Annotated in this window: 50 protein-coding genes (2 of these 50 running past the window's edge); 30 read left to right on the top strand and 20 right to left on the bottom strand. The window is 69.8% G+C overall.

Going from position 1 to position 56,482, the window contains the following annotated elements:
• The 4 genes from PZE19_RS21795 to PZE19_RS21780 form a co-directional block, all read right to left on the bottom strand.
• Positions 1-71: the 5' portion of a YybH family protein gene (locus PZE19_RS21795; protein ID WP_277862712.1), read on the bottom strand. The gene continues 325 nt to the left of window position 1, outside the view; the window shows 71 of its 396 coding nt (coding positions 1-71); the start codon lies at positions 69-71; its stop codon lies beyond the left edge, outside the window.
• A 69-nt stretch (positions 72-140) separates the two neighbouring features.
• On the bottom strand, positions 141-983 hold the full coding sequence (locus PZE19_RS21790) for an alpha/beta fold hydrolase (protein WP_277862711.1): 843 nt from the start codon (positions 981-983) through the stop codon (positions 141-143).
• Between the two features lie 79 nt (positions 984-1,062).
• The gene (locus PZE19_RS21785) at positions 1,063-1,707 is read right to left on the bottom strand and encodes a dihydrofolate reductase family protein (RefSeq protein ID WP_277862710.1); all 645 of its coding nucleotides are present in this window, start codon (positions 1,705-1,707) and stop codon (positions 1,063-1,065) included.
• A gap of 389 nt (positions 1,708-2,096) precedes the next feature.
• Positions 2,097-3,320 carry an IS701 family transposase gene (locus tag PZE19_RS21780; RefSeq protein WP_277864382.1) on the bottom strand — a complete coding sequence of 408 codons (1,224 nt, stop codon included), beginning with the start codon at positions 3,318-3,320 and terminating at the stop codon, positions 2,097-2,099.
• A gap of 211 nt (positions 3,321-3,531) precedes the next feature.
• Here PZE19_RS21780 and PZE19_RS21775 point away from each other — a divergent pair, with 211 nt between their 5' ends.
• The 3 genes from PZE19_RS21775 to PZE19_RS21765 all read left to right on the top strand — a co-directional run bounded on the left by PZE19_RS21775 (position 3,532) and on the right by PZE19_RS21765 (position 5,402).
• Positions 3,532-3,825, top strand: coding sequence for a hypothetical protein (locus PZE19_RS21775; RefSeq protein ID WP_277862709.1), 294 nt, complete (start codon positions 3,532-3,534; stop codon positions 3,823-3,825).
• Positions 3,822-4,073 (top strand): transposase, encoded by a 252-nt coding sequence (locus tag PZE19_RS21770; protein ID WP_368411378.1) that lies wholly within the window; start codon positions 3,822-3,824, stop codon positions 4,071-4,073. Before PZE19_RS21775 ends, PZE19_RS21770 begins: the two co-directional genes overlap by 4 nt.
• 351 nt (positions 4,074-4,424) lie before the next feature.
• Positions 4,425-5,402, top strand: coding sequence for an aldo/keto reductase (locus PZE19_RS21765; protein ID WP_277862708.1), 978 nt, complete (start codon positions 4,425-4,427; stop codon positions 5,400-5,402).
• A 37-nt stretch (positions 5,403-5,439) separates the two neighbouring features.
• Here PZE19_RS21765 and PZE19_RS21760 read toward each other — a convergent pair whose 3' ends face one another.
• From PZE19_RS21760 to PZE19_RS21750, 3 genes are all read right to left on the bottom strand, one after another.
• The gene (locus tag PZE19_RS21760; protein ID WP_277862707.1) at positions 5,440-7,647 is read right to left on the bottom strand and encodes a CehA/McbA family metallohydrolase domain-containing protein; all 2,208 of its coding nucleotides are present in this window, start codon (positions 7,645-7,647) and stop codon (positions 5,440-5,442) included.
• Between the two features lie 129 nt (positions 7,648-7,776).
• Positions 7,777-8,271, bottom strand: a complete 495-nt coding sequence (locus PZE19_RS21755) for a hypothetical protein (RefSeq protein ID WP_277862706.1) — start codon at positions 8,269-8,271, stop codon at positions 7,777-7,779.
• Positions 8,272-8,480: 209 nt separating this feature from the next.
• The gene (locus PZE19_RS21750) at positions 8,481-8,846 is read right to left on the bottom strand and encodes a MarR family winged helix-turn-helix transcriptional regulator (protein WP_277862705.1); all 366 of its coding nucleotides are present in this window, start codon (positions 8,844-8,846) and stop codon (positions 8,481-8,483) included.
• Positions 8,847-9,035: 189 nt separating this feature from the next.
• On the opposite strand from PZE19_RS21750, the gene PZE19_RS21745 reads away from it, so the two are divergent.
• The 10 genes from PZE19_RS21745 (at position 9,036) to PZE19_RS21700 (ending at position 23,049) form a co-directional block, all read left to right on the top strand.
• A complete protein-coding gene (locus PZE19_RS21745; protein WP_277862704.1) occupies positions 9,036-9,794 on the top strand; it encodes an SDR family oxidoreductase in 759 nt (252 codons plus the stop codon).
• A gap of 816 nt (positions 9,795-10,610) precedes the next feature.
• Positions 10,611-14,669, top strand: coding sequence for an MBG domain-containing protein (locus tag PZE19_RS21740; protein WP_277862703.1), 4,059 nt, complete (start codon positions 10,611-10,613; stop codon positions 14,667-14,669).
• Positions 14,670-14,920: 251 nt separating this feature from the next.
• On the top strand, positions 14,921-16,303 hold the full coding sequence (locus PZE19_RS21735) for a molybdopterin-binding domain-containing protein (RefSeq protein ID WP_277862702.1): 1,383 nt from the start codon (positions 14,921-14,923) through the stop codon (positions 16,301-16,303).
• Positions 16,300-17,964, top strand: a complete 1,665-nt coding sequence (locus PZE19_RS21730) for a formylmethanofuran dehydrogenase subunit A (RefSeq protein ID WP_277862701.1) — start codon at positions 16,300-16,302, stop codon at positions 17,962-17,964. The genes PZE19_RS21735 and PZE19_RS21730 overlap by 4 nt, the downstream gene beginning before the upstream one ends.
• A 35-nt stretch (positions 17,965-17,999) precedes the next feature.
• Positions 18,000-18,896 (top strand): formylmethanofuran--tetrahydromethanopterin N-formyltransferase, encoded by an 897-nt coding sequence (gene fhcD, locus PZE19_RS21725; protein ID WP_277862700.1) that lies wholly within the window; start codon positions 18,000-18,002, stop codon positions 18,894-18,896.
• A 30-nt stretch (positions 18,897-18,926) separates the two neighbouring features.
• Positions 18,927-19,784, top strand: coding sequence for a formylmethanofuran dehydrogenase subunit C (locus PZE19_RS21720; RefSeq protein ID WP_277862699.1), 858 nt, complete (start codon positions 18,927-18,929; stop codon positions 19,782-19,784).
• An 11-nt stretch (positions 19,785-19,795) separates the two neighbouring features.
• Positions 19,796-20,752, top strand: coding sequence for a methenyltetrahydromethanopterin cyclohydrolase (gene mch, locus PZE19_RS21715; protein WP_277862698.1), 957 nt, complete (start codon positions 19,796-19,798; stop codon positions 20,750-20,752).
• Between the two features lie 10 nt (positions 20,753-20,762).
• Positions 20,763-21,650, top strand: coding sequence for an ATP-grasp domain-containing protein (locus PZE19_RS21710; protein WP_277862697.1), 888 nt, complete (start codon positions 20,763-20,765; stop codon positions 21,648-21,650).
• Positions 21,647-22,531, top strand: a complete 885-nt coding sequence (locus PZE19_RS21705) for a triphosphoribosyl-dephospho-CoA synthase (protein WP_277862696.1) — start codon at positions 21,647-21,649, stop codon at positions 22,529-22,531. The genes PZE19_RS21710 and PZE19_RS21705 overlap by 4 nt, the downstream gene beginning before the upstream one ends.
• 26 nt (positions 22,532-22,557) lie before the next feature.
• Positions 22,558-23,049, top strand: coding sequence for a 6-pyruvoyl trahydropterin synthase family protein (locus PZE19_RS21700; protein WP_277862695.1), 492 nt, complete (start codon positions 22,558-22,560; stop codon positions 23,047-23,049).
• On the opposite strand, the gene PZE19_RS21695 is transcribed toward PZE19_RS21700, so the two are convergent.
• Positions 23,044-23,799, bottom strand: a complete 756-nt coding sequence (locus tag PZE19_RS21695; protein ID WP_277862694.1) for a HisA/HisF-related TIM barrel protein — start codon at positions 23,797-23,799, stop codon at positions 23,044-23,046. The two genes, PZE19_RS21700 and PZE19_RS21695, sit on opposite strands and share 6 nt — an antisense overlap.
• Between PZE19_RS21695 and PZE19_RS21690 the strand changes: the two genes are divergently transcribed.
• The 4 genes from PZE19_RS21690 to PZE19_RS21675 all read left to right on the top strand — a co-directional run bounded on the left by PZE19_RS21690 (position 23,777) and on the right by PZE19_RS21675 (position 26,943).
• Entirely contained in the window at positions 23,777-24,832 is a 1,056-nt protein-coding gene (locus PZE19_RS21690; RefSeq protein WP_277862693.1) for an ATP-grasp domain-containing protein, read from the top strand. The genes PZE19_RS21695 and PZE19_RS21690 overlap by 23 nt on opposite strands.
• Positions 24,829-25,893 (top strand): hydantoinase/oxoprolinase family protein, encoded by a 1,065-nt coding sequence (locus PZE19_RS21685; RefSeq protein ID WP_277862692.1) that lies wholly within the window; start codon positions 24,829-24,831, stop codon positions 25,891-25,893. Before PZE19_RS21690 ends, PZE19_RS21685 begins: the two co-directional genes overlap by 4 nt.
• On the top strand, positions 25,877-26,509 hold the full coding sequence (locus tag PZE19_RS21680) for an amino acid kinase family protein (RefSeq protein ID WP_277862691.1): 633 nt from the start codon (positions 25,877-25,879) through the stop codon (positions 26,507-26,509). Before PZE19_RS21685 ends, PZE19_RS21680 begins: the two co-directional genes overlap by 17 nt.
• A 125-nt stretch (positions 26,510-26,634) precedes the next feature.
• Entirely contained in the window at positions 26,635-26,943 is a 309-nt protein-coding gene (locus tag PZE19_RS21675) for a hypothetical protein (RefSeq protein ID WP_277862690.1), read from the top strand.
• A gap of 12 nt (positions 26,944-26,955) precedes the next feature.
• On the opposite strand, the gene PZE19_RS21670 is transcribed toward PZE19_RS21675, so the two are convergent.
• Positions 26,956-28,374 (bottom strand): DUF1501 domain-containing protein, encoded by a 1,419-nt coding sequence (locus PZE19_RS21670; RefSeq protein WP_277862689.1) that lies wholly within the window; start codon positions 28,372-28,374, stop codon positions 26,956-26,958.
• Between the two features lie 32 nt (positions 28,375-28,406).
• On the bottom strand, positions 28,407-31,376 hold the full coding sequence (locus PZE19_RS21665; protein ID WP_277862688.1) for a PSD1 and planctomycete cytochrome C domain-containing protein: 2,970 nt from the start codon (positions 31,374-31,376) through the stop codon (positions 28,407-28,409).
• A gap of 298 nt (positions 31,377-31,674) precedes the next feature.
• On the opposite strand from PZE19_RS21665, the gene PZE19_RS21660 reads away from it, so the two are divergent.
• Entirely contained in the window at positions 31,675-32,346 is a 672-nt protein-coding gene (locus PZE19_RS21660; RefSeq protein ID WP_368411377.1) for an endonuclease III domain-containing protein, read from the top strand.
• Positions 32,347-32,350: 4 nt separating this feature from the next.
• On the opposite strand, the gene PZE19_RS21655 is transcribed toward PZE19_RS21660, so the two are convergent.
• Genes PZE19_RS21655 through PZE19_RS21645 form a run of 3 tightly spaced genes read right to left on the bottom strand, consistent with a single transcriptional unit; the run spans position 32,351 to position 35,123 of the window.
• Entirely contained in the window at positions 32,351-33,469 is a 1,119-nt protein-coding gene (locus PZE19_RS21655) for a D-TA family PLP-dependent enzyme (protein ID WP_277862686.1), read from the bottom strand.
• On the bottom strand, positions 33,466-34,779 hold the full coding sequence (locus PZE19_RS21650) for an amidohydrolase (protein ID WP_277862685.1): 1,314 nt from the start codon (positions 34,777-34,779) through the stop codon (positions 33,466-33,468). Before PZE19_RS21650 ends, PZE19_RS21655 begins: the two co-directional genes overlap by 4 nt.
• 23 nt (positions 34,780-34,802) lie before the next feature.
• Positions 34,803-35,123 carry a hypothetical protein gene (locus PZE19_RS21645; protein WP_277862684.1) on the bottom strand — a complete coding sequence of 107 codons (321 nt, stop codon included), beginning with the start codon at positions 35,121-35,123 and terminating at the stop codon, positions 34,803-34,805.
• A gap of 209 nt (positions 35,124-35,332) precedes the next feature.
• On the opposite strand from PZE19_RS21645, the gene PZE19_RS21640 reads away from it, so the two are divergent.
• From PZE19_RS21640 to PZE19_RS21620, 5 genes are all read left to right on the top strand, one after another.
• Positions 35,333-36,118 (top strand): alpha/beta fold hydrolase, encoded by a 786-nt coding sequence (locus PZE19_RS21640; protein WP_277862683.1) that lies wholly within the window; start codon positions 35,333-35,335, stop codon positions 36,116-36,118.
• Entirely contained in the window at positions 36,111-37,331 is a 1,221-nt protein-coding gene (locus PZE19_RS21635) for a ribonuclease D (RefSeq protein ID WP_277862682.1), read from the top strand. Before PZE19_RS21640 ends, PZE19_RS21635 begins: the two co-directional genes overlap by 8 nt.
• Positions 37,328-38,164, top strand: coding sequence for a sugar phosphate isomerase/epimerase family protein (locus tag PZE19_RS21630; RefSeq protein ID WP_277862681.1), 837 nt, complete (start codon positions 37,328-37,330; stop codon positions 38,162-38,164). Before PZE19_RS21635 ends, PZE19_RS21630 begins: the two co-directional genes overlap by 4 nt.
• A gap of 178 nt (positions 38,165-38,342) precedes the next feature.
• Positions 38,343-39,119, top strand: coding sequence for a CvpA family protein (locus tag PZE19_RS21625; protein WP_277862680.1), 777 nt, complete (start codon positions 38,343-38,345; stop codon positions 39,117-39,119).
• 80 nt (positions 39,120-39,199) lie between these two features.
• Complete coding sequence (locus PZE19_RS21620; RefSeq protein WP_277862679.1) at positions 39,200-41,191, top strand: DUF6798 domain-containing protein; 1,992 nt, start codon at positions 39,200-39,202, stop codon at positions 41,189-41,191.
• On the opposite strand, the gene PZE19_RS21615 is transcribed toward PZE19_RS21620, so the two are convergent.
• Together PZE19_RS21615 and prfB are read right to left on the bottom strand one after the other, a co-directional pair.
• Positions 41,149-41,778 carry a hypothetical protein gene (locus PZE19_RS21615; protein WP_277862678.1) on the bottom strand — a complete coding sequence of 210 codons (630 nt, stop codon included), beginning with the start codon at positions 41,776-41,778 and terminating at the stop codon, positions 41,149-41,151. The two genes, PZE19_RS21620 and PZE19_RS21615, sit on opposite strands and share 43 nt — an antisense overlap.
• 46 nt (positions 41,779-41,824) lie before the next feature.
• Positions 41,825-42,935 (bottom strand): peptide chain release factor 2 gene (gene prfB / locus PZE19_RS21610; protein WP_277862677.1). Its coding sequence is split into 2 segments (ribosomal slippage): positions 41,825-42,865 and positions 42,867-42,935, totalling 1,110 coding nucleotides; the frame shifts between segments, so codons are not numbered across the junction.
• A 155-nt stretch (positions 42,936-43,090) separates the two neighbouring features.
• Here prfB and gluQRS point away from each other — a divergent pair.
• Complete coding sequence (gluQRS, locus tag PZE19_RS21605; protein ID WP_277862676.1) at positions 43,091-44,062, top strand: tRNA glutamyl-Q(34) synthetase GluQRS; 972 nt, start codon at positions 43,091-43,093, stop codon at positions 44,060-44,062.
• A gap of 80 nt (positions 44,063-44,142) precedes the next feature.
• On the opposite strand, the gene PZE19_RS21600 is transcribed toward gluQRS, so the two are convergent.
• Both PZE19_RS21600 and PZE19_RS21595 read right to left on the bottom strand, forming a co-directional pair.
• Complete coding sequence (locus tag PZE19_RS21600; protein ID WP_277862675.1) at positions 44,143-44,382, bottom strand: hypothetical protein; 240 nt, start codon at positions 44,380-44,382, stop codon at positions 44,143-44,145.
• 393 nt (positions 44,383-44,775) lie between these two features.
• Entirely contained in the window at positions 44,776-46,467 is a 1,692-nt protein-coding gene (locus PZE19_RS21595; protein ID WP_277862674.1) for a hypothetical protein, read from the bottom strand.
• Between the two features lie 252 nt (positions 46,468-46,719).
• Here PZE19_RS21595 and PZE19_RS21590 point away from each other — a divergent pair, with 252 nt between their 5' ends.
• Complete coding sequence (locus PZE19_RS21590) at positions 46,720-49,335, top strand: alpha-mannosidase (protein WP_277862673.1); 2,616 nt, start codon at positions 46,720-46,722, stop codon at positions 49,333-49,335.
• A gap of 54 nt (positions 49,336-49,389) precedes the next feature.
• Here the strand turns inward: PZE19_RS21590 and PZE19_RS21585 are convergent, their stop codons facing one another.
• Positions 49,390-49,998, bottom strand: coding sequence for a vWA domain-containing protein (locus PZE19_RS21585; RefSeq protein ID WP_277862672.1), 609 nt, complete (start codon positions 49,996-49,998; stop codon positions 49,390-49,392).
• A 290-nt stretch (positions 49,999-50,288) separates the two neighbouring features.
• Between PZE19_RS21585 and PZE19_RS21580 the strand changes: the two genes are divergently transcribed.
• Entirely contained in the window at positions 50,289-51,998 is a 1,710-nt protein-coding gene (locus PZE19_RS21580; protein ID WP_277862671.1) for a GH39 family glycosyl hydrolase, read from the top strand.
• Positions 51,999-52,040: 42 nt separating this feature from the next.
• Here the strand turns inward: PZE19_RS21580 and PZE19_RS21575 are convergent, their stop codons facing one another.
• Positions 52,041-52,982, bottom strand: a complete 942-nt coding sequence (locus tag PZE19_RS21575; RefSeq protein WP_277862670.1) for an AraC family transcriptional regulator — start codon at positions 52,980-52,982, stop codon at positions 52,041-52,043.
• Between the two features lie 121 nt (positions 52,983-53,103).
• Between PZE19_RS21575 and PZE19_RS21570 the strand changes: the two genes are divergently transcribed.
• Both PZE19_RS21570 and PZE19_RS21565 read left to right on the top strand, forming a co-directional pair.
• Positions 53,104-54,000 carry an SDR family oxidoreductase gene (locus PZE19_RS21570; protein ID WP_277862669.1) on the top strand — a complete coding sequence of 299 codons (897 nt, stop codon included), beginning with the start codon at positions 53,104-53,106 and terminating at the stop codon, positions 53,998-54,000.
• A 58-nt stretch (positions 54,001-54,058) separates the two neighbouring features.
• Positions 54,059-54,472, top strand: a complete 414-nt coding sequence (locus tag PZE19_RS21565; RefSeq protein ID WP_277862668.1) for a hypothetical protein — start codon at positions 54,059-54,061, stop codon at positions 54,470-54,472.
• A gap of 21 nt (positions 54,473-54,493) precedes the next feature.
• Here PZE19_RS21565 and PZE19_RS21560 read toward each other — a convergent pair whose 3' ends face one another.
• A complete protein-coding gene (locus PZE19_RS21560; protein ID WP_277862667.1) occupies positions 54,494-55,258 on the bottom strand; it encodes a metallophosphoesterase family protein in 765 nt (254 codons plus the stop codon).
• Positions 55,259-55,403: 145 nt separating this feature from the next.
• On the opposite strand from PZE19_RS21560, the gene PZE19_RS21555 reads away from it, so the two are divergent.
• Both PZE19_RS21555 and PZE19_RS21550 read left to right on the top strand, forming a co-directional pair.
• Entirely contained in the window at positions 55,404-56,207 is an 804-nt protein-coding gene (locus PZE19_RS21555) for a nucleotidyltransferase domain-containing protein (RefSeq protein WP_277862666.1), read from the top strand.
• A gap of 134 nt (positions 56,208-56,341) precedes the next feature.
• Positions 56,342-56,482: the 5' portion of a hypothetical protein gene (locus PZE19_RS21550; protein ID WP_277862665.1), read on the top strand. The gene runs 1,428 nt beyond the window's last position; the window shows 141 of its 1,569 coding nt (coding positions 1-141); it begins with the start codon at positions 56,342-56,344; its stop codon lies beyond the right edge, outside the window.

The raw sequence follows: 56,482 nt of genomic DNA, 5'->3' as shown, positions 1-56,482 counted from the left end.
GGGTCGCCCGCGTTGACGGCGTCGATCCAGGTCGAGTGAAACTCGCGGATTGCTCGTTCATCAGATTGCATCGCAACCTCCGTCGCCCGAGGAATGATCGTGCGGCTGGTCCCTCGCTTGGAAAGCGATGTTCAACTTCCTCATTGCTTCAGCGGCTTGGCATCGAGGAAGTCGTTCACCATAGGGACGACAAGAGACCTGCGATCCATCAGGGTGACATGTGTCGTGTCGGGCATGATGGCCAATCTCGATGCGGAGCGCGGCCGCATGTCGCCATGAACGTCGCCGCCCTTGAGCCGGAACATCTCCGCGATATGCTCGAGCCGCACGCCGTCGGCATCGCCATGGATGAAGAACATAGGAGCCTTGGTAGCCTTGAGCTGCTCAGCTCCGATGTCGTCAGTCGCCGACTCGACGACGTGCTTGACGAACTCCGGAAAGGCGTCCGGCGTCGGGCTGAGCCTTTTGAAGTCCGTTTCAATGGGCGTGCCTTTGAACAATTCCGCCGTAATCTGCGGTATCGCCTCAGCGCCTTCTTTGACCCAGCCATCTTGACTCAACGCAGACGACAGGATGACGACCTTGCGTACCTTCCCCGGATGGCGGATCGCACATTCCATCGCGACGCCACCACCCATGCTGTAGCCGATCACGTCGGCTTGTGGGATCTTGAGGTAATCCAGCAGCGCCGCCACGTCGTCGGCGAAGTTCGCCGCGCTCATCGGGCGTGAAATATCGGCCGTGCGCCCGTGCCCCTGCATTTCGACGGCGACCACCTTCCGCGTCTTGGCAAGCTCGGCGATCCACTCAGCCTCGCTGGGAATCGCCATGAACGCGCCGTGGAGCAGAACCACCGGGTCTCCGTCCCCGTGAACTTCGTAGTACATCTTCAGCCCGTTGACCGGCGCGTAGCCCGTAGTCGGCTCGTGCGCGGATGCGATGGCCGGAACGAACGCTGCCAGGAGAAAAGTGGTGGTCTTCATATTCGGCTCCTGAACTGGATGGTGACTATCCCATCGAGTGGTCGAATGGTGTTTCTCGAAATCGACTGCAAAAGAAGACCTAGCGTTTCTTGGCGATTCGGAAATGCACGGCCGCTTCGGAAGCCTCGAAGCCGGCCACTTCGTAGTCCTCCTCGACCCCCAGCCCGCCCAGGAGCCGCTCGCCTTCCCCTACGAAAACCGCCGCCATGACCAGGTGCAGCTCGTCGAGGAGCCGGGCTTTCCAGAAGGCCCGGACCGTGGCGGTGCCGCCGTTGACCTTGACGTCCTTGTCCCCGGCCGCGGCTAGAGCTTGCTCCAGGACCTGCTCCGGCGGGCCTCCCACGAAGTGGAAGGAGGTGCCGTTCCCGAACTCCAGTGTGGGCCGGGGATGGTGCGTCAGCACGAAGACCGGGTGCTTGAAGGGCGGGTTGTCGCCCCACCAGCCCTTCCAGTCCTCATCGGCCCAGGGGCCGCGGAGGGGGCTGAACATGTTGCGGCCCATGATGGAGGCGCCGATGCCCTCGAAGGCCCTGGACGCGTAAGCATCGTCCAGCCCCGTGCTGCCACCGTCCTGGCCGATCATGGCCTTGAAGGTACGGGTGGACTTGAACCAGTTCATGATCTGGAAGGCGTTTTTGCCGAAGGGTTCGGACTGGGTTTGGTGGAGGCCGGCTCCGAAACCATCCATGGAACAGGCGAAGTTGCGAACCACGACTTTCGGCATTTAAAGGACCTCCGAAGTAACGTAGCGAGGGGCCGACCCGGATTCGGGGATTGGAACCAGTTATCGGCAGAATGTCAACGCCTGTACAGGTAAAATCCGGCGATCCCTACCGGGCCGGGCTCTCAGGCTGCGCCCCGAGCCCCTTCGGGCCTCGGCCATCCGGTTTCGATCCCTATCGCGAGCATTCGGACGGCTACGCCGTTTAGGAAGGGGCCTGCATGGGGTGCGTGTGGAGAGTGCCGATCAACAGAAAGGGGTTCGGTGGTAGGTGAGAGTTCTTTGACGACGCATAAGAAACCGCTTGCGTTTCGTTTGCACGGTGCTGATGCACGGCATGGGCGGTGAAGCCCGCTGAAATCGAAGCTGCACTTTCCGGGAGCACGTATATGTCATTCCGCCAGGCTGAGGAGCCTGACGGCGGCGGCCTGAATCCCTTCCTGGTGACCCCAAGGCGTAGAACCGCACGGATCTCCTCGCCCAGCGTTTCGCGACGCCATGCCCGCCGCTTGTCCGCGTGGCTCGGACGGCATGACGAGCTGTCCCACGGCGAGTTCGAGCGGTCCACCAACTCCTCGTCCTCCCGGCCCCAGGCCCACGCCTCGGTCAGCGTGAACGTCCATGGGCAGATGTGAAACGCCCCAATGTTCGCCCAGATGGACCTGACCTGCTGCTGACCGGCACCCACGACCTGCTTGCATTCTCGAAAGGTGATCTCCAGGCTGAAGCGGTCGGCCACCGTCTCCAGGATGTCGGCCACGCTCGCCGAGGTGTCGCTGCAGAAGTACGCCCGCCAGCCGGTCGGCTCGTCCACCAGTACCACCCGGATCGCCCCGCCTGCCGGCCGGCCGCCAGGTCGCCTGGAACGTCTCGTACCGCTTGACCGCCTTCTCCCCGTACAACTCGAAGGTGTCGGAGGACCAGCCACGCCGCTGGCCGCCGCGCTTGGCCAGATCGATCACGTCCGCGCCGTAGGTCGGGGCTGGGCCGCGCCGCCCCTGCGGCCTCGGTCCGGGCAGGCTCCGCAGCGCAGCGTCCTTGCGGAGCCGGCTGACGACGATCATCCCCATCGCCTTGGCCGGCTTGAGGACTTCCTTCTTGGCAGAGGCGCCGTCGGCGACGACCCAGATCGGCAGCTTCAGCAGGTCCAGCCACGGCTTGGCCCATCTGAGCAGCTCGACGGCCAGTTCCAGCTTGGTCCGGGACGTCGGCCGGTGTTTCGGGTCGATGGCCGGCAGGTCCTTCTTGCGGACGAAGAGGCGAGACAGCAGCGGCAGGGCGGTCGTGCCCCAGGCCCTGTGGGTGACGAGCAGCCCGAGGACGACGAAGACGCGGCCGTAGACGTTGGGCGAGCCGGCCGGGCCGGGGGTCGGGTTGTGATGCACGCCGGCCCCCTGGACGTGCGGCCCGTGCCGCTTCGTCGGCGTGTCGTCCAGGGCCAGCGTCAGTCGCGCGGCCCCGGCCAGGAGCGGCCGAACCGCCTCGTTCAGCAGGCGTCGGGCGATCCGGTCGGGCCTCTCGCCGGCGGCGGCGACGGCAATATAGCAGGACTGATACCGGCCGCCGAGCTTGGCCGCCCTGAGCCAGGTCGTGACGGTCCGGCGTCCCCGCGTCAGGACGGCACCGAGGTACAGCAGGGCAAGCCTCGGGGCGGACCGGCGGTCGAGGGGGGGTGGCGAGCCCGGAGGACCACTGGAACGGGGCGGGCGTCGGATGCGAGGATGTCATCGGGGGCCCGCTCCGCTCGGGGTGTCAGGCTGGTGTGGTGACCGCCATCGTCCCGGTCGGGCCGGCCCCCGTCTACTCAGAGCCCACCGGGAGCCTCCCGTGGAGTACCTCATCCGCCGCACCGACGAGGAATGGTTCGACCTCGGTCCCGATCAATACGATGCCAAGCTACGGCCATCTTCGATTCCAAGTCGCCGCGTCGAGGGCTGGGGCGACTATCGCATCGAAGTCGGCGGGGTCGAAGTCAGCTTCTCCTACGAAGACCCGGGCATCCAGGTCACCTTCGAGGGTGAGGTGCCCGCGAATGTCGCCGATGCCGTCGTCGCCGAGGTGCTGGCGAACATCACTGCGGTCACCGGACAGGAAGGTCGCATCGTCGAGATAGACTCATAGGCGACCTGTCCACTTCCTCGCAAGTACACAAAATCGCGGAAAGTGCTGTGAAGGGGAAGACGTCTCGAAAGCTGATGCAGGAGTACAGCCGCCTGAACAGGCAGTGCTGGGGCCGCCACCTTTGGGCGCGGGGTTTCTTCGTGGCCAGCTCGGGGGTCGTTACGGACGAGGCGATCATCGAGGACATCCGGTCGCAGGATCTGGATAAAGGAGACGGCGACTTCCGAGTGGACGGCGAGTCGTCGTGAACCGGAAGTCGGGCTTGCAGCCGACTGTCGAACCCACCGGATTCCAGCCGGTGGTGGTTCAGTCCGAGAAGAAGCTGACAATTGTTGGACTTCCCGGTGCGCCGTCCGGTTCCCCTCCCTCGGCGCGAAGCCTTTCCTCCGCGCATTCGTTGGCAGAGGACCAGGACTGCCGTCGTCCTGTCAGGCAGACGGAAGGCCGCCGTCGCATCGCGGAGTCGGTGCGAGCATGCGGCCCCTTGATGGGCGACCTCCGACCTGGACCGGGCGGGGCGGAGGCGAACGACTGTTCCGCGCCGTCCGGGCGGTTATCATGGATCGAGAACAGCATCATACCCAAAAAGGACGCGCGTCATGGAACGTCGAGACCTTCTCAAAGGTTTCTCCGCCGCTGGGCTGCTCTCGCTGTTGGATCCCGGCTACTTGAGAGCGAGGGCAGCCGTGCAGGCTGGCGAGGCGCCGACGCGGGCGGTGCCGAAGCGGCCGTACGGGCGGGCGCGAGACCCGATTTCGGTGATCGGCTTCGGCGGGATCGTGGTCAAGGACGTGACGCCCGAGCAGGCTGCGGGCTACGTCTCCGAGGCGGTGGACCGGGGCGTCAATTACTTCGACGTGGCGCCCAGCTACGGCAACGCCCAGGAGCGTCTGGGGCCTGCGCTCAGGCCGCATCGGCAGGGCTGCTTCCTCGCGTGCAAGACGAATCAGCGCGACTCCGTGGGGGCCCAGCGCGAACTGGACGAGTCGTTGAGGCTCTTGCAGACCGACCATCTCGACCTTTATCAGCTTCACGCCATCACGACGCTGGAGGAGGTCGAGCGGGCCTTCGGCCCGGGAGGGGCGATGGAGGTCTTCCTGAAGGCGAGGGAGCAGGGCAAGGTCCGCTATCTCGGATTCTCGGCCCACAGCGAGGAGGCCGCCCACGCGGCGATGGACCGGCACGACTTCGACTCGATCCTCTTTCCCCTGGGCTTCCCGACCTGGATCAAGGAAGGCTTCGGCCACTCGGTCCACAAGCGGGCGCTCGAGGGTGGGAAGGGCATCCTCGCCCTCAAGGCGATGGCCCACCAGAAGTGGACGGTCAAGCCGGAAGGCCGGAGGTGGGGCAAGGCCTGGTATGAGCCATTCGACCAGATCGATCAAGTCTCGCTCGGGCTGAGGTTCACGAGCGCGCTCCCGGCCCACGCCATGATCCCTCCCGGGCACTGGGAACTCTTCAAGATGGCCGTCGAGCTGGCCCAGGCGGGGGCGCTTACCCCGCTCAACGACGCCGAGCGGGAGATCGTCGCGGCCATCGCCAAGGGCAGCGACCCGATCTTCGAGCGCAAGGCCTGACTCCCTCGGGCTCGGCGAGTGGCAAGGCGTCGGTCGATCAGGGGAAGAACGCCTTGAGGAAGCTCGCGAGCGATCCGTCGTGGACCGCTTCGGCGAGGAATTCGGTCCCCTGCTGGTTGCCCCAACTGTAATTGATGATCGTCCGGCCGTGGAACTCGCAGAAGTCCATGTCCGAATTGTTGCGGTCCACGGCCCCGGCGATCTTCGTCCGTTGCTCGTCGTCGAGCCTGGGGTTCGCGATCGCCTTGTCTTGGGGGGACGCGGCGAGGATGGGGTTGAAACGGCTCGGCTGCCAGTGGATCAGGTCCTTCGACCGGACGATGTAAGTCTCGTAGCGGGGCCCCGGGAGCGTCTCCAGGTAGGTCATGTAGAAGTCGCCGTCGAGGTGGCGGATGGACGGGCAGGCGACGTAACGCTCCCTGGTGTAGACCCGGTCCTCGGGGAGCAGCGCCCAGGTCTTCAGATCGGCCGACTCGGCGAAGCGGGTCGTGAACGGGACGCCGACGACCTCGGGGGGCTTGCCGACCTCGATCGCCATGACGTAGCGGTCGCCCGCCTTGCAGACCGACGTGTTGAACAGGCCCCAACCCGGCAAGTCCAGCGCGGGGTGCACTTCCCAGGTCTTGAGGTCGTCCGACTTGAACGCGACGACTTTCGAGCCGTCCCAATCGTTGACGGCGAAGGCCCAGATCGAGCCCCCCTCGGCGTAGGCGCAGCCCAGGTCGTACCCCTGGGCGAAGGCCGGCGACGCCTCGCCCGTCTCGACGTCGACCAGGCGGAAATACGAATCGCCGGTCGTGTTCGGCCTGTAGTCCTTGCGCACGTACTCGAAGCGGTAGAGCCGATCGCGGAAGACGATCGGGGTCGCCTCCACCATGTTGACGTCGATCGTGCCGAGCTTGCGGATCTCCGGGCGCCTGCCGACTTCGGCGTCGACATGCGGCGGGTTCGCGGGTCTCTCCCAGCCCACCGGCTGCGTCCAGGCCTGCGCCTTCTGGCCCGGGAAGGAGGGGTTCTCGGGCGGATGATCGGATGTGACGACCGCACGGACGTAGAGCTCGTCGCCGGTCAGCCGGTAAGAGGCCGTGGCCCCCTCGACGGTCGCCAGGACCTTGCCCACATCGTCGGAATAGCGCTGGGTGACCGCCAGCGGCTTGCCGTCCTGGCCCATGACGGGCTTCCGCGTGCGGTCGTAGTTTCTGGGCGTGCCGACGAACTGCGTCGTGTAGCGCGCCTCGCCCCGGGGTTCGATCTCCAGGCTCAGCGTCCGGTTCTCGGCGGCGTAGGCGATCGACTTCAAGGCGACGCCGCTGGAAGCGTAGAAGTCGCCCGCCTGGATCCCCTTGACGATCGACTCGGGCGTCAAGAATCGGCTCCGGACCATGACCCAGCCCCGGCCCGGCGAGGCGCCGCCCTTGTCGAAATAATGGTGCGAGTCGTCGGTCGCCAGGCCGTAGACCGGCGCGGCCCCCATCTCGCCGATCCGCAGGGTGTTGATCACGTCCCACATCCGCTCGACGCCCACGTGGTGCTCGTCGCCTTGGTGGTGGACGTCGTTGTGGCCGTTGTAGACCTCGAAGAACCGCTCCCGGGTGACCATCGCCAGCTCTTCGGCCGTGATGGCGTAGCCGAAGTTGGGGTGATTCAGATGGCCCAGGATCGGGCGTCCCAGTCGCTTCGACTGCTCCTCCACCGCGGCGAGGTCGTTGGTCATGACGTCGACGACGCTCTTGCCCCCCTGCGGCTTGATCAGTTCGAGCAGGTTGGTCGCGTTCATGTGGATCGGCTTGGACTCGAACCGGTCGGTGAGTTCCTCGCCCTGGATGAGCAGGAACCGCCCAGGCTGTTCGAAGAGCGTCCGATACTCGCTCAGGGGCTTCAGCCGGACTTGTCGGTCGTCCTTCTCGGTGCGGGTCTCGACCCAGGCTTCGCCGAACCGCTTGAGGTACAGATCGAACGCGTCATGCCTGGCCCGGCCGTTCGCGGCGGCCACGCTCATCCACTTCTCGCCCTGGCCCAGGACGTTGTGGTCCGAGAGCGCGAGGAACTGGTAGCCCCGGTGGGCGTACCAGTCGACGATCATCTCCGGGTAGTCGTCGCCGTCGCTCCAGAGCGAGTGGGTATGGAGGTTGCCCTTGAACCAACCTGGTTCGGCCCGGGCCGGATCTCCGGGAGGTGGGGCCGCCTGCGGCCGGGCGATCGAAGGAGCGAGGACGAGGATGAACAAGAAGATCGAGCTGCGCATGGTGCGGCCTCGGGCGGTGTGGGGAGCGGTCGGGCCGCGATTATACACCGCGCCGACTCGCCGCACCGGGGGCTGTGCAGGAGTCGTCGAAGGAAAATCCCCTGGTCGCGACGAGCTTATACGGACGACTTACGAAATGACTTCGACGGCGCGGTCGCGGAACCTCACGGCGGCCATGTAACCGAGGGTCAGGAACGCCACCAGCGTCAGCAGCTGCGCCACGGCGAAGGGCCGTTCGGACTGGGTCGGGGCCAGGGCTTTGAGGGCCGGCACCTTCTGGAACGACTGGACGATCAGCACGAAGACGTTGAAATAGAGGGCCGCCACGGCGGTGACGACGTAGGCGGGTCGCCAGGGGCCCGCGAGGCGTCGGGCGTACCGGGCGTAGATCGCGCCCGCCAGCAGGACCAGCGAGAGGATCCCGAGGGCGATACCCGGCGTGAAGCCGTGGTAGGGGAAGCCGAAACCGGTCACGCTCGTGGCGACCGTCGTCGCCAGGAAGAACGCGGTCCAGCCGTCGAGACGCTTGCCCGCCAGCAGCCCGCACAGCACCACGAAGCCCGAGGCGATCCCGGCCAGGCTGATCGCCACGTGGATCAGCGTGAAAATCTGGAGGCCCGTCATGTCTCACCTCTTTTCGCTTGGGTTCTGTGTGCCGGTGGCCCGGTCCGCGTTCCGGCCGCGTCGCGGCTTCGCGACCTGACCGATGTTCCGATAAAGATACACGGTCGCGTCGGCGGGCGGACGCCGGAAAAGGCATCGAACCGCCTTCGATCGGGATCGCGTGGAATCGCGCGCGGCCCCTTCATCTTGCCGAACCTCTGCCGGATCGTTTAGCGAGCGGCCTGCGTGACTTCCGGCAAGGCCGCGAAGAGCGAATCCCAGGTCCCATCCGGCAGCGATTTGTGTAGTCGCTCCTGGACCTTCCGCCAGGCGGGGCGGACCTGGTCGAGCTTGGCCTTCCCAGCCTGGGTGATCGCGACCCGGCGCTGGCGTCGATCGGCGCCGGCCTGGACCGCCACCCAGCCGCTCCGTTCGAGGGGACGCAGGCTGCGCGTCAGGGTCGTCCCGTCGAGCGAGGCCAATTCGCCGAGGTCGCCCTGCCCGATCTCGCCCGACCGTTCGAGCAGGCTCAGCAAGGTGAACTGGGTGACCCGCATGCCGGAGCCGCGGAACTCCGAGTCGTAGAGCCGCGTCACCGCGCGCGATGCCTGGCGGAGGGCCGCACACAGGCACGGGGTGGCGACCGGTCGGCGAGGGCCCTTGACGGCTTTCCGTTTGACGTCTTCCATAATATCTGTATATGCATCGGAAAGCAGGCGGTCAAGCGGGCGTTCCGGCCGGCCCCATGACCCGATCGAGGCCGGTCGGCTCAGCGGAGGATGGAAATGGCGAGTGAAGGGAAAGTCGCGTTCATCACGGGTGCGAACAAGGGGATCGGGCTGGAGACGGCTCGCGGGCTCGGAGAGCTGGGCTTCACCGTCGTCCTGGGCAGCCGCGACGAGGCGAACGGCCGCGCCGCGGCCGAGAAGCTCAGGTCCGAGGGGATCAAGAAGGTGGAACCCGTGCGGTTCGACGTGACCCGGCCGGAGGACCATCGTGAGATCGCCCGCTTCCTGGCGGACCGCTACGTCAAGCTCGACGTCCTCGTCAACAACGCCGGCATCATGCTCGACGACGCCGATTTCGGGGCCCCGGGCGGAGTCAACACGACGACCACCGTCAAGCCGGAGATCCTCCGCAAGGTCTTCGAGACGAACTTCTTCTCCGTGGTCGCCCTGACGCAGGAGCTGCTGCCGCTGATCCGCAAGTCGCCGGCCGGGCGGATCGTCAACCTTTCGAGCGTGCTGGCCTCGCTGACGCTGCACGCCGACCCGAAGTCGCCCATCTACAACATGAAGGGCTTCGCCTACGACGCGTCGAAGACGGCGCTCAACGCCTTCACCGTCCACCTCGCCCAGGCGCTCATCGAGACGCCGATCAAGGTGAACTCGGCCCATCCCGGCTGGGTGAAGACGGACATGGGCGGCGAGGCGGCCCCCATGGAACTGTCGGAAGGGGGCAAGACGAGCGTGCAACTGGCGACGCTGCCGGACGACGGCCCGACCGGCGGCTTCTTCCACCTCGGCGAGACCCTCCCCTGGTGATTCGTGTCGTGCGCGGGAGCCGGCGAGTGCCGGAGCGAATCGCCGGCCCGGGCCCTTTCGGGAGGATCGAGAGGAGGACTCGGCGAAGCTGAATGCCGAGAACCGCTGCGATCGACTCACGCGCGACCTCCAGGCGATCCCGGGTGGTCCCGCCGCGAGCCTCCGCGACGACGTCTCGAAGCATTTTTAGGCGCACGACTCACGTCGTCCGTACACGCTTGCGCCATCGCTTGTCTTCCCACGACCCGGATCGGTCGTGATCCGTCGGATCGAGAATTGACGCGATCCTGATACGATCTATGATTGATGTGGCTGGGCCTGCTCGCGACGGGTAGGCCTCATCCGACGGCTATGGACGCCCCGACTCGCGAACGATCGCGAGCCGGGGCTCATTTTTTCTCGTCCGACCGAGCCCGGCTCGGTTCGAGGAGAGTCGAGGGTCGGAAAGCGGTTCGAATCCTGGATGGGCGAGCGGGAGGATGTCAGGGGCGATCCCCGAGGCTTCGCTCCCGCCGCGGGGCGCCCTCGCGCGCACGGGGTCTCGTCGCATCGTTGAATCCTGATGAGTCGACCTCCCCCCACGCGGCTCCCGGGCGCAGGCGGGCACGCTCCCTGAGCGGGCCGAGCGGCCCGGAATCGGACGCGTGCTCGTCGGAGGGCTCGGCGCCTCGTCGAGCCCGATCGATCGGGTCGAAACAGGAGTCAATGTGATGGCATGCACCCTCTCCCGCGGGCGTTCGAGTCGGTCGGCCTCCGGTGATTCGCGCAGGCGTTCGAGGGCCGGGCCCCGGCAGCCGGAACTCCTCGAGTCGGTGGTTGCTCTCGACGCTCTTCGTCGACTCGGCCTTCCAGGGAATTCCCGTCGGCAGCCAGAGCCAGCCCTACAACACCATCCAGGCCGCGATCAACGCCGCCTCCGCGGGCGACGTCGTCGACGTGGCCGCCGGGATCTATCGCGAAGACGTCACCGTGAACAAGCGTCTGAGCCTGATCGGCGCGGACGCCGCCACCACGATCATCGAGGGGCCCATCGGCGGCGTCTCCGCCAACACCCTCACCGTGGCGGCCAACCAGGTCCTCGTCCGGAACTTCACGATCACCCGCGCCGGCAACAACGCGACCGACTGGAACGACCCTTCGCTGAACTCTCAGGGGCTGTACTTCAACCAGGCCCTGACGAGCGGCACGGTCGAATACTGCCGGATCACCGGCAACCGGAACGGCGTCTACCTGAACTCCGTCCAGAACATCCAGCTCCTCCACGACGTGATCGACAACAACCGGACCGGCGTCCAGATGGTCCGAAACGTCGACGGGACCGTGATCGAGGACAGCGACATTTCGTACAACTGGACCGTGGGCGTCCTGTTCAACTTCGACGGCGTGGGGACCGTCACCAGCAACGTCACCATCTCTCACGACGCGATCCACGACAACTGGTACGGCGGCGTCGTCCGCCGGTGGACGACCAGCACCGCGATCCTCAACGTCGGCGGCAACTGGCTCGGGACGACGGCCCCCGTGACCTCGAACGTGAACACCAGCGAGCCGGCGTACAACGTCCAGATCCCGGTCGAGTACGGCGGTACGGCGGTGAATCCCGGGGGCGCCCCCGACATCGTCAACGTCGACGCGAACAACCGGATCGATTACGGACCGTGGCTGGAGTCCGGCGCGAGCACGCCGGGCGTGATGGGGTTCGAGGGAGACTTCAGCTCCTTGATCGTCGGACCGGCCGTGCCGCAGTGGTCGGGATCCCCGGGGACCATCCAGGAAGGCGTCGAGGAGCTGGATCACGGGGGGGCGCTGCATCTTTCGGCTGGGACGTACACGCTCGAGGCCGACGTCGTCCTCGGCAAGTCGATCACCCTGCTGGGGCCGAACGTCGGGATTTCGCCGCGAGCCGGCGGCGCAGGCCGGGGGGCCGAAGCGATCGTCGACGGCGGGGCCACGACGTTCACCGGGTCCTCGGGCTACGGCTTCGCCCTGCAAGCCGATTTCACCTCGCTGGACGTGGAGGGGCTCACCTTCACCCACTTCGACGGGGCGCTCTTCGACGCCCCGCTCACGTCGGTCGTTTCCGTCGAGCTGAGTTCGGACGTCTTCACCGCCAACAACGGCGCCCTCTTCATCAAGTCCGACTCGAGCGTCGCGACGGCGTTCGTCGTCTCGGACGACCTGATCGCGAACCAGAGCATGACGGGCGTCGACACCGCGGTCTTCCGGCTCCACAACGTCGTGAGCGGTCAGTTCGACGATAACGAGGCGACGGCCGTTTCCGGCCGGGAACTCTTCGCCATCTACGACTCGCTGGGCGACGCGACCTTCAACGACAATGCTCTGAATATGACCGGCGGCCTCGTCGGCATCTTCGGCGGCGTCGCTGGAAGCGTCGAGGTCGCGCGGAACGACGTCCGGGCGACGACTTCGTCCACTTCGGGGAGAGGATCGATCACCTTCGACGTCGGCTCCGGCCAGACGATCGGCGGCGTCACGATCGAGGATAACGCGATCGACCGGGTCTTGAACGGGGACGGCCTCGTCCTCGCGACCGACGGTGGGGGCTCGATCCGCGACGTGATCATCCGGGGCAACACCATCGGCCACGTCGCCGGATACGGAATCCGTCTTGCGGCGAGCGCCGGGGACGCCGCCGGGAGCGCCATGACCGGTTCGATCACCGGGATTACGATCGATTCCAACGCCTTCGCCGACGGCGCGGGGAGCCCCATTCTCGCGTCCGCGGAGGTGAACGCGGGATTCGTCAACAGCCTCACCGACCTGGTCGTCCGGGGGAATACCTTCGCCTTCGACGCCGGCCTTCTCGAGTGCGCCGTCCTGATCGACCTGCGCAACCTGGGCGGGGAGAGCGAGTTGTCTGGTAACGAACTGACGCTGCGGGGCGTCTTGCCGGCCGCCGACGAAGCTGTCAGCGCCATCGGCGTGAGGGGCGGTCGGACGGGACGCATCCGGATCGCCGACAACCGCCTGGACGGCGGCGGCGTCGCGCGGAGAAATGGCTCGACCGTGTTCGTCACGGGCATCGAGGTCGACTCCCACGACGTCGCGACCGGCGCGCTCCTCTCGAGTGCGGCCGTCGACATCGCCAACAACACGATCACGGGCTTCGAGGACGGCGTCGCCGCCCGCGACCGGGTGCAGGGACTCTTCGGGAATCTCCCCGCCGGGATCCACGTCACGGTCGTCGAGAACGATCTCTCCGGCAACAGCCTTACAGGAGTGCGGGGAGGAGCGACGGGGAGCCTCCTCGACGCCAGCGACAACTGGTGGGGGAGCTTCCGTGGCCCGACGACGACCGCCAACCCGGGCGGCGACGGAGCGGGCGTCGGCCCCGGCGTGCGCTTCAGCCCCTGGATCGGCCTCTATACGGACGGCGGCGCGGCTGGACAGTTGGGGTTTCATCCCGTGGAAGTCACTCATTACGCCGTGCCGACGCGCCTGGTCTTCACGACCCAGCCGTCCGCGGCGACGTTGTTCGCCCAGCCGTTCGCCCAACAGCCGGTCGTCCGCGCCGAGGACGTCGACGGCAACCTGGGCGTCAATTTCGACGCCGCGACCGTACCGGGCTCGGAGGTCGGCCTCACCCTGGAGTCCCAATCGGGGACGGGCTCGCTCCAGGGCGTGAACCCCGTCGCCGCCGTGAAGGGCGTCGTCGCCTTCCAGGGCCTCAGCATCTCGTCTGCGGGCGTCTATGCTCTCAATGCGTCGTCGAAGCCCGACGTCTGGGCCGAGGTGGACTCGGTTCTCAGCGACCCGTCGTCCATCGGGCGCGCCACTCCCACGGTCCGGGTGGCCGACGCGGGGGGCACCTACAACGGCGCCGCCTTCGAGGCCGTCGCCGAGGTCGCCGGGGTCGACGGCGTCTTCTCGGGGAGCCTGGAGGGGGTCGAGCCGATCGTCACTTATTATGCCGGGCTCGGCGTGGGCGGCGATGCCCTGGGCGTCGTCGCGCCGACCGCCGCGGGGACGTACACGGCCGTGGCGCGGTTCCCCGGCAGCGTCGACTACGGTCCGGCGGGCGACTCGGCCGTCTTCACCATCGCCCGCGCCCCGCTGACGGTCTCGGCCGACGGCAAGGCGAAGGTTTACGGCGGAGCCGACCCGACTCTGACCTACACGGTCTTGGGCCTGGTCCCCGGCGACGCCGCCTCGGTGGTCTCGGGCGTCGCGTTGTCGACCGCGACGGGAGCCGAGGCCACGGCCGGGACGCACGCGATCCGCGCCTCCGGCGGGACCGCGGCGAACTACGTCGTGTCCGACGTCGACGGATCGCTCGACGTCTCGCGTGCAGGCCTGACGATCGCCGCCGACTCCAGGTCGACGAAATTCGGCGCGGCCGTGACCGAATTGACGGCGACGTACACCGGGTTCGTCTATGACGACTCTCCGGCGAGCCTGACCACGCCGGTCCGTCTGTCCACGCCGGTGACCGACGACTGTCCCGCGGGGAGCTACCCCATCGTCGCCTCCGGCGCGGACTCGCCAAACTACTCCGTCCGCTATGTCGACGGCGTCATGACCGTGGAGCCCTACGTTCCGCCGGCGAACCCGGTCGTCCGGGCCGCGGACGCGTACATCGCCACGATCTACGTCGACGTCCTTGGCCGGCAGCCGGAGCCGTCGGGCCTCGACTTCTGGATGAGCCGGACGGTCGCCGACCGCTCGCCCCTGAAGGTCTTCCAGTCCCTGTCGAGGTCGCCCGAACGCATCGCCCTGGTCCGTTCCGGCCAGGCTCCGAAGATTCCTCTGCGTGTGGCCTACGCCAACGCCCTGCGGGCGGCCCGTCAGTCCGTCGTCCGACAGGGTGCTGTTCCGGCCGGCCCGGCCGCTCTCGCCCGCTGGGTAGGGCGGTGAATCCGACTCACGCCAACCTCATGAGGCCGCCATCCCGCCCAGGATGGCGGCCGATGCGGTTGACCTCAGTCAGGGGCGGCCCCGTCGGCCATGCCCCAGCCCCGGCGCGTCGCGGTGGGGGAGGGGACGGGAGTCGGCCCTTGGCCCGCGCCCAGGGCCTTGCTATGTTCGGAGATCGTCCCCATCGCCGCTGCGGGCGATCCCGACTTGCCGCCGGGCCGCACGATGGGTGGTTTTACGTCCGAGGGACCATGCCCACCGGCGACGCCGACCCTACGACTCCCGCCGGTGGCGAACCCCCGACGTATCCCGGCTCGCCGTACACCTGCACGATCTGCGGCTGTCTCTGCGACGACCTCGAGCTGACGGCCGATTCGGGACGGGTCGTCGAGGCCCGGTGGGCGTGCGAGCTGGCCCGACCGTTCCTCGTCGGCATGTCGACGATTGCCGTGGATACGCGATCGCCCCGGATCGCCGGCCGCGACGCGAGCGCCGAGGAGGCTGTCGCGGAGGCGGCCCGGATCCTCGCTGGGTCGCGCGCGCCCTTGATTCTCGGGCTGCGCCGATCGACCAACGAGGCCGTGCGGAAGGCCGTCGCGCTGGCGGATCAACTGGGCGCGGCGATCGAGATCGGCGAGGCGCCGGCGTGGGCCAGGATCGCGGCGATGCAGCGCGGCGGGGCGGTCGGGGCCACTCTGGGCGAGGTCAAGGCACGCGCCGACGTGATCGTCTACTGGGCCTGCGACCCGGTCGCCACGCATCCTCGGCACCTGGAACGCTACTCCGCCGACGCCATGGGCCGGTTCGCGTCCGACGGCCGCGCGGGGCGTCGGGTCGTGGTCGTCGACCGAGAGAAGACGGCGACGGCCGACCGGGCGGACCTGTTTCTTCAAGTCGATCCGGAACGCGAGCTGGACCTGCTGCTCGTGCTGCGGGCGCTGTGGCGCGAGGTCGCGCTCGATCCCAGGCGGGTTCTCGCGGCCACGGGCCATCCGCTGGGGGAGCTTCAGGAGCTTGCCGAGATCCTCCAGGGGGCTCGTTACGGGGCCTGGTTCGTCGGGGCCTTCGCCGGCCGGGGGCCGGTCGGCCAGGCTGAAGCGCGGCATCAGGCGGTCACGGCGCTCGTCCGCGAACTTGGCCGGCGCACTCGGTTCGTCGCCCTGGGGTTGGGCGAAGCGGGGAACGCCCATGGGGCCGAATCGGTGCTCGGCTGGCAGTCGGGGTTCGCGCCCGGGGTCGACTTCGGCGGTGGATTCCCAGAGTCGCTGCCGGGCGAGACCTCCGTCGCCGTCCGGCTGGCCAACGGCGAGTTCGACTGCACGGTCGTGGTCGGCGCCGCCGCACTCGACACGATCCTCGACCATCGGTGGGACGAAATGACGGCCCCCCCCTGGATCTTCGTCGGCAGCCCGGACCACGAGGCGTTCGATCGCGCCACGGTCGCGTTTCCCGCGGGAACGGCCGGGGTCGACGCGGCGGGCACGTTCACGCGGGTCGACGGCGTCTCGCTCCCCGTCCGGGCCGTCCGACCTTCGCGCTCGCCCGACGAGGGCGGCTGGCTCGAGGCCGTCGGGAAGGCCGTCGCCGCACTGCGGACGGGCGCGAACGAGCCGGGAACGGCGGTGGGGCGATGAGTACCCTGCGGATCGCCGGCGGGCGCGTCATCGACCCGGCCAATGGCGTCAACGACGTGGTCGGAGACCTCTGGATCGAGGACGGCCGCGTCACGGCCCCGCCCGCCGACCCCGGGTTCCGCGCCGATCGGACGATCGACGCTCGGGGATACGTCGTCATGCCCGGCGGCGTCGACGTCCATTCGCACATCGCCGGCTCGAAGGTCAACGCCGCGCGGATCATGAGGCCCGAGGAGCGTCGCGGCGAGGACCGGGTCATGCGGCGGTGGCGGTCGTTCCGATCGGGGACGATCGGCAGCGTGCCCAGCTCGTTCACCACCGGCTACCTCTACGCGGGCCTGGGTTACACCACGGCCGTCGACGCGGCGATCCCGCCGATGGGGGCGCGGCACGCCCACGCCGAGTTCGGCGACGTCCCGCTCGTCGACAAGGCGATGCTCGTGCTGATGGGCAACAACCACCTGGTCCTCGACGCCGTCCGCGAGGGCGATCCCGCGCGGGTCGAGCGGACGGTCGCCTGGCTGCTGGATTCGGCGAAGGGCTACGGCGTCAAGGCGGTGAACCCCGGCGGCGTCGAGCAGTGGAAGCTGGGCGGCGACCGGATCGCGAGCTGGGACGACCGCGTGGACCAGTTCGACGTCAGCCCGCGGGAGATCGTGGTCGCGCTGGCACGGGCCGTCGATTCGCTGGGGCTTCCCCACCCCTTGCACTTCCACGGCCTGAACCTGGGCCTGCCCGGCAACTGGGCCCAAACGCTGGAGGGGATGCGGGCCCTGGACGGCCATCGCATCCACATGGCGCACATCCAGTTCCACAGCTACGGCGGCACGCCCGACGCGCCGGCGGATTTCGACTCCCAGGTTGGGCCGCTGGCGGACTACGTGAACGCCCACGCCGGCATCACGGTCGACGTCGGCCAGGTCATGTTCGGCGAGACCACGAGCATGACGGCCGACGGACCGACCGGGCACTACCTGGCGAACCTCCTGAGGCGGAAGTGGTACAACCACGACGTCGAGCAGGAGGACGGCTGCGGCGTCTCGCCGATCGTCTACCAGGACCGCAACTTCGTCCATGCGCTCCAGTGGGCGATCGGCCTGGAATGGTTTCTGCGCGTCGAGGATCCCTGGCGGGTGGCGATGTCCACCGACCACCCCAACGGCGCGTCGTTCCGGTCCTACCCCGAGGTCGTCGCGCTCCTGATGGACAAGAACCTCCGCGATGAGACGCTCGCCCGGCTCCCCGAGCGGGTGCGTACGCGGAGCGGCCTGGGGGACCTGTCGCGGGAATACTCGTTGACGGAAGTCGCGATCGTCACCCGGGCCGGTCCCGCCCGGATCCTCGGCCTGGCCCACAAGGGCCACCTGGGGCCGGGGGCCGACGCCGACGTGACGATCTACGCCCCGGACGTCGACCGCCGGCGGATGTTCGCCCTCCCTCGCTGGGTGGTGAAGGGGGGCGAGGTCGTCGTCGACGACGGCGAACTGAGGTCCGCGCCCGGCGGCCGGACGCTGTACACTTCGCTCGACGTCGACGCCGCCACGCGCGGCGAGCTGAGCCGGAAGCTGGCGGAGGGGGCGTCGTTCCACCCGGCGAACTTCGGCCTGGGGCTCGACGACCTGGCCGGGCCGTTCGCCGTCGGCCGACGTCGGCCCGGCTGATCACGCCTCGATCCGAGACAAGCGGGAACGCGACGATGTTGCTCGACGGGGTCTTGATCGTGGATACCTTCGCGGAAGCCTTCCCCATGACCGCCGCGCGGGCGATCGTGACGGCCGACACGACGCGATGGGCCGAGATCGCCGGGCGGACGGTCTCGGGATACGCGACGAGCGTCATCGGCTGCGACGCCGAGGTCGCCGTCGAGCGCCGGCTGTCCCCCCGCGAGACGCCCGACGGCCGGCCCGGCGTCAGCCTCTTGATCTTCGCGTTCAGCCGCGAGGCGCTCGAGAAGGCCCTGGTGAACCGGGTGGGCCAGTGCGTGATGACCTGCCCGACCACGGCCTGCTACAACGGCCTGCCCGTCGGCGAGAAGTCGATCGTCGTCGGCGGCCGCCTCCGGTACTTCGGCGACGGCTGGCAGATCTCCAAGCGGCTGGCGGGCCGGCGGTACTGGCGGATCCCCGTGATGGACGGCGAGTTCGTCTGCGAGGAGGTCTTCGGCACGACCAAGGGGGTGGCCGGGGGCAACGTCATCTTCCTGGGGACCGACCCGGCGGGCGTGCTCGCCGCCGCCGAGGAGGCCGTCGCCGTGATGCGGAGCGTCGAGGGCGTGATCCTGCCCTTCCCGGGGGGGATCGCCCGCTCGGGCTCGAAGGTGGGGAGCAAGTACAAGGGGCTTCGCGCGAGTTCGAACGAGGCCTACTCGCCGGGCCTCCGCGGCCTGGTCTCGACCGATCTGCCGGCGGACGTCCGCTGCGCGTACGAGATCGTGGTCGACGGCCTGACGCTGGAGGCCGTCGAGCGCGCGACGGCCGCGGGCGTCCGCGCCGGGGCGCAGGCGTCCCGTGGAGTCGTCGCTGTCACGTCGGGCAACTACGGCGGCAAGCTCGGGCCCCATCACATCCGCCTGCACGACGTCCTCAAACAATGAGCGGTGGCCGTTGGTCGGGGAAGGGATGACATGGCGATGACTCTGCGTTGGCGGTCGACGACCGAGCTTCCGGTCGACGGCTCGCCGCTGAAGCCCGAGACCTTTCGCGGGCGGACGTCGACGGACGCCGCCCGCACGCCCCTGCGCGTCGGCAACGCGACGGCCGAGCTGGGCGACTTGTTCGACGTCGAGGGCGAGGCTGATGACGAGAGGCTCGTCCTCGAGGGCGACCTTCGATGCGTCTCGGCGATCGGCAGGGGGATGTCGACCGGGACGTTGCGGGTCCACGGCGACGCGGGGTTCCGTTTCGCCGCCGAGATGTCGGGCGGGACGGCCGAGCTGGACGGCTCGTGCCGCGACTGGGCCGGCGCCGAGATGCGTGGGGGCCTGCTGCGGATCCGGGGCGATGCCGGCGACGGCCTGGGCGCGGCCTATCCTGGCAGCCTCTTCGGGATGCGCGAGGGCCTGATCCTTGTCGAAGGGGCCGCCGGGAACGACGTCGGCCTGCAGATGCGTCGAGGACTCATCGCCGTCCGCGGCTCCGTGGGGGCGTGCCTCGGGCGAGGCATGGTCGCCGGGACGATCTTCGCCTGCGGCCCCGTCGGCGCGACGCCGGGCGTGGGGATGAAGCGGGGGACTCTGATCCTCCTGGGCCTCGCCGTCGACCCCTCCGAGGCCTTCCCGGCCACCTTCGCCCACGCCGGCGGCTTCGCGTTCGCATATTTGACCCTCTACCAGGCGCACCTGGCGGAACGCGGCTTCGACCTCCCCTCGGCGGTGTCCTCGGCGGTCCTCGACCGCTACAATGGCGACCTGGCGAACGGCGGCCGGGGCGAGATCCTGGCCCCGGCGCCGCGGCCTGCCCTGAAAGTCGTCTCGCCCTCCTGAGGCTTCCCGCCATGGCCACGACCCTCGACCTCAACGCCCGTGCCTCCCAGATCGTCGAGGCGATGTCGGCCGCCGCCGCCACGCTGCGGATCGCCTCCCGCGAGATCGACGGCGGCGGCCGATTCCTCGACTGCGGGATCAAGGTCCGGGGCGGCCTCCGGGCGGGCGTCGACCTGGCGCGAATCTGCCTGGGCGGTCTGGCGGACGTCTCGATCCCGCTGGGCGATATCGGCGGTCGCGCCGCGCCGCTGGTCCAGGTCTGGACCGACCATCCCGTCCAGGCCTGCCTCGCCAGCCAGTACGCGGGCTGGGCCCTGTCCGAGGGTAAGTTCTTCGCAATGGGTTCCGGCCCGATGCGCGCGGTGCGCGGCAAGGAGGCCGTCCTGGAGACGATCGGCTTCCACGAGGACTCGGAATCGGTCGTCGGCGTGCTCGAGACTCGCAAGGCCCCGCCGCCCGAGATCGTGGCCAGGGTGGCCGAGGAGTGCGGCGTCGAGCCCTGGGGCGTCACGCTCCTCGCCGCGCCCACGGCGAGCCTGGCCGGCGGCGTGCAGATCACGGCCCGTTCCGTCGAGACGGCGCTTCATAAGTTGACAGAACTGAAATTCGACCTCTGCCGGATCGTCTCCGCCCAGGGGACCGCCCCGCTGCCGCCCGTGGCCCGCGACGACCTCGCCGCCATCGGCCGCACCAACGACGCGATCCTCTACGGAGCCCGCGTCATCCTGCACGTCACGGGCGACGACGAGTCCCTCCAGGAAATCGGCCCCCGCGTCCCGTCCTCAGCTTCGCACGACTTCGGCGAGCCCTTCGCGGCGATCTTCGCCCGCTACAACAACGACTTCTACGCCGTCGACCCCCACCTCTTCAGCCCGGCCGAGGTCGTCTTCCAGAACCTCGACACCGGCAAGACCCACGTCTTCGGCGGCCCCCGGCCCGAGATCGTGGCGAAGTCGTTCTGGGGCTGATCGCCACGCCATGCCCAACTTCGCCGCTTTGGTTTCGGGCACCGGATGGCACGTCGCCGACCTGCTGCGCGCGGCGGCTGCGGTCGACGTTTCGCTCCACGTCCTGGCGTTCGGCGACGTCGAAGCGTCGGTGGGGATCGGGCCGGGGCGGGTGTCGGCGTGCGACGTCGGGCTCGACGGGGTCGACGGGGTCCTCGTGCGGATGATGCCGCCGGGGAGCCTGGAGCAAGTGGTCTTCCGGATGGACGCGCTGCACCGGCTGACGGCCGTCGGCGTGCCCGTTTGGAACCCGCCGCGGTCGGTCGAGGCGGCGGTGGACAAGTACCTGACGCTCAGCCTGCTGGAGCGTCGCGGGTTGCCGGTCCCCGCGACGTGGACCGGTCAGACGGCAACCTCGGCGTTGGAGGCGTTCGACGCCCTCGGGGGCGACGTGGTGGTCAAGCCGCTCTTCGGGTCGGAAGGCCGCGGGCTGATGCGCGTGGGCCATCGCGAGCTCGCCTGGCGATGCTTCCACGCGCTCGAACGCACGGGCTCGGTCATCTATCTTCAGCGTTGGATCCGCCACCCGGGTCACGACCTGCGGCTGTTCGTGCTGGGGGGCCGCGTCCTGGGCGCGATCCGACGGACGGCCCGCGACGGGGAATGGCGGACCAACGTCGCGATCGGCGGCCGGGCGGAGGCCTGGACGCCCGACGCCGAGGCCGCGCGGCTGGCCGTCGCGGCGACCGAGGCCGTCGGGGCCGTGTTCGCCGGCGTCGACCTGATCGAGGACCTGGACGCCGGGACGCGCGTCCTGATCGAGGTCAACGCCGTGCCGGGTTGGCGGGCCCTCTCGGCCGCGACGGGGGTCGACGTGGCCGCGGCGCTCCTCGACGCCCTGCGCGAGGCCGCCCGATGAACGAGCTCTCGGCCGGCAAGCTGGCCCAGGTCGCGTGCCTGCTCGAAGCCTCGGCGCGGAAGCCGGGGAACGTCCACCGCTTCGCCGACTTCCGCGACCTCGACTACCTCGATTTCGTGCTCGCCGCCGCGGCCGTGGCCGACCCTCTCGATCGGGCCGAGGCCGATGGCGTGGGCGTCGCCGTGCTCGGGGCCGTCGAGGCGACCCGACGCCTCGTCGCCACGAACGCCAACCTCGGGATCATCCTGCTGCTGGCCCCGATGGCCGCCGTCCCGCTTTCGGAGAGCCTCCCCGATGGCCTCCCTCGCGTTCTCGCAGCCACGACGATCCACGACGCCCGCCTCGTCTACCGGGCCATCCGGCTGGCGAACCCCGGCGGACTCGGCCAGGCCGACGAGCAGGACGTCGCCGACGAGCCGACCATCATTCTCCGCGACGCCATGCGACTCGCCGCCGATCGCGACCTGATCGGCCGCCAGTATGCAAACGGGTTCGAACAGGTTCTCCGCGAAGGTTTGCCCGCCCTCGAGCGTCACCTGGGAGCGGGCCGAAACATGGAGACGGCCATCGTCGGCGCGTTCCTGGAGCTGCTCGGGGCCCATCCCGACTCCTTGATCGCCAGGAAGTTGGGCGATGCGACGTCCCGCGAGGCGTCGCGACGAGCCCGCGAGGTGCTCGACGCCGGTTGGCCCGATGCGGAAGGGGGGACGAAAGCGCTTCGAGACCTTGATGCGTGGCTACGGGGCGACGGCCACCGCCGCAACCCCGGCACGACGGCGGACCTCACGGCGGCGGTCTTGTTCGCCGCCTTGCGTGCGGGGACAATCACCTTGCCTCGCGCAGCCGGCCCGGCGTCGTGGTCCGGCGAGTCCTGGTTCTGACCTCCGCCCATCGAGGGATCACGCCCGTGCCCGCCACGCGCTTCAAGGTTCGCGTCACCAAGGATTACCTGGTCTTCTCGTCGGGGCATTTCATCACGTTCGACGGCGACCACTGCGAGAGGATCCACGGCCACAACTACCGGGCCGCCGTGGAAGTCGACGGCGATCTGGACGCCAACTCCTACGTGGTCGACTTCATCGCGCTCCGCGACATGACCCGCGCCATCACCGACGAACTCGACCACCGCATGCTGCTCCCCGCCGAGAGCCCGCTCATCCGCGTCGCGGCCGAAGGTCCGAACCTCGTGGCGCGCTACGGCGATCGTTTCTGGAGCTTCCCCAGCGACGAATGCGTCGTCCTGCCGATCGCCAACACGACGTCCGAACTGCTGGCGCGATACATCGCCGAACGCCTGCTCGACGCCATGAAGGAACGCGGCTGGTCCGCCCCCCGGGCCATCCGCGTCGAGGTCGAGGAATGCTTCGGCCAGTCGGCCGAGGTCGAGCTGATCTTATAGGCCGCCGTCCATCGCGATCAGGGCATTCCGATCGATGCGGCCGTCGTGCAGCGCGGAGCCGACCAGGACGGCCGCCGCCCCGCGATCGCGCCAGGCCGCAGCTTCGTCGACGCCCGAGATGCCGCCGCCGACCGTGAACTCGACTCTGGGATGGGCCTGGAGCAGGGGCCCGAGCAGGTGATCCGTCCCTGGCCCCGCCCCCCGGCCGACGTGCGCGAGGTCCAGCAGGATCAGGCGACGGACGCCCATGTCGAGGATCCGGTGGGCCAGGGCGAGGGCGGCGCGTTCGGGCCACGCATCGGGCGCGGCGGTGATCGGTCGGCCGTCGCGGAGGTCGAGGCTCACGATCAAGCGATCGGGCCCGGCCCGATCGAGGACGTCGGCGAGGGCGTCGGGCCCGCGCAGGGATTCCAGGCCCGCGATGACCTGGAGCCGCTCGACGTCGAGCAGGGGGGCGAGGTCGTCGCGATCCTCGATCCCCGCATCGACCCAGATATCGAGGCCGAGGTCGACGAGGTCGCGGTAGAGCGAGGGCTCGCCTCGTCGCTGGGTGATGGCGTCGAGGTCGGCGAGATAGACGGTGGCGAAGCCCAAGACGTCGCGGAAGGCCCGGGCCAGTTCCCGAGGGCCGTGGCCGGCGTGTAAGATGCTTCGCAAAGGTCGGTACCGGGCCCGATCGCCGCCGATCGCATGGACGGCCCTCCCTTCGAGGACGTCGAGCACGGGAATGAGCTGGAACTTCGACCCCATGACGCCGCCCCGTCCCTCGACGATCTTGATCTTTGAGCATGTGACCGGCGGCGGGATGGCCGGCGAGCCCCTGCCCCCGTCGTGGGAGGCCGAGGGGGGCGCGATGCGCCAATCGTTGGCCGCCGAATTCGCGGCGGCCGGACGGCCGACGCGCGTGGTCGTCGCACTCGATCCGCGGCTGCCGCCCGAGGAAGGTCCGTGGGAGACCGTGGTCGTCGACTCGGTCGAACGGCTCGAAGCCCTCGCCCGCCGGGCCGATTCTACGTTGCTCATCGCCCCCGAGTCGAGCGGCGTCCTGGAGGAGCTGACATGGCGGCTCAGCGCTGCAGGCTGCCGCATGTTGGGCTCGTCGCCGTCCGCGGTCGCCCTGACGGCCGACAAGGCGGCTCTTGGTGAACATCTCGCGCAGTACGGCGTCCCGACGCCGCGGTCTCGGGTCCTCGATGCGGGCGAGGCGCACCCGTCCGATTGGCAGTACCCGGCCGTCCTGAAACCCGTCGACGGGGCTGGATCGCTCGACACCTTCCTGATCGAGAGGCCGGACGAGCGAAGATCGCACGAGCGCCGGCTTCTCCAGGAATACGCACCCGGCCAGGCCATGAGCGTCAGCTTCCTCGTCGCCCCCGGCGGAAGGGTCCGATTCATCGCCGTCGGCGAGCAGGAGATGGAGCTTGCGGAGGGGCGTTTCGCCTATCGCGGCGGGGTCTTGCCGGTGGATTGTCCCGAGGCGGCTTCGCTCGCGGCCCGCGCGGTCGAATCGGTCCCGGGCCTGGCGGGGTTCGTGGGCGTCGATCTCATCCGTGACGCCGAACGCGGGCGGATCGTCGTGCTGGAGATCAACCCGAGGCCGACGACGTCTTGCGTGGGCCTGGGACGGATCTCAACCCCGGGCCTCCTGGCCGACGCCTGGCTGGCGGCGTTCGACGACCCGTCGCGTTGGTACCGAGCGATGGATCGGGTCGAGCGGGCCGTCGCCGCCGCCGCGCCGGTGCGCTTCGAGGCCTGCGGGCGGATCGGGAGCCGAGAATCATGAAGGATGATCGGGGGCCGCTCGCATCGGCGACGTCCTGGTTGGCGATCGACGTCGGGGGCGCGAACCTCAAGGCCGCGCATTCGTCGGGCGTCGTCCGTTCGTCCCCCTTCGCGGTCTGGAAGGATCCCGCGGGCCTGGGGCGGGCGATCGCCGAACTGGCCGCAGCCTTCCCGACCTTCGAGCGTGTCGCGGCGACGATGACGGCCGAGCTTTGCGACTGCTTCGAAACCAAGCGCGAGGGGGTCCTGCGCATCGTCGACGCCCTGCGCGAGGGGCTGCCGGATCGACCGCCTCGATTCTGGGGGACCGACGGCCGCTTCCATGACGAGGCGTCGATCCGAAGTCGGCCGCTGCTCGCCGCCGCCTCGAACTGGCTGGCGCTGGGAACGGTCGCCGCGCGGGCCGTGGGCGAGGCCCGGGCGATCCTGATCGACGTCGGCTCGACGACGACCGACCTCATCCCCCTTGTGGGCGGCCGGGTCGCGGCTCGGGGGAGGACGGACGTCGAGCGGCTTCAGAACGGCGAGCTGGTCTACGCCGGAGTGCTGCGGACGCCGGTCTGCGCCCTGGCGGTCGAGCTGCTCTTCCAGGGAAGGCCGACGGGTCTCGCGGCCGAGTTCTTCGCGACCACGCGCGACGTCTACCTGACGATCGGCGACCTCGAGGCCGATCCCGACGACTCGTCCACCGCCGACGGCCGCCCCGCGACCCGGGACCGGTCGATCGAACGCCTGGCGCGGATGGTCTGCACCGATCGGGAGTCGTGCTCAGCCGACGACGTGGCGCAACTGGCGAAGGCCGCGGACGGCGTCCTGCTCGATCGGCTCGTCGATGCCGCGCGTCGGGCCTGCGCGACGACGATCGGCGAGCCCGCGACGGCGATCGTCTCCGGCTCGGGGGAGTTCCTGGCGCGGCGCGTCGCCGAGGCGGTGGTCGGCCCCCGGGGCGTGGTCCAGGCCCTCGGCGACCTCTGGGGCCCGGGCGGCTCCGAGGCCGGCTGCGCCCGCGCCCTGATCGAGCTGCTGCGAGGGGGGGAGCGGGGGGATGTCCTCGAAAGCTGAAGAATCACCCGTCATCGTCGTCAAGGTCGGCGGCAGCCTGCTCGATTGGCCGGGACTCAGGGCGAGCCTGGCAGCGTTCTTGACGTCCGACCTCTTGCTCGAAAGACGGTCGCCCCGGCTCGTCCTGATCGCCGGCGGCGGGGCCGCCGCCGACTCCGTGCGGACGCTCGACGCGGCGCACGGCCTCGGCGAACGGCTGGCGCATCACCTCGCCCTGAGGGCGATGGACCTCACGGCGGAAGTCCTCGGCGGACTGGTGGCGAAATCGCGCGTCGTCGACGATTTCGCCGGACTGGACGCGGCCTGGCGCGAGGGCGTGCGGCCGATCCTGGCACCGAGGCGGCACCTGGAAGAGGTCGACGAGAGGGGCGACGACCCCCTGCCGATCTCGTGGCGGACCACGTCCGACGCGATCGCGGCCCGCGTCGCCGTCCGACTGGGCGCGGCCCGGTTGATCTTGCTGAAGAGCGCCCCGTGCGTATCGACAACCCGTCGCGCGGCGGCCGAGAGCGGCCTCGTCGACCCGGTCTTCCCCTCCGCGGCGGAGGGGCTCGGCAGAGTCGAATTCGTCGCCTTCCGCGAGCCCGTGTGGGAGCTACGCCTCGTCCCTTCGTGAGGCCGCGGCCGACTCCCCGGGTGGCTTGACGTCGCGCGTGCCGTCGCGGACAATCGCCGGCGGCGGGCCGATTTCGCCCCACTTCGGGAGGACGGCCGGCCCCCCACGATGGGACGAATTCGACGATGGCTCATCCCCGACTGATCGCCCTGGACCACCCCGGGCTGGCCCCGTTCCCGCTCTCCGATCGACTCCGCGCGCAGCTCGTCTATTTCCAGGCCGGCCCCGACGCGAAGGAAATGCCCGAGCTGGGCGAGGACGAGTACTGGTTCGACCGCGACGAGGTCGCGCGTTGGGTGATGGACGGCGTCTTCTACCTGGTGTCGCCGCTTGACACCGAGAAGGCGACCGAGGTCGAGCTCAGCGAGGAGCAGGACGCGCTCCTGGCCTGGCTGGAGTTCAACCACGTGCGCCACGCCCGCGTCGAGGACTGAGGCCGACTCGACTCAGGCGATGATCGGCCCGACCAGCTCGCCGTGGACGTCGGTCAGGCGCATGTCGCGGCCGCCGAAGCGGAACGTCAGCCGCTTGTGGTCCAGGCCCAGGAGATGCAGCATCGTGGCGTGGAGGTCGTGCATGGCGACCTTGTCGACGACGGCGTGATAGCCGTAGTCGTCGGTCTCGCCGTGGGTCACGCCCCCCTTGACGCCGCCGCCGGCCAGCCAGACGGTGAACCCGAACGGGTTGTGGTCGCGGCCGTCGCTCCCCTGGGCCATCGGCGTGCGTCCGAACTCGCCGCCCCAGAAGACCAGGGTGGAATCCAGCAGGCCGCGGCCCTTCAGGTCGTCGAGCAGGCCGGCGATCGGCCGATCCACCGCGCGGGCGTTCTTCTCGTGGCCGTCCTTCAGGCTGGAATGCTGGTCCCAGCGGTCGTGGCCGACCGACGGGCAGAGGACCTCGACGAACCGCACCCCGCGCTCGACGAGCCGGCGGGCGATCAGGCACTCGCGCGCGAAGATCCGCGTCGGTTCGTAAGCGTCGTCGAGCCCGTAGAGGCTTCGGGTGGCGGGCGACTCGCCGTGCAGGTCCATCAGGCCGGGGACGGCCGACTGCATTTTGTAGGCCAGCTCGTAGTTGGCGATCGCAGCCTCGAGGGCGTCGGGCTTCCCCATCCGGCCGGCGACGCCGCGGTCGAGGTCGCGGATCAGGTCGAGCTTGCGGAGCTGGCCGCCGGGAGACGACTCGACGGGCCGGATGTTGGCCACGGCCTCGGCCGCCGGCCGGAAGACCGAGCCTTGATAGGCCGCGGGCAGGAAGCCGTTGCTGAAGCAGTCGAGGCCGCCGGGCGGGATCAGGCCGCCGTTGAGGACGACGAAGCCCGGTAAATCCTCGCATTCGGAGCCCAGGCCGTAGGTCGTCCACGCGCCGTGGCTGGGCCGCCCTTGCAGGCCGCTGCCGGTGTGGAGGAAGTAGTTCGCCGCCGTGTGCTCGGAGAATTCCGACGTCATCGACCGGATGATCGCCAGGTCGTCGACGTGGCGGGCGACGTGGGGGAAGAGGTCGCTGACGGGCGCTCCGCACTCGCCGTAGGGGCGGAACTTCCAGGGCGACTTCAGCACGGCGCCGACGTTGTTGAACTGGGTGGGGGCCGTCTTGACCTTGATGGGCTCCCCGTGCTCGCGGTCGAGGCGAGGCTTGGGATCGAAGGTGTCCATCTGCGAGGGCCCGCCGTCCATGTAGAGGAAGATCACGCTCTTCGCCTTGGCGGGATGGTGCAGGCCGTGGGCGAGGCCGGGAGCGGCGGCGTCCGCGCCGAAGGCCCGATCCCGCAGCAGCGCGGCGAGCGCCATCGCGCCGAAGCCGTTGGCGCAACGGGCGAGCATCTGACGACGGCTGATCGGAGCGGCGAATCGGCCGCAGTGCATGGCGAGGGCTCCGCGAGGTCGACGCTCGACGTTCAGTCGATGTAGACGAATTCCTTGACGTTGAACAGGGCGTGGCCGAGATCGGCCCAGACGGCTCGGGCGGGCGAGGGCTCGGTCGATCGTCGCGCCTGGAGGTAGGCCGAGCAGCGGGTGATCTCGTCGTCGGTCGGGGCTCGCCCGAACGCTTCCTGGTAGAGCCGGCCGATCCGCGACGCGTCGGTGGCGTTTGGGCCGTCCTCCGCGAGCAGCCGGCCGGCCCAGGCGTCGGCGAGTTCGATCACCAACGGGTCGTTGAGCAGCGTCAGGGCCTGCGCCGGGACGTTCGAGGCGTGGCGGCGGCCCATCGTCGAGAACGGGACGGGCGCGTCGAACACCATGAACATCGGGTTGAGGAAGTTGCGCCGCACTTGCAGGTACACGCTGCGGCGGCCGTGGCCGTCGAGCGGCCCACTCGCCGCCGGTCGTCCCCGGCCGTCCATGAACGGCGAGAGGTACGGCGGGACGCTCGGCCCGCCCTGCGTGGGGTCGAGCCGGCCCGAGACGGCGAGGAGGGCGTCGCGGACGGCCTCGGCTTCGAGGCGGCGGACGTTCATCCGGTGCAGCAGGGCGTTGGTCGGGTCGAGGCGGTCGGCCTCCGGCGTCGCCCGGCTCGTCATGCGGTATGCGGACGACTCGAGGATGAGCCGGTGCATCGCCTTGACCGACCAGCCGCCGCGGACGAACTCGGCCGCCAGCCAGGCGAGCAGCTCGGGGTGCGACGGTGCCTGGCCCATCACGCCGAAGTCGTCGGGCGACCGGACGAGGCCCTCGCCGAAATGCTGCTTCCAGATCCGGTTGACCATCACCCGAGCCGACAGGGGGTTGGAGCGGACGTCGACCATCGCGCGGGCGAGCCCGAGCCGGCCGCTGCCGGGGGTCGAGGCGTCCGGGCCCGCACCTCCCAGGATCGCGAGCAGGCGTCTCGGGACGACCTCGCCGGGCGTCCTGGGATTGCCTCGGATCATGACGGATTCGTCCTCGCCGTCGCCGTCCACCGCCGCCGGGGCCAGCGTCGGCGCGGGGATCCGCGATTCGACGTCGCGATATTCCGCCAGCGCCGCGGCGAGCCGGGCCGCGAGTGGCGAGTCGACGACTTCAAGCTCGCGGACCAGGGCGTTCGCGTCGATCGCGACCTCCGGACCCGCGGGCGGTGCCGGCGGGGTGGCCTCGTCGGTCGTCCGGACCGCGACCAGGTCGACCCAGCCTCGGCCGTCGACCGGGTGCGTAACCGCGCCGGTGAACTCCTGCGAGGCCCCGTCGCAGGCTTCCAGGTAGGCTCGATGGCCCATCCACGATGCCAGGTCGCGGCTGATCCAGCGCGGGCCGGCGGGGGCGTCGATCGTGGTCGTCAGGCCCCCGTAGATCGGGTCGCGGACCTTCTCGAAGCCGTCGATAACGACGTTGATCCGCACGCCCATTCCGGTCGCCAAAATGTGCAGCCAGCGCTTCTCGATGGTGAACGTCGGCGACCGGACGACGCCGTGGAGCCGGTCCGAGATCAGGCCGCTGCTTCGCGAGCCGGCGGGCGTCGCCAGCAGGCGCGTCGCCGGCCCCCGGAGATCGATCCGGAAGCCGTTGGATCCCGAAGGGCTCTCGAAGGCGTCGCCCGTCGTTTTCCAGGCGGCCAGACGTGACGGTGCGGACCCGGCTTCCTCGGCCGGGGCGACCGCGGCGAGAAGCGCCTCGACCTCCGCCTTGCGCGGGGCGGGCAGTCGCGGGGCGGCTTCCGTCAGCAGGTCGGCGAGGGCCGCTTTGCGAGCCTTCAGGTCGGCGACGACGGGGGCGATGCGGGCGTCGGAGTCCAGGAAAGCCTGCTGGTGGCGGGTGCTCCGCAGGAAGCCGGCCAGGGCGTAGTAGTCGCGGGTGCTGATGGGGTCGAACTTGTGGTCGTGGCAGCGGGCGCAGCTGACCGTGAGGCCGAGGAACGTCTTGGACAGCACGTCGATCTGGTTGTCGACCCGCCGCACGCCCTCGTCGCGGACGTCGAGCGGCGAGTGCACGCCCTCGCCGAGCCAGTAGAAGCCGGTCCCGCGGACCGATTCGTTCGAGCCGTCGGCGGGGTTCCTCCTGGGCGTGGGCAGGAGGTCGCCGGCGACCTGCTCGACGACGAACTGGTCGTACGGAAGGTCGAGGTTGAATGCCCGGACGACGTAGTCGCGGTAGCGCCAGGCGTTGAGCAGCTCATAGTCGAACTCGTGCCCGGCCGTCTCGGCGAACCGGACCAGGTCCAGCCAGTGCCGTCCCCAGCGTTCGCCGTAGCGGGGGTCCGCGAGCAGCTTCTCGACCAGCCGCTCATAGGCGTCGGGGGCGTCGTCGGCGACGAAGCTGGCGATCTCCTCGGGTGTGGGGGGGAGGCCGATCAGGTCGTAGGTCAGGCGGCGGATGAGGGTCCGTCGATCGGCCTCGCCGGCCGGCTCCAGGCCGCGACCGGCCATCGCCGCGATCAGGAAGCGGTCGATCGGGCTGCGCGCCCAGGCGGCGTGCACGCCCTCGACGGTCGGGGGCGCGACCTCCCGGATCGGCTGGAAGCTCCAGAATTTGGCCCGCCGCTCGAACTCGGGCGAGCCGTCGAGGCTCCCCCGCGCGGTCGCCGCGGCCGGTTCTTTCGTCTCCACTCCCCACGGGGCCCCGCGCGCGACCCATTGCGTGAGGACGTCGATCTCCTCCCGGGGCAACTTCGACTTGGGCGGCATCTGGACGTCGCCGCCGTAGCGGATCGCCGCCACGAGCAGGCTGGCCTCGGCGTCGCCGGGCTCGGCGGCCGGCCCGGTCGTCCCGCCGGCGAGGGCCGCCGCGCGCGAGTCGAGGCGAAGCTCGCCCTTCTGCTTCTCGGGTCCGTGGCAGCCGATGCAGCGATCGAACAGGATCGGTCGGACGCGCTTCTCGAAGAACTCGACGGCCGCGGGGTCCGCGACGGCCGGCGCAGCCGCTTCCTGCGCGACGGCCGAGGTCCCGAGCGCCATCAGGGCGGTCGCGAGACGGAGGGCCGCCCTGCGTGATCGTGCATGCGTCATACGTCGGCCCCGAGGAGGTCACGCTCGTCCGCGCACCAAGGTGTTGAACAAGAATCGTACAGGCCCGCCGTCGTTTCCGCCACCTCGAGAAGGCAGGCGGCCTGCGACGCCTCGTCGGCGCCCGGTTTGCAATCCCGCCTATTGGTCGCTCCGCCCTTCATTTCCGAGGAGGAGGGAGTCGACCGGGAGGCACCCGGACTTGATCACCCACACCCCCGCCGTGGCGGACGACCTGCGAACCCTGGCGATGGTCGTCCACGATCGGCTCTGCGCCGCGTATGGATGCCCCATCCCCTACTTTCACGACCTCGACCCGCTCAGCGAACTGATCTCGTCGCTGCTGTCGCACCGGACCCGCAACGCCGACTCGGGTCGAGCCTTAAAGCAGTTGCGGGCGCGGTTCGCGACGTGGGAGGCCGTACGCGACGCGCCGACGGCCGAGGTCGAGGAACTGCTCGCCCCTTGCACCTGGCCCGAGCAAAAGGCTCCGCGGGTCCAGCAGGTGCTCCGAGCGATCACCGAAAGGCGCGGGGGGGACCTGTCACTCGATTTCCTCGTCGACCTCTCGGTCGCCGATGCCCGCGCCTGGCTCGAAGGGCTGCCGGGCGTCGGGCCCAAGACCAGCGCCGCGACCTTGCTGTTCAGCCGCCTCCGCATCGCGGCCCTGCCGGTGGACAGCCATCACCATCGCGTGGCCGTGCGACTCGGCCTGATCCCCGCGTCCGTTGCCGTCGGCCCCTCTCACGCGTTGCTGGAGGCCCAACTCCCTGCCGACTGGTCGGCGCAGCAGGTCTACGACAACCACGAGGCGTTGATGCTCCACGGCCAGCGCTGCTGCTTCGCCCGCAGCCCGGCCTGTCCGCGCTGCCCCGTGCTCGACCTTTGCCCGTTCGGTCAGGCCCGCATCGACGCCGGTTGAATCTTCAAAACCGCAGCCGGCGGTCTCGCGCCGTGACTTCCCATTCATCGACGACGCGGCCGTCCACCACGACGAGGGCGCGGCGGTGCAGGGCGGTCGTGGGGCAGACGTGGGCGGGGATGGCGAGCAGGGGCGTGCCGATCGGGAAGCGGTCGGCGTCGGGGACTTCGAGGACCAGGTGTTCCTCGCTGTGGCCGACCATCTTGGCGTCGGGGATGGAGGGTAGGAACGCGCGTACGCCGGCGGGGTCGGCGGCGACGGCCTTGTGACCCAGGTCAAGGCAGAGCCGGCTGGGCCGAGGGCGGCTCACGACCCGGGTCAACAACAGGGCGGCGGGTGTGAACGGCAGGTCGGGGTATCGCGAGTGGTAGTTGTAGTCGTGATAGGCCACGGTGCCTGGCGAGCACTCGACCCCCGGGGCGACGAATGCGGCGTGGACCGGGAAGGACGGCGTCCCCCCCATCAGCAGCCGGGGGACGGGCAATCCCTTCGCGAGCAGGCGGTCGCGGAAGGCGAGCACGACGTCTTCGACCTCCCGCGCCCCACGCTCCCGGGTCGCCAGGTCGGGCTCGTTGACGTGGCCGTCGTACGCGCTCAGGCCGTCGGGAGCCAGGCCGGGGAGGCGGTCGAGATCCTCGTAGAGCGCGACGGCCTCGTCGTCGGGGGCGATGCCGGTGCGGCCCATGCCGACGTCCAGGTCGACGAGAGTCGGGATCGGCCGGTCCAGGCCCGAGGCGGCCTCGGAGAGGGCCCGGGCGTGCTCGGGCGCGTCGACCATCGCGCGGAACGTAGTCAATGGAAAGGCGGCGACGAGGCCGACGAACCGGGCGACGTTGGGTCCGACCATCGGGTAGGCGACCACCACGTCGCCCGCGCCGGCCACGGCGAGCATCTCGGCCTCGGCGATCGTGGCGCACTTGTGCTTCTGGATGCCGCGCTCCAGGCCCATCCGGACGACGTCGGCCGACTTGTGGGTCTTGGCGTGGGGCCGCAGCCGGTCGACGCCCCCGGCCAGCCGGATCATCGCATCCAGGTTGGCCGCGACGAGGTCGCGGAAGACCAGGAACGCCGGGCTCGGGATCGAGTCGGGGTCGAGCAGCGTGTACGGGGGCGTGTCGATCATGGCTGCGCCTTGGGCGGGAGCAGGCCCGTGACGGCGGCGGTCATGGCGCGGACGCCGACGGCGATGCTGGCCTCGGCCTCCGGGTGATAGCGATTCGAATGCAGGCTGGGGAGCGTCTGACCCTGGGCGGCGGCCGCCTGGATCCGCTCGCGGGGGACCGTGCCGATCCAGAACATCATGATCGGCACGCCGTCCTGGGCGTAGAGGGCGAAGTCCTCGGCCCCCATCACCGGGTCGGCCAGGACGACGTGCTCCTCACCGAGGGCCCGTTTCAGGAGCGGCGAGACGCGCCCGACCAGCCCGGGGTCGTTGGAGGTCTCCGGCGTCGACTCGTGGACGGTCACGGTCGGCTCGGGCGCCTTGTGGGCGAGGGCCAGGGCTTTTACCCGGCGCTCGACGCCCTCGATGAGCTGGAGCCGGACCGACTCCTTGTACGACCGCAGCGTGAGCTGGAGCTTGACCTCGTCGGAGATGATGTTGTGCTTGGTTCCGCCGTGGATCGAGCCGACGGTGACGACGGCCGGGTCGATCGGCTGGACTTCGCGGCTGACGATGGTCTGGAAGTCCAGGACCGCCAGCGCGGCCAGGACGATCGGGTCGACCGCCTTGTGCGGCATCGCGCCGTGGCCCCCCTTGCCGCGGATGACGACGTCCAGCGACGTCGAGTTGGCGAGCATCGGCCCTGGGCGAAAGTAGACGTCGCCGACGGCCCCGTCGGCCTTGCAGTGCAGGGCCAGTGCGAAGTCGGGCTTGGGGAAGCGCGTGTAGAGGCCGTCGTCGAGCATGGCGCGGGCGCCGTTGATCGCCTCCTCGGCGGGCTGGGCGATGAGCAGGGCGGTCCCGCTCCAGCGGTCCTTGTGCTCGGCCAGCCAGGTCGCCGTGGCGATGAAGCTGGTCATGTGGACGTCGTGGCCGCAGGCGTGCATCACGCCGACCTCGCGTCCCTGGGGGTCGGTCGCTTTCGCCGTGCTGGCGTAGGGGAGCCCGGTTTCCTCGGTGACCGGCAGGGCGTCCATGTCGGTCCGCACCAGGACGACCGGGCCGGGGCCGTTCTCGAGGAGGCCCACCACGCCATGCTTGCCGACGCCCGTCGTGACCTTCGCGCCGAGCTTCGTCAACTCCCCGGCCATCCGCGCGGCGGTCCGGGCTTCCTGGTTCGACAGCTCGGGATTCCGGTGGAGGTTCTGGTAGAGGCCGAAGAACGCCTCGCGATGCGATTCGAGCCAGGCGTCCGGAGCGGCCGGGTCGTCGGCCTGGGAGCGGGTGCAGGCCGAGAGGAGGACGAGGCCGACGATCAGGCAGCGACGCATGAGGCGTTCTCCCGGGGAGCTGGTCATTCGAGCCCGTGCTGCTTCTGCCAGGCGACCGCCTTGGCGTGCTCCGCCTCGGGGATCTTGCCGCAGCGCTGGAAGATCACGGACAGGGCGGTGTAGCTGAAGGCGTCTTCGGGCTCCAGGTCGACGACCTTCTGGGCGTGGGCGATGGCCTTGTCGGCCTCGGCGAGGTCGGCGTAGAGCTTGGCGAGCATCCCGTGGCCGATGGCGAAGTCGGGCTCGATCGCCACGGCCTCTTCGAGCTTGGCCACGGCGGCCGGCTTGTCGCCGCCGTCGCGGAGGTCGATGGCTTGGTCGTAAAGTTCGTTCGGCGTCGGCATGGGACGATCCTGCGAGAGGGGTGGGGTCGGCGGGCGAGCTCGGCCGCCTCGGCTCCCATTCTAGGCGGACGGCCCGGCGGTCGCCAGCGCGAGTGCGAAGCCCCGGACGTTCGTCGCGGCGAGGGTCCTCGCCTTCGGGAGCTTCAACGATTAGAATAGGCGACGTGCCTGGGGGGCGGACGACGCGGGGACCATCGCGAGGGGCGGCCATGCTGCTGGCTTTCACCGATCAGGGGACCGGTCCGGTCGTCGTCCTGCTGCACGGATTCCCGCTGAGCCGGGCCATGTGGGCCGGCCAGATCCGGGAGTGGAGCGGCTCGTACCGCGTGATCGCGCCCGACCTGCGGGGCCACGGCGAGTCGCCGGCGCCCGACGCCGTCTACACGATGGACCTGATGGCCGACGACGTCGTCGAGCTGCTCGACGGCCTGGGGCTCGCCGAGCCGGTCGTGGTCGGCGGCCTCTCGATGGGGGGGTACGTCGCGCTCGCCCTGGCGCTCAAGCATCCCAACCGGGTCCGGGGCTTGATGCTGGTTGACACCCGCGCCGCGGCCGACGAGCCCGAGACGGCGCGCCGGCGCGAGGAGAACGCCAAGGCGGTGCTCGCGGCGGGCCATCCCGGCGCGATGGTCGAGACGATGCTCCCCCGCCTCTTCTCACGGTCGACCTTCCGGCGCAGGCCCGGGATCGTGCCGCCCATCCAGGCCGTCATGGCCGAGACGACCGCGGCGGGCGTCGCCGGGGCCCTCCGCGGCATGGCCTGCCGCCCCGACCGTCGCGAGCAGCTCCGCGAGATCGCCTGCCCGACCCTCGTGGCCGTCGGCGAGGAGGACGTGATCTCGCCCCCCGACGAGGCGAAGGCCATCGCCGAGGCCCTCCCCGACGGCCGGCTCGCCGTCATCCCCCTGGCCGGGCACCTCTCGCCGTACGAGAATCCCGAGGCGTTCGACGCCGCCGCCCTCGCTTTCCTGAGAGACCTCCATCCCCATGCCTGATTCGAGACACGAGAGCCTCATCGCCGACGCGGCCGGGCTGAACGACCTGATCGACCACATCCGCGAGGAGCGCCGGTTCGGCTTCGACACCGAATTCGTCTCCGAGGACACGTACGAGCCGGTCCTCTGCCTGATCCAGGTCGCGACCTCGCGACGCCTGGCGGCCGTCGACCCCCTGGCCCTGGCCGCCGGCGACCTGGACGCCTTCTGGGCGGTCGTCCTCGACCCCGAAATCGAGGTCGTCATGCACGCCGCCGGCGAGGACATGCGCATCTGCCTGATGCGCACCGGCAAGCTCCCCGCGCGGGTCTTCGACGTCCAGCTCGCGGCCGGCCTGGTGGGCTACAGCTACCCGCTCTCGCACACCAACCTGGTGAGCCAGGTCCTCCGCGCCACGGTCTCGGGCAGCGAGACCCGGACCGACTGGCGGCGGCGGCCGCTCACCCCGGCGCAGGTCCGCTACGCTCTCGACGACGTCCGCTACCTGCTGGACCTGCAGGACCGGCTCGGCGCCGAGCTGGACCGCCTGGGCCGTCGGGAATGGGCCGAGGCCGAATTCCGCGACTTCATGGTGGCGGTCGAGGAGCGCGCCGACCAGGACCGCTGGCGTCGCCTCCCCGGGCTGCATCAGCTCAGCCGCCGCGCCCTGGAGGCGGCCCGCCGGCTCTCGGAGTGGCGGGAGGGCGAGGCCCGCCGCCAGAACCGGCCGATGCGGCAGGTCATGCGCGACGACCTGGTGGTGGCCATCGCCAAGCGGATGCCCAACGGCCGCCGCGACCTGGAAGCCCTCCGCGACTTCAACCGGCCGGGCCTGATCAGCCGGGCCGACGAGATTTTGAAGGCCGTCGAGGCGGCCCGCGGCGTTCCCGACGACCAGTTGCCCGAACCCGCCCCCCGCCACGACGACGCCCCGGGGGCCTCGACCGTCGCCAACCTGCTCTCCGCCGCCCTGGCGCAGTGCTGCCTGGAGAACAAGGTCGCCGGCTCGCTCGTCGCCAACACGTCGGACCTCAAGAGCTTGATCCGCTGGCGGCTCGACGGCTGCCCCGGCGGCGAGCGGCCGATCCTGGCCGAAGGCTGGCGCGGCGAGATGTGCGGCGGCCTCCTGCTCGACGTCCTCGACGGCCGCCGGACGCTGCGGGTGGTCGACCCCGCCAGCGAGTTCCCGGTGGCCCTCGAACCGACCAGGACCGAGGAGACGCCCGGACGATGACGCGGATCCTGAGCTGCTTCAGCAACTGCTACGGGCCCGACGGCGTCTGGACGGCCGTCGAGCGGATCCGCGAGGCGGGCCTCGACCGCCTGGAGCTGGCCCTCCGCGGCCACGACTTCGGCGGCCTGGTCATCCCCGAATCGGCCGTCGTCACCGAGAAGGCCGACGACGCCACCGCCCAGGCTTTCGTCGACCACCTGGCGAAGCACGAGGTCAAGGTCAGCGGCTGCAACGTCGGCGGCGCCGACATGCGCACCGAGGAGGGCGTCGCCCTGACCGAGCGCCGGATCCGGTTCGCGGCGCGATGGTTCGGGGTCTCGCTCTGCGTGACCGGCGCCGGCCAGCCGGCCGACGACGACCAGCGTCGGCTCATTTTGAAGGCCCTCCGCAGGCTCGGCGACGCCGCCTCCGAGGTCGGCGTGACCCTGGCCCTGGAGACTCACAAGGGCCCGACCCAGAACGCCGCCGCGATGCTCGCGCTGATGGACGAGGTCCGCCACCCCCACGTCCTGCTCAATTTCGACACCGGCAACATCGCCTACTACAACGCCGGCGTCGACCCGTGCGACGAGCTGGAGAAGGTCAAAAACCTCGTCCGCAACGTCCACCTCAAGGACAACCGCGGCGGCCTCGAAGACTGGTACTTCCCGGCCGTCGGCGACGGCGGCGCGGTCGACTTCGCCCGGGTCGGCGCGATCCTCGACGGGGTCGGCTACAAGGGCGCCTACACGATCGAGATCGAAGGGATCGGCGGCGAGCCCGAGCCCGGGCTGGAGGAACGCCAGCGGCGGATCGCCCGCAGCACCGCCTTCCTGAAGACGCACGGCTACTGAGCGGATCGGACCCCCGAAACGAATTCCGAGGTCTCCCCGGATTTCCTGAAGTCCGCCCGACGGCGAACCGATGACAGCCGATACGGCTCTCGATGTTCACCCGGGATTCAAGAATGGGCCGCCGCCGGCGAATACCCCTGGGACGGTTTCGTCGAGTACGGTTCGGGAGGTAGGGAACATGGGGTTGGACCTGACCTTGGGCGCGGTCGTCTTGATCGCCGCCTTCCGCGGCTGGCTGCGTGGCTTCGTCAGCCAGGCCGTGCGGATCGGGGGATTCGTGGCGTGCTTCTACCTGGCCGACCCGGTCCGGGACCAGGCGCGGCCGTACGTCCTCGCCCGGCTGCCGAAGGTCGACCCCGCCCTGATGGACCGAATCCTCTGGTGGGCTTCGGCCGCGGCCTCGTACATCGTGGTCGTCGGCGTCGTCACCCTGGCGCTCAAGATGGCTCGCCGACCGGACGCCACGGGCAAGGTCGATCTGCGCCGCGACAACCAGTTCGCGGGCTTCCTGCTGGGGACCGCCAAGGGCGTCCTGACGGCGATCTTCCTGGTGGCGGCCGTCGAGAAGTACGCCCAGGACCTGGGCGGGCGGGTCGAGTGGGCGAACCGGATGACGGTCGATTCGAAGGCCCTCGCATGGAATCGCAAGTACGAGCCGGCCCCCAAGATCTGGGATTCGCCCCCGGTCCGCCGCTTCGTCGAGCACATCCAGCGCAACGGCCTGGGCAAGCTCCCCGCCGAGCCCGTCCTCACCGACGCGCCCGCCGGCCAGGTCGCCGAGGCGATCCTCCCCGAGCCCGAGCGGATCACCCCGCGGCTTGAAATCCCCGGCGACCCAGCGCCGCAGGCGTCGTCCAACCTCGACATCGACCCCGAGGTGCTCGTCGACCTGGAACGCTTCAAGGCCGAGCGCGACGCCCGGCGGTCGCGACGGCCGGATCCGGACTGGCGTTGACCGACCTTGGACCGGGAGTAAACTCGCGTCCGGCGGGATGTTCCGGCCGACGCGGGTGATCCAGGACGAGGGACGGCGGCATGGAGGACGGGTGCCGGATCGAGGCCCGAGGGCGACGCGACGTCGGCCCTGCGTGGGGGCTCGTGCTGCTGGCCTTCGGGGCCTATCTGACCCTGAAGGGCTATCACAGCCTGGACGGCGACCAGGCGCACCGGCTGCCGCTCTTGCTCCACAGCCTCGATCCCCGGCTCTACGCCGACGACCCGTTCGTCCGCTCGTTCGACGCCTTCAACCCCCATCGCGGCTCGCTCCGGCTGCTGGGGGCGATGACGCGGTCCGTCGGCCTGCCGGCGACCCTGTTCGCCCTGTTCGCCCTGACGTTCGCCCTGAGCGTCTGGGGGTTCTTCCGACTGGCCGCCGCCTTCTGGCCGGGGCGAGCGGAGGCCGCCGGCTGGACGGCCGTCGTCCTCTTCCTGGCCGCCAAGGCGGGGAACATCGGCACGAACCACCTGTTCGAGGCGATGCTCCTCGACCGCCTGATGGCCCTGGCGCTCGCCTGGACGGCCGCGGCCGCCCTGGTGGAGAACCCTCGGAAAGGCTGGTGGACGTCGGCGATTGCGCTCGGCGCGGCGGCCTGGATCCACCCGTCGCTCGGTTTGCAGCTCGCCCTCGTCTTCTCGGGTTCCTGGCTCGCCTGGGTCCTTTTCGGGAGCCGGACGCAAACCTCCTGGCCGCTGGCGATCCGGGCGGTCGCCGCGACGTCACTGGCGATCGTCCCGGGTCTAGTCGACAACCTCGCCCCCTTCGGCAACCTGCGCGAGGGATTGAAGCCCGAGACCTTCCGGGTCCTGACCGTCGAGCTGCAAAGCCCCCAGCACATGCTGCCCCACCTCTGGCGACAGCCCCAGTGGCTGGCGGCGGCGGCCTACCTCGGGCTCGTGGCGGCGGCGCTGGTCGGGCTGAGGCGAGCCGGCGAGGACGCCGATTCGGAGCACGAGAGCTCGCCTCGATGGCGACTGCTCCTGATGCTGGGCGTCGTGCTGACCTGGCTCGCGGGAGCGTGGGCGGCGGTCGAAGGGATCGGGCACGTCGGCGCGACGGTCTTCCAGCCCTTCCGGATCGCGACTTTCGGCCGCGGACTGGCCCTGGTCGTGGCGAGCGGCCATGTCGTCGGCCTCTGGCGACGCGGCGGCCTGGCCGACCGCCTTCGCGCCGTGCTCATCCCCGTCGCCTGCACCGGCGACTGGCTCTTCGCCGCGGTCGTCGCGATCGAACTCGTCATGACGCTGTTGGAGGCGGCCGGCGAGCGGATCGGCTCCGGGACGCGGGACGTCGTGCTGGTCGGCCTGCTGGCCTGGGCGGGCGCGTTCCTCGCCAGGCACGACACCGAGCGCGGCGAGCGCGCGCTGGCGGCGGCGGTCGTCGGGGGGCTTGCCCTTGGCGCAGCGGGCCGGCGACTCCCGAGTTTCTCGCTCACCTGGACGCCGCGGCGGCACCGCTGGGCGACGGCGGCCGCGTGGGCTTTCCCGGCGGCGGCGCTCGTCGGCGGGCTGTTGCCGGCGTCTCATCCCCCGGCCGGATCGAGGTTCGTCCGGGGGCTCGTCGCCCATTGCCGGTTCGCCCCGGTGCCGATCGACGACGTCGAGGAACTGGCGACGTGGTGCCGCTGGAACACGCCCGAGTCGGCCCGGTTCATCGGGCCGCCGGGGCCGAAGGGCTTCCGGCTCTGGTCCCATCGCAACTGGGCCTTCAACCGCGCGGGGAGCCCGTACCACGCCCAGGGCCTCCGCGACTGGTACGAGCGGTTCCGCGACCATGTCGATTTCGACGGCCCGCCGGCGGCCTTCGTCCGGGCTTACCTCGACGGCCGCCATCGTTTGGAAGCCCGTTACGACGGGCTCAGCGACGACCAACTCGCCGCCCTGGCCCAGCGTCAGGGGGCGGACTACGTCGTGGCGGGCGCGGACCGGCCGAGGGCGACGGCCGACGGCCCCCTCGAACGCCTCCAGCAGCGGGGCGAATACGCGGTCTACCGGGTGCGGCACGAGCGGCTCGCCCAGGCCCAGCGGTAGCGGAGCCGATGCGTGAACGACCCCGGCGCGAGGCTCGCCAGGGCCTGCGCCTGGACGGCCCGGGGACCCTTGCCGGCGATCGCCAGGCGTGAGGCCTCGATCGCGGTGAACGTCAAGCGCCCGTCGCCGAGCGGACCGCCGTCCCAGCGCACGGCGGTCTCGTCCGCTTCCTGCAGGTCGCCGGGGCCGAGGCGGACCTCGTAGGTGGCGGCCAGGCTGGACACGACGTCGCGGCAGCGGTCGGCGACGTCGAACTCGATCGCCGCGCCCCCGTCGTCGTCGGTCGAGACGGTCAGGACGGCCGAGAAGTGGTGACGGTGCAGCAGGCCGGTGAGCAGCAGGCGGACGCGACGGTCGTCGTCGTCGAAGGCGTGGTGCTGGACTTCCTGGTAGACCGGGCTGAGCACCTGCGACGGGTCGCCCGCATCTGGGCCGTGCTCGATCGAGGCGAGCAGGGGAGGGCCGTCGCCGAGGCCGATCTCGTGGCTCCAGCGGTCGCCGGCGCGACGAAGGACGATCCGGACGGCGGGCGTCCGGATCGTCACGGCGTCGTCGGTCTGGTCCAGGTTCCACGAAGCGCCGGGCATGGCCGGGTGAGCCCCTTTCCAGATCGGGCGGCTCGCGCCGCCGCGATCAGTGCGTGCTCTTGGCCAGCTTCATCCGGAGGTACGACTCGATGAAGCCGTCGAGGCCGCCGTCGAGCACGGCCCGGGGGTTGCCGACTTCGTGCCCCGTCCGCGCGTCCTTGACCAACTGGTAGGGCTGGAGGACGTACGAGCGGATCTGGCTGCCGAAGCTGACGTCGCCCTTCTCGTCGTACTTCTTGGCGTACTCGGCCTCACGCTTCTCCTCTTCCAAGCGGACCAGCTTGGCCTTGAGGTTGGCGTAAGCTATAGCGTCGTTCTTGTGCTGCGATCTCTCGCCCCGGGACTCGGCGGCGATGCCCGTCGGCAGGTGCGTGTACCGCACGGCCGACTCGGTCTTGTTCTGGTGCTGGCCGCCGGGGCCGCCGGCCCGGAACACGTCGCGCTTCAGCTCGTCGTCCTTGAGGACGATGTCGATCGTGTCGTCGACCTCGGGGATGACGTCGACCGAGGCGAACGAGGTCTGCCTCCGCGCGGCCGAGTCGTACGGGCTGATGCGGACGAGCCGATGGACGCCGGTCTCGCCGCGGAGGTTGCCGTACGAGTAGCCGCCCTTGATGTAGATCGTGACCTCGGCGACGCCCGCCGCACCGCCGTCTTCACGGTTGGTGATCTGGGTCGTGAAGCCCCGGGCCTCGGCCCACATCAGGTACATGCGCATGAGCATCTCGGCCCAGTCGCAGGCCTCGGTGCCGCCGGCGCCGGCGTGGATGGTCACGATGGCGTTGCAGTGGTCGTTCGGGCCGCTGAGCATCGACTGCAGCTCGAAGGCCGCGAAGTCCTTGTCGGCCTTCTCGCACGACGCCTGGATGTCGGCGTCGAACTCGTCGGTCTCCAGCTCCTCGGCCATCTCGATCGCGGCGGCCATGTCGTCGGACTGCTTGACGAGGTCCTCGAACGGCTTGAGGACGCCGTTGAGCGTCTTCAGCTCGGCGATGACCGCCTTGGCCTTCTCCTGATCGTTCCAGAACGACGGCCCTTCCATCTCGCTCTGGAGGGCGTCGCGGCGGGCGAGCTTTTCGCCGAAGTCAAAGAGAGTCTCGGAGATGGAGGATTCGATCGATCACATTCTTGGCCGATCGCTTCAACTCGGCGTCCACGGAGACACTCCTGGCAAGGGGGAGGGGAGGGAGAGGGCCGGCGGTCTGGCCGGCCTGCGGGTCGAGCCGCTAAGATCGGTCCATTAGAACCGAATGCCCCGGCCGCAACCAGAGCAGTCGCCGGCCGCGTCCGTTCGGCCCGTGAGATCGCGAGCATGACCTTTCGCCGAGATCGAAGGCCGGGCGCGGGCCGGCTGGCCCCGTCGCCCACCGGCGGCCTGCACGTGGGCCACGCCCGCACCTTCCTCGCCGCCTGGCTCGCCTCCCGTCGCGTCGGCGGCGCGATGATCCTGAGGGTCGAGGACCTCGACGCTTCCCGCGTCCGGACCGAAGCCGCCGACCAGGCCCTCGTCGACCTCCGCTGGCTGGGCCTCGACTGGGACGAGGGCCCGGACGTCGGCGGCCCCCTCGGGCCCTACGTCCAGTCCGAACGCCGGTCGATCTACGACGAGGCGCTGGAGCGGTTGAAGGCCGAGGAGCGGGTCTATCCCTGCACCTGCACCCGCGCCGACGTCGAGCGCGCCGCCTCGGCCCCCCACGCCGAGGACGAGGGCCCGACTTACCCCGGCACCTGCGCCGGGCGATCCGCCCTGGACGCACAGGTCCTGGGCGACCGCCCGTTCGCCTGGCGATTCCGCGTCCCGCCCGGCCCCGTCGCCTGGGACGACCTGTTCTTGGGCCCGCGCGAGGTCGACCCCGCCCGACTGGGCGGCGACTTCCTCATCGGCCGCAACGGCCTGGGGCCGGCGTACCAGCTCGCCGTCGTGGTCGACGACGCCCAGATGGGGGTCGACCAGGTGATCCGCGGCGACGACCTCGTGCCCAGCACGCCCCGGCAGATTTTGATCTATCGGGCCTTCGGTTGGACCCCGCCGCGCTTCGGCCACGTCCCCCTCGTCCTGGGCCCCGACGGCCGTCGCCTCGCCAAGCGCGACGGCTCCATCAAACTCGCCACCCTCCGCGAGCAGGGCGTCGACCCCCGCCGCCTGATCGGCGTCCTCGCCCATTCCCTCGGCCTGTCGCCCAGGCCGGTCCCATCCCGCCCCGCCGACTGGATCGCGGCCTTCGACCCGGCGAGCGTCCCGTCGACCGCCTGGCACGCGTCGCCGGACGCCTGGAAGCCCTGAATGTTTCGCGATCCACCCGCCCCGGACGGATCCGGGGCGGGCTCGGCTCGTCGAGTCGGATCAGGTCAGGTCAGGTCAGGTCACGTTGGAATCCACCACTCGACGAGCCCCCAGGGCACCGCCGCGAAGTCGATCCCCTTGGGGTCGCTGACGCTGGCCTCCTCGGCCTCCACCTGGATGCAGTCGCCGTTCTTGAGCCAGACCACGATCGGCGCGCCCACGTCGACGCTATGGCCGTCGGGCCTGGCGGCGCCCTGCGCGCCGCCAGGGCGTCGGGCGGGGTGCATGTCGAGAATCCGGGGCAGAGTCGCATACCTCATGGAAAGATCTCCTTGCATCTCGATTCCGTCGCGCAGGCCGACGTCGCGAAAATTCCGCGAGCGCGACCGCGCCCCAGGGGCTCGCAAGCCGACCACGCCGCTCGTCCTTCGCGGGGAGGTCGGCTTCGATTTGGGTTCGCTCGTGAGAAACCGACTTCCTATTTTATGACGTAAATGACTATTTCATATCGACTTAATGGCGGTTTTAGGGAATCGGATCGGCTTCGTTTCGCGACGATTTTTTCATGATTTTCGGGGCCCGCCTGGGTTCGGGGTTAGCGATCCGGGTCGGTTTTCGAGGACCTCCCAAACCTAACTATGCATCAAGATGTGCAGTTGCAGAAAAGGTGGAATGGAGATCCACCAGGGGGGGCTGACCTCGAGCGCATCGAATTACTTCGCTTCCCTGAGCAGCCTGCCGTAACGCTCCAGATCGTCGTAGCGGTTCTGCCAGGTCGTGTACATGAAGCCGTCGACCTTGGGGACGCCCCGAGCGGCGGCGTTCCAGGTCGAGAAATTGTCGTCGCCGTCGTAGTAGCCGGCGAGGACCTGCGCGTGGCCGCGGGCGGCGAAGAAGTCGAGGCTCGCTTTCGCCTTGCCGGCGTTCCAGTTGGCGATCGCGACCGAGGGGGCGAGCCCTTCCCACGAGCCTTCGAGGGTGCCGTTGGCCAGGTAGTAATCCTTGACGGCGTTGTGGGTCGGGTCGAACATGTCGGACCAGACGACGACCCCGGCGTCGGGCCGCAGGTCGCGGAGGATCTGCGTGCAGCGCCGGGCGTTGTCGGCCAGCAGCGCGCCGGGCGTCAGATTGCGGGAGCGGCACGCCCGACACCAGTTGGCGACGCGCAGCTCGTCGTGCTGCATGAAAAAAGTCCGAGGATGGTACAGGTCGTCGACCCGCCTCGCCTGGTCCTTCAGCAGGTCGTAGACCCTGGGCTCGCTCAGGCAGCAGGCCGCGTACGAGCCCAGGACGAGCACGGGGTGGTACCAACTCACCTTCAACGCGTCGCCGTCGTGGATCCGCGAGCCGGAGGTGAGCCGCAGCGGGGCGCCGTCGTGGTTGAACTCGTACTCGCCCTCGTAGGTAACTTGGCCGAGCTTCGGGTCGCGGACGGGCTCGAAATCCTTCCCCTCGACATAGTTCGTCTTGCCGTCGGCGGAGGCGACCGCGAGCGGGCAGCCGTCGCGCCTCAGGACGTTGACGAGCGCCATCTCCTCCAGCGCCAGGTCGTCGATCCAGAGCGTCCCCGACTTGCCCCCCCAGAGGCCGGCGTAGAGGTTCACCTCGGTCTGGTCCTGGCTGTTGAAGACGACCTCGACGCGGGTCCAGTCGCGAGAGGGCTCCAGGCCCCCCTCGTGGAAGGTCAACGGCCGATCGCCCTGCTTGCCGATCGCCAGCAGCCGGAACGCGCCGGTGGGCGCGAGGTCCTGGGTCTTCGCCCAGCAGGAGAGCCGGTAGCAGGCGTGCGGGCGGACCTTGACCGATTGGATCAGTCGACAGACCGGCGTGGAGCCCAGGTCTTGCATGCGGCAGGACGTGGTCCCGCCGTGGGCGACCTGGCGGTCCGCCACCGTCCCCTTCCCCGGGGCGTCCTGGTAACCGAAGCCGACGAAGACGTCTCCCTTCGTCTCCTCCAGGTCCCCGTTCTTGATTCGCGCGGCGGGATCGGGCTGGAGGACGGCGTCACGCCCCCGGACGACGAACGGGGCGTCGACGACCGGCATCCCCTCGGCGAGGTTGACGTCGTGCGAAAGGAGGCCGTTGCTGTAGCCGATAGGGAAGATCCCCGGGATGATCTCGACTTCGGCCCGGACGGCCGCCGCCTTCACGCGATCGACGTGCTGGAAATAGTGGGCCGGCATCCGCCCCAGGAAGTTCAGCTTGTAGTCGCTGATCACGACCCCGTTGTAGTCGTCCCTCCCGGCGCGTTCGATAAGCGCGACGACCCGATCGGCCTCCGCCTCGACCATCAGGTTGGCCATCACCCAGACCCATCGCCGCTCATATCGCGGGCCGAGGCCGGCCGCCTGGGCCGCGCCGGCGAGGCCGGCTAACAAAAGGACGAGGCCTTGGAACATCTTCATCGGCGTCCCTCCAAGCGGAAACCGTGGCGGCGACAGGCTATGAGTCGGATCGGATTCTACCGATGCGACGTGCGACCGTCCAGGACGTGGCCCCCGGGCGGCCCGGTTCGGCGGAGGCGGACGGTTGCCCGGCCCGACGCGCGGCCGTAGCATGTCGTCCGCGAGGCGAGGCGCGGTCGGCGGGTTGGGAGCTTCGGCGCGTCCTCGGGGTCGAGGCCGGCGTCCGGGAGCCAAGTCGAACAGGAGAGTCGCATGATCCAGCGTGGATTGATCGTCGTCGGGGCCTGGTTCGCCCTCTTCCAGGCCGGGTCCGCCGGCGCCGCCGACCCGCCGGCCGCGGAGAAGTCGACGTTCTGGGTCATCCCCCACACCCACTGGGAGGGGGCCGTCTTCAAGACGCGCGAAGAGTACCTGGAGATGGGGCTGCCGAACATCCTCAAGGCGCTCCGGCTGCTCGAAGAACAGCCGGGCAACCGCTTCGTGCTGGATCAGGTCGCCTACGTCCGGCCTTTCCTGGAACGCTATCCCGACCAGGAGCCGCTCTTCCGCAGGCTCGTCGCCGAGGGCCGGCTGCAGATCACCGGCGGCATGGACGTCATGCCCGACGTGAACATGCCCGGCGGAGAGTCGTTCGTCCGCCAGGTCCAGTACGGCAAGGGGTACTATCGCGACAAGCTCGGGATCGACGTGACGACGGGCTGGCTGATCGACACGTTCGGACACCACGCGCAGATGCCGCAGCTCATGAAGCTCGCAGGCTTCCGTTCCTACTGGACCCAGCGCGGGGTGCCTTATCGCGAACACCCCGCGGAGTTTCTCTGGGAGGGGATCGACGGCACTCGGCTGGCGACGTTCTACATGCCTGCCACCTACGCCTTGCTCTACGGCTCGCCCAACGACCCGGCCAAATTCCGAGAATTCCTCGTCGGGCGATTCGGGGCGCTCGATCGCAACGCGCCCGGGCCGCATCGGGTGGGCCTCGCCGGCGTGGACGTCGGAGTTCCCGAGCCGCATCTCGCGCCCATGGTCGAGGCGTTCGACAAGGCGCCCGACTCGCCGTTCCGGGCGCGGATGGCGACGCCCAGCGACTTCGAGGCGGTGATCGGCGAACGCACGGACCTGCCGGTGTTCAAGGGCGAGCTGAGCCCGATCTTCCAGGGGGCTTACAGCAGCCGGATCGAGCTGAAGACGTGGATGCGGCGGATCGAGGAGCGGCTGCTGACCGCCGAGAAGCTCGCCGCGATCGAGCAGATGCAGGGGGGCGGTGGGGCGTCCGACCTGCCCGCGCTCTGGCGGGCGTGGGAGCCGGCCCTGTTCAACGAGACCCACGACCTGGCGTCGGGCGTCATGACCGACCACGTCTACGACGACGTCGTCGGCGGCTTCCAGTTCTCCGACCGTCTCGCCGCCGAGCAGATCGCCCGGGGCTGGGACGCGCTCGCCGCCAGGATCGACACCCGGGGCGAGGGCGTGCCGATCGTCGTGTTCAACCCCCTGAGCTGGACGCGGTCCGACCTGGCCGAGGTCGACCTCGGCTTCAGCGCGAAGGGCGTCGGCGGCGTCGAGATCGTCGACGACCGGGGGGCGGTCCGGCCGTCGCAGGTCGTCGCCTCGACCACGTATCCCGACGGCGGCGTCTGCAAGGCGCGGGTCGCGTTCGTCGCGGCCGACGTGCCGTCGCTCGGCTACCGGACTTACCACGCCCGCCCCGCGTCCTCGCCCGCCACGCCGCCCGCTCCGGCGCCGGCCACGGTCGCGCTGGAGAATCGGTTCTACAAGATCACGCTCGACCCCGGCACGGGGGCCCTCGTCGGCCTTCGCGTGAAGGACGGCGACTGGGAGGTGTTCAAGGGGCCCGCCAACGTCGTCGCCAGGCACCAGGACAAGGGCGACGTGTGGGAGCTTTACAAGGGGCTCGACGGCGGCAGCAACATCGCCATGAAGACCGTTCAGCCCGTGCCGGCCCGGGGCTCGGCGAAGTTCAGCGACGAGTCCCACGACGCGCCGGGCACTCTCGTCTCGGGGCCGGTCTACTCCGAGTTCCGGGTTGCCCACTCGTTCGACTCGGGCGGGTACGCCTCGACGGTGCGGCTATACGCCGACCTGCCGCGGATCGACTGCACCACGACCCTGGTCAACAACGAGAAGTACGTCCGCTACCAGGTGCTTTTCCCCACCACGATCGCGGCCGGCAAGCGGTTCGACGAGATCCCCTTCGGCGCGAGCGAGCGGCCCGACGGGATCGAGTTCCCCGCGCAGAACTGGTCCGACCTGAGCGGGTCCGGGCGGGGGCTGGCGGTGCTCAACATCGGCCTCCCGGGGCACGTCGTGACCGAAGGCACGTTGATGGTCTCGACCTTGCGCTCGCACAACCTGGGCGCCTACGGCTTCGGCGGCGGCTACGAGCCGGGGATGAGTTCGGAAGGGGCCTTCCAGATCGGCAAGGAGTGGACCGCCCGGTACGCCTTGCTCCCCCACGCCGGCGACTGGCGCGACGCGGGCGTCCCGAAGGCGGGCCTGGAGTTCAACCACCCGCTCATCGCCCGCACCGTGGGCTCGCACGAGGGGAGTCTGCCGACCAGCCGAGCTTTCGTCGATGTCTCCGCGCCGAACGTCGTCGTCTCGTCGCTCAAGCCGGCGCGCGGGGGCGGGGTCGCGCTCCGGCTTTACGAGACCTCCGGCCGACCCGCCCCCGCGACGGTGGTCAAGCTGCCCGCGGACATCGTCGCGGCCGGCGAGGCCGACCTCCTGGAGAACGTCCCGGCGCTCGCGGCGGTCGCGGCGGGCTCGGTGAGCGTCGACCTGGCGCCGTTCCAGATCAAGACCCTCGTCCTCCAGCGCAAGCCCCGGGCTCCTACGGCCCCCTGAGCCCAATCCCCCGCCCGGCCGCAGTCGAGACCTCGCCGGGCGGCGCCTCGCCGCTTACTTCTCGGCCTCCTTCTGCTCTTCCTCCGTGAACGCGATGTCCTGGCCGGTCGTCGCATAATCCGTCGTCTTCCTCGCGAGGCGCTCGAAGCCGAAGGGGAACCCGCCGGATTTCATCCTGAGGGTTTGGGAGCGGTGGAGTCCGAAGTGGGACGCCTGCCGGAAGGCGTCGAAGTCCGCCCCGAGGAAGACGAATTGCCAGCCCTTCGACTTGCACCGATCGACGGCGTCGTAAACGTCGTACTTCGACACCTCTCGGCTGTGGTTCTCGACCCCGTCGGTCATGACCACGATCACGGTCCTGTCGGCCCCGGCGGCCTCGGCCGTCGAGATGATGCGGCCGAGGGCGTCGTAGAGCGGGGTCTCGCCCCGCGGGGTCGCCTCGGCGGGCGTCACGTCCTTCCACTCGGTCGAGGGGACCCGGTCGCGAAGCACTTCGAATTTCAGCCCATCCATGCCGTCGAAGGTCGCCAGGGTGACGGTCGCTCCCGCCAGCGCTTTTACATAGGTGTTGATCGAGCCGAGCGCCTCGTCCCACCGCGAGGCCATCGAGCCGGAACGATCGAGGAGGATGTAGGCGTTGAGCGTTTCGTTCGCGTCGGACATGGGACCTCCCCACACCGGGGCTGGCCCGGCGGGCGGGATGAGGACGGCTTATCGGGATGAGACTCTTCGTACAACGGGAGTCGCGAGGCAAGCTTACGAAGCGAGCCTGAAATTCCGGGTGCAGGCTACCGCCCGTCGCTCGGAAGCCCTACAAACGTGACGTCGGTGCGCGGGCTCGAGGCCCGTTCGAGGACGGTCGCGCCGGGTTATTCTCATTGTCGACCTTCCACGCCCTCCTGAATTTGGCGAGGCGGTCCCCTCCCCCTCCACGACTCCACCGGGAGCGAACGATGTCCAGGCACGCCGTCGCGTTATGCGTCCTGCTCCTGATCGCGGCCCCGATCCGGGCGCGGGCCGAGTCGGCCGAGGTGAAGGGGACGTTCCCCGTCGCGATCCGGCTGGACGCCACGCGGTCCACGGGGCCGCTGCATCCGATCTGGCGGTTCTTCGGGGCCGACGAGCCGAACTACGCCACCATGAAGGACGGCCGGGAGTTGATCGGCGAGCTGGGACGCCTGCGGCCGGGGTCGGTCTACTTCCGCGCGCACAACCTGCTGACCTCGGGCGACGGAACGCCCGCGCTCAAGTGGGGCTCCACCGGCGCCTATCGCGAGGACGCTGCAGGGCGTCCGGTCTACGACTGGTCGATCGTCGACCGGATCTTCGACACCTATCTCGAGCGCGGCGTCCGGCCCTACGTGCAGATGGGCTTCATGCCGAAGGAACTGTCGATCAAGCCGGAGCCCTACCAGCACCGCTGGACGCCCACGGCGAAGTACGACGAGATCTACACGGGCTGGGCCTACCCGCCCAAGGACTACGCGAAGTGGGCCGAGCTGGTCCACCAGTGGGCGAAGCACTGCGTCGAGAAGTACGGTCGGGCCGAGGTGGAGGGGTGGTACTGGGAGACCTGGAACGAGGCCAACATCGGCTACTGGCGGGGGACGCCCGAGGAGTTCCAGAAGCTGCACGACTACGCCGTCGACGCCGTCCGGCGGGCCCTGCCGACGGCGCGCGTCGGCGGGCCGGACGCCGCCGGCAGCGGCGGCCGCTGGAGCCGCGACTTCCTGGAGCACTGCCTGCGCGGGACGAACCACGCGACCGGCCGGGTCGGCACGCCGATCGACTTCGTGTCGTTCCACGCCAAAGGGGCCCCGAGCGTCGTCGACGGCCACGTGCGGATGGGGATCGCCGAGCACCTGCGGACGGTCCAGGACGGCTTCCGCCTCGTCGCCTCGTTCCCCGAGTTGAAGGAGAAGCCGATCGTCATCGGCGAGTCCGACCCCGAAGGCTGCGCCGCGTGCCAGGGGCCGCGGTTCGGCTATCGCAACGGCACGATGTATTCCAGCTACACCGCGGCGAGCTTCGCGCGCAAGCACGACCTGGCCGAGCGGCTCGGCGTGAACCTCGAAGGCGCCCTGACCTGGGCCTTCGAGTTCGAGGACCAGCCCTTCTTCGCCGGCTTCCGCGCCCTGGCGACCAACGGCATCGACCTGCCCGTCCTGAACGTCTTCCGGATGTTCAGCCTCATGGGCGGCCGGCGGCTGGACGTGCAAAGCTCGGGCGCGGTCGGCCTCGACGCGATCCTCGAAAACGGCGTGCGCGCGGCCCCGGACGTCTCCGCGCTCGCGTCGTTCGACGGCGCCTCGCTCGCCATCCTCGCCTGGCACTACCACGACGACGACGTCCCCGGCCCCGACGCCGACGTGACGATCGAGGTGGCCGGCCTGCCGGCGGCGGCCCCCGTCCTCCTGCACCATTACCGGATCGACGCCCGCCACGGCAACGCCTTCGAGGCCTGGAAGCGGATGGGCTCGCCCCCTCGGCCGACGCCCGAACAGATTGCCGAGCTGGAGCGGCAGTCGCGGCTGACGCTCTTCGACTCCCCCGCCCGGCTTCGACCCGAGGACGGGATGCTCAAGCTGCAGGTCGTCCTGCCGCGTCAGGCGGTCTCGCTCCTGCGCCTGGAACTCGCCGCCGATCCGCCGCCGCTGCGCTAGTTCGAGAGATCGGCGAGGTACGTCCGACGCGGGGAAGCTCGCTCAATCCGCCAGCACTCCGTGATGTGAAGTCACCCGGTCCCGGCCACGGCTGTACTGCCGGGGCGAGCATCCCATGACTCGTTTGAAGGCCGTGCTGAAGGCGCTTTCGGACTCGTAGCCGAGCGATAGCGAGATGGCCGAGATGGGATCGCCGGAACTGGTCAGACGGTCCCCGGCCAGCAGCATCCGCCAGCGCGTCAGGTAGTCGATGGGGGTCGCGCCGACGGTCTCCTTGAACTTCTGGGCGAATCCCGACCGCGACATCCCGACGCGCTCGGCCAGCTCCTGCAGAGTCCAGGGATGGGCGGGGGCGGCGTGCATGGCGTTGATCGCCGGGCCGATCTGCTCGTCGGCCAAAGCAAAGAGCCAGCCGACGCCGCCCCTCGAGCCTTCCGCCAGATGCGCCCGCAGCGCCTGGACGAGCATCATGTGGGCGAGGTGCTGGATCACGAGATGGCCGCCCGGCTGCGGCTCGCGCAGCTCCTGCATCATCCGCTCGATGGACCAGCGCAGCGCCAGCTTGTCCGCCTCTTTCCGGATGTGGACGATCGGCGGCAGCATCTTCAGCAGGATGCCGGCGTGCTTCCCTTCGAGGCCGATGTAGCCGCCGACGCCCGAGACGTCGCCTCCCCCGTTCCAGACGGCGAACCCGCCGTTCATCGGCCGCGAATGCATCGCCTTGAAGTCGACGGGCGGCAGCGCCAGGTCGCTCGTCAGTCGGAAAGGCCGCCCCAGGGGGAGCAGGAAGCAATCGCCGGACTTCAGGCGTACGGCTTGAGAGACGCCCTCCACGACGAGCCAGCACTGGCCGCCGACGATCGCATAGCACTTGATGCCTTCGTGCTCGGGGAACTGCAGCGACCACTCGCCGCCGACGTCGAAACCCCCGCACATGGTATTTCGTGGTTTCAGCAGGGAAAGCACGCCGGATAAGGGATCCATGGGTCGCTCCTGGACGATCGCGAAGAAAGATTGGACTTCCGAGCATAGATCGTCTCGGTTCAAAAACCTAGCCTTGGAAATCCGCGAACAGAAACCGAATTCAATCCAGGGGGGATTCCTGATGCGTGTTTTCCTGACCGGCGCGACGGGCTTCATCGGCACCGAGGTCACTCGGGACCTCATCGAGGCGGGCCACGCGGTGCTCGGCCTTTCTCGCTCGGACAAAGGCGCTGGGGCGCTCGCGGCCGCCGGGGCCGAGGTCCACCGGGGCGACCTCGAAGACCTCGACAGCCTGCGGAAGGGGGCCGCGGCCTGCGACGGGGTGATCCACTGCGGTTTCATCCACGATTTCTCGCGGTTCCAGGAGGTCTGCGAGGTGGACCGGCGGGCCATCGAGGCCATCGGCGACGCGCTCGCCGGCTCCGATCGGCCCTTCGTCGTCACCTCCGGGACCGGGATGGGGACCAGGACGCCGGGCCAGCCCGCGACCGAGGACCATTTCGACCCCAACCACCCGAACCCCCGCTTAGGCTCGGAGATCGCGGCGGAGGCGGTCGCCGATCGCGGCGTGCGCGTGACGGTCGTCCGCCTGCCGCAGGTCCACGACACGTTGAAGCAGGGCCTCGTCACCCCGGCGATCGCCGTGGCCCGCGAGAAGGGCCTCGCGGCGTACGTCGGCGACGGGCTCAACCGCTGGCCCGCGGTCCACGTCCTCGACGCCGCCCCCGTCTACCGTCTGGCCCTGGAGAAGGGACCGCACCGGGCGAGGTATCACGCGGTCGCCGAGGAGGGCGTGACGGCCAGGGCGATCGCCGAGGCCATCGGCCGGGGCCTGAAGATCCCGGTCGTCTCCCTGTCGCCCGAGGAGGCCGCCGGCCACTTCGGATGGATGGCGATGTTCGTCGGCTGGGACATGCCGGCGTCCAGCAAGCTGACGCAGGAGCGGCTGGGATGGCGTCCGACGCAGAAGGCCGGGATGATCGAGGATCTCGACCACATGAACTGGTCCGGGGGGTGAGAATCCGTCGGGCCGTCTCGATCGATGCGACGCATGTTCCTGGGAGGCGAGCCCGGGCGTGACCGACCCGACGTTCGGCGAGATCGAGTTCAAAATCGACGCCTGGGACGGCCTCGCCCCGTTCGCGTACGAGCCGTCCCGGACGTCAAGGTTCGCGGTCCACATCTGGGCCGACGAGTCGGGCCCGTCGGCCCTCCAGCGAGCGACCTTCGATCAGCTCAAGGCGCGATACCCCTCGCTCTGGCCGGACATCGCGGAGGCGTTGCTCCTTTGCCACCCCGGCCTGATTTCCGTCGAGGAGGTCGCGGCGGGACTCAGCCCGACGATCGGCTGCTACATCGAAGACGAGGGCGGCCCCGCCCACGCGGACTTCGAGCTGGTCTACACCTTCGACCTTCCCGGGGAGGGCGGCCGCGGCTATTTCGTACGCATCGTCGGGTGGGACATCGTCGAAGCCTTCGCCGCCGAGTGAGGTCGAGCATCGAAGTGATCCTCACCGGGGCTCCATGGTCCTCTCGACGGCGGGGACCTCGATGATGCGGAAGGGCGGCGCGTCGGGAGAGGTCCGGCGCATCAGGGGGAGCGAGACGTTGTAGACCGGGACGCCGCCGGAGGTCCGTCCTTCGGGGCTGCCGTTGTGGGCGTGGCCGTGGACGACGGCGTCGACCGGGTAGCGGTTAAGAGGGTCTTCCAGGCGGCCGCAGCCGAGGAACGGGAAGATCTCGGGCGGCTCGTTCTCGACGGTCGCCTGGATCGGCGCGTAGTGGAGCACGGCGATCCGGCTCTCGGTGCGCAGGCGGGCGAGGGCAGATTCGAGCTTCAGGGCCTCGTCGACCGCCTCCTGGACGAACGCCTTGACCGCCTTCTCGCCCCACGAGCCGAGCGTCCCGCGGCCGAAGCCGCCCGCGAAGCCCCGGGCCCCCGCGAAGCCGACGCCCTTGACCTCCACGGCGTCGCCGTCGAGCAAAAACAGCCCCGCGTCGGTCAGGATCCGAGCGACCTCGTCCTCGCGGCCCATCTCGAAATCGTGGTTCCCCAGCACGGCGACGATGGGCAGGTGCGAGGCGACGGCCAGCTCCTCGACGAGGATCTCGGCCTCCTCGGGCAGTCCGTAGTCGGTCAGATCGCCGCAGAGCACCAGCACGTCGGCGAACCGGTCGGCGTTTTCGAACAGGGGTCGGATCGTCCCTCGGGATGTCTTGCCGCAGTGGAGGTCCCCCACCGCGGCGACCCGCACGATCGATTTCGAATCGGACATCACGCCCTCCACCTCCGGGGATGACCAGGAGTCGCCGCCGACCGGGCGACGCACAGGACCTTCTTCTCGGCAAAGTGCGTGCCCACTCGGCATTGCCTTTGCGAGATTGGGCGGTTCCTGGAAATCGCGGCGGAGGACGAAGGCGATGGAACTGGCACCGGTCGATCTGGATCCCAACACGCGGGCGTTCTACGTGCGGACGCTGGCAGTCCTGAACGAGGCGGACGCCCCGTTCCTCGTGGGGGGGGCGTATGCGTTCGCGAAGTACACGGGGATCGAACGTCACACCAAGGACCTGGACGTCTTCGTCCTGAGGCGCGATCGCGATCTGGTGCTGCAGACGCTCGCGGCGGCCGGGTATCGCACCGAGGTCTCGTTCCCCCACTGGCTGGCCAAGGCGTTCAGCGACGACGGGTTCATCGACGTGATCTACGGCGCGGGGAACGGCGTGGCGGAGGTCGACGACGAGTGGTTCGACCACGCGTCCGACGGAGAGATCCTCGGCGTGCCGGTGAAGCTGTGCCCGGCCGAGGAGATGATCTGGTCGAAGGGCTACATCCAGGAACGCGAGCGGTTCGACGGCGCGGACGTCGCCCACCTCCTGCGAAGCTGCGGCGAGTCGCTCGACTGGACCCGGCTGATCGGCCGCTTCGGCGACCACTGGCGCGTGCTTTTCGCCCACCTCGTCACCTTCGGCTTCATCTACCCGGCCGAGCGCGACCGGATCCCCGGCTGGGTGATCCGTCGCTTCCTGGCCAAGCTGGGCGACGAGCTGGAGAACTCGTCCATGCAGGAAGGCGTCTGCTTCGGCACCTTGCTGTCGCGCGAGCAGTACCTTGCCGACACCGGCCGATGGGGCTATCACGACGCCCGCCTCCGGCCCCTGGGCCGCATGTCGCCCGAGGAGGTCGCCCACTGGACGGCCGCCATCGCGGACCCGACGGGCTGACGAATCGCCCCGCCTCCTTCTCCCGAACGGATAAGGGCTGATGCGAATGGCTTATCTCACCGCGACGCGGTAGGATGGCCGACGTCGCAGGTCACCTTGCATCCCGATCTCTTCACGGGAAAAGGACGGAGACGATGAGCACACGGCGTACGCGTCGGGAATTCCTGGGCCGCGTCGGCGGGGGCATGCTGGTCGCCAGCGTCGGCCTCGGCACGGCGGTCGACATGGGCCTCACGTCCGCCCGAGGCGAGGATGCGGGCGACGGCCGCATCACG

This window comes from Paludisphaera mucosa (genome assembly GCF_029589435.1).
GTDB classification, from domain to species: Bacteria; Planctomycetota; Planctomycetia; order Isosphaerales; family Isosphaeraceae; genus Paludisphaera; species Paludisphaera mucosa.
Note: the sequence above shows the minus strand (reverse complement) of the source record. Positions and strands in the feature narration are given on the sequence as shown.

Coding starts and splice junctions, on each gene's coding strand:
- PZE19_RS21790 (WP_277862711.1), bottom strand. CDS start 983: ATGAAGACCACCACTTTTCTCCTGGCAGCGTTCGTTCCGGCCATCGCA.
- PZE19_RS21785 (WP_277862710.1), bottom strand. CDS start 1,707: ATGCCGAAAGTCGTGGTTCGCAACTTCGCCTGTTCCATGGATGGTTTC.
- PZE19_RS21765 (WP_277862708.1), top strand. CDS start 4,425: ATGGAACGTCGAGACCTTCTCAAAGGTTTCTCCGCCGCTGGGCTGCTC.
- PZE19_RS21760 (WP_277862707.1), bottom strand. CDS start 7,647: ATGCGCAGCTCGATCTTCTTGTTCATCCTCGTCCTCGCTCCTTCGATC.
- PZE19_RS21755 (WP_277862706.1), bottom strand. CDS start 8,271: ATGACGGGCCTCCAGATTTTCACGCTGATCCACGTGGCGATCAGCCTG.
- PZE19_RS21745 (WP_277862704.1), top strand. CDS start 9,036: ATGGCGAGTGAAGGGAAAGTCGCGTTCATCACGGGTGCGAACAAGGGG.
- PZE19_RS21735 (WP_277862702.1), top strand. CDS start 14,921: ATGCCCACCGGCGACGCCGACCCTACGACTCCCGCCGGTGGCGAACCC.
- PZE19_RS21730 (WP_277862701.1), top strand. CDS start 16,300: ATGAGTACCCTGCGGATCGCCGGCGGGCGCGTCATCGACCCGGCCAAT.
- fhcD (WP_277862700.1), top strand. CDS start 18,000: ATGTTGCTCGACGGGGTCTTGATCGTGGATACCTTCGCGGAAGCCTTC.
- PZE19_RS21720 (WP_277862699.1), top strand. CDS start 18,927: ATGGCGATGACTCTGCGTTGGCGGTCGACGACCGAGCTTCCGGTCGAC.
- mch (WP_277862698.1), top strand. CDS start 19,796: ATGGCCACGACCCTCGACCTCAACGCCCGTGCCTCCCAGATCGTCGAG.
- PZE19_RS21710 (WP_277862697.1), top strand. CDS start 20,763: ATGCCCAACTTCGCCGCTTTGGTTTCGGGCACCGGATGGCACGTCGCC.
- PZE19_RS21705 (WP_277862696.1), top strand. CDS start 21,647: ATGAACGAGCTCTCGGCCGGCAAGCTGGCCCAGGTCGCGTGCCTGCTC.
- PZE19_RS21690 (WP_277862693.1), top strand. CDS start 23,777: ATGAGCTGGAACTTCGACCCCATGACGCCGCCCCGTCCCTCGACGATC.
- PZE19_RS21695 (WP_277862694.1), bottom strand. CDS start 23,799: ATGGGGTCGAAGTTCCAGCTCATTCCCGTGCTCGACGTCCTCGAAGGG.
- PZE19_RS21685 (WP_277862692.1), top strand. CDS start 24,829: ATGAAGGATGATCGGGGGCCGCTCGCATCGGCGACGTCCTGGTTGGCG.
- PZE19_RS21680 (WP_277862691.1), top strand. CDS start 25,877: ATGTCCTCGAAAGCTGAAGAATCACCCGTCATCGTCGTCAAGGTCGGC.
- PZE19_RS21675 (WP_277862690.1), top strand. CDS start 26,635: ATGGCTCATCCCCGACTGATCGCCCTGGACCACCCCGGGCTGGCCCCG.
- PZE19_RS21670 (WP_277862689.1), bottom strand. CDS start 28,374: ATGCACTGCGGCCGATTCGCCGCTCCGATCAGCCGTCGTCAGATGCTC.
- PZE19_RS21665 (WP_277862688.1), bottom strand. CDS start 31,376: ATGGCGCTCGGGACCTCGGCCGTCGCGCAGGAAGCGGCTGCGCCGGCC.
- PZE19_RS21660 (WP_368411377.1), top strand. CDS start 31,675: ATGGTCGTCCACGATCGGCTCTGCGCCGCGTATGGATGCCCCATCCCC.
- PZE19_RS21655 (WP_277862686.1), bottom strand. CDS start 33,469: ATGATCGACACGCCCCCGTACACGCTGCTCGACCCCGACTCGATCCCG.
- PZE19_RS21650 (WP_277862685.1), bottom strand. CDS start 34,779: ATGCGTCGCTGCCTGATCGTCGGCCTCGTCCTCCTCTCGGCCTGCACC.
- PZE19_RS21645 (WP_277862684.1), bottom strand. CDS start 35,123: ATGCCGACGCCGAACGAACTTTACGACCAAGCCATCGACCTCCGCGAC.
- PZE19_RS21640 (WP_277862683.1), top strand. CDS start 35,333: ATGCTGCTGGCTTTCACCGATCAGGGGACCGGTCCGGTCGTCGTCCTG.
- PZE19_RS21635 (WP_277862682.1), top strand. CDS start 36,111: ATGCCTGATTCGAGACACGAGAGCCTCATCGCCGACGCGGCCGGGCTG.
- PZE19_RS21630 (WP_277862681.1), top strand. CDS start 37,328: ATGACGCGGATCCTGAGCTGCTTCAGCAACTGCTACGGGCCCGACGGC.
- PZE19_RS21625 (WP_277862680.1), top strand. CDS start 38,343: ATGGGGTTGGACCTGACCTTGGGCGCGGTCGTCTTGATCGCCGCCTTC.
- PZE19_RS21620 (WP_277862679.1), top strand. CDS start 39,200: ATGGAGGACGGGTGCCGGATCGAGGCCCGAGGGCGACGCGACGTCGGC.
- PZE19_RS21615 (WP_277862678.1), bottom strand. CDS start 41,778: ATGCCCGGCGCTTCGTGGAACCTGGACCAGACCGACGACGCCGTGACG.
- gluQRS (WP_277862676.1), top strand. CDS start 43,091: ATGACCTTTCGCCGAGATCGAAGGCCGGGCGCGGGCCGGCTGGCCCCG.
- PZE19_RS21600 (WP_277862675.1), bottom strand. CDS start 44,382: ATGAGGTATGCGACTCTGCCCCGGATTCTCGACATGCACCCCGCCCGA.
- PZE19_RS21595 (WP_277862674.1), bottom strand. CDS start 46,467: ATGAAGATGTTCCAAGGCCTCGTCCTTTTGTTAGCCGGCCTCGCCGGC.
- PZE19_RS21590 (WP_277862673.1), top strand. CDS start 46,720: ATGATCCAGCGTGGATTGATCGTCGTCGGGGCCTGGTTCGCCCTCTTC.
- PZE19_RS21585 (WP_277862672.1), bottom strand. CDS start 49,998: ATGTCCGACGCGAACGAAACGCTCAACGCCTACATCCTCCTCGATCGT.
- PZE19_RS21580 (WP_277862671.1), top strand. CDS start 50,289: ATGTCCAGGCACGCCGTCGCGTTATGCGTCCTGCTCCTGATCGCGGCC.
- PZE19_RS21575 (WP_277862670.1), bottom strand. CDS start 52,982: ATGGATCCCTTATCCGGCGTGCTTTCCCTGCTGAAACCACGAAATACC.
- PZE19_RS21570 (WP_277862669.1), top strand. CDS start 53,104: ATGCGTGTTTTCCTGACCGGCGCGACGGGCTTCATCGGCACCGAGGTC.
- PZE19_RS21560 (WP_277862667.1), bottom strand. CDS start 55,258: ATGTCCGATTCGAAATCGATCGTGCGGGTCGCCGCGGTGGGGGACCTC.
- PZE19_RS21555 (WP_277862666.1), top strand. CDS start 55,404: ATGGAACTGGCACCGGTCGATCTGGATCCCAACACGCGGGCGTTCTAC.